The organism is Plastoroseomonas hellenica (assembly GCF_018129085.1).
In the GTDB taxonomy this organism is placed as follows: Bacteria; Pseudomonadota; Alphaproteobacteria; order Acetobacterales; family Acetobacteraceae; genus Plastoroseomonas; species Plastoroseomonas hellenica.
This window is the reverse complement of the sequence record NZ_JAAGBB010000019.1, coordinates 54,928-110,767: the sequence shown is the minus strand read 5'-3', so window position 1 is coordinate 110,767 and position 55,840 is coordinate 54,928. Positions and strand designations below refer to the sequence as shown.

Here is a 55,840-nt window from a genome sequence, read left to right as displayed (position 1 = left end):
CCGCGCAATCGTTGTGCGAATATCCTGGATAACGGCGCCGGAGGCCGAGGTCACCACGCCCACCACGCGCGGCAGCATCGGCAGGGCGCGCTTGCGTCCTTCGTCGAACAGCCCTTCCGCGAGCAGCCGCTTGCGCAGCGCCTCGATCCGCGCCAGCAGCGCGCCCTCACCCGCGAATTCCAGCCGGTCGATGACGAGCTGGTACTTCGAGCGGTCCGCGTAAGTCGTCAGCTTGCCGGTCGCGATCATCTCCACGCCGTTTTCCGGCACGGCGGCGAGCATCCGGAGATTTCCCTTCCAGATCACCGCCTCGATCTTCGCATTCTCATCCTTCAACGAGAGATAGACGTGGCCCGACGCCGCGCGCTTCATCTCGGTGATCTCGCCGCGCACGCGCACGCGGCCGAAGGCACCCTCCAGCGTGCGCCGGATCGCGCCCGCGATCTCGGACACGACATATTCGGGAATGTTCGCGCCATCGCGCGGAGCTGGGCTGTCCATTCGCCGATGCTATGCTAGAGGCGCGGTATACGGAAACCAGGCGGAGTCGGCATGCGGGTGCTTCTGGTCGGCGGTGGCGGCCGCGAACATGCCCTGGCGACAGGAATTGCGGCCTCACCCAAACTGTCCAAGCTGTTCTGCGCCCCCGGCAATGCCGGGATCGCGGCGCTCGCCGAATGCGTCGCGATCGGCGCCGAGGACATCACGGCCCTGGTCGCCTTCGCCCGCGCGCAGGCGATCGACCTGGTCGTCGCGGGGCCCGAAGCGCCGCTGACGCTCGGCCTCGCCGATGCCTGCGCCGAAGCCGCCATCCCCTGCTTCGGCCCGACCGCCGCTGCCGCGCGGCTCGAAGGCAGCAAGACCTTCACCAAGGAAGTCGCCGACGCCGCGGAGGTGCCCACCGCCGCCTGGGCCCGCTTCGAGGACGCCGACGCCGCCCGCGCCTATATCCAGGAACGCGGCGCGCCGATCGTCGTGAAGGCCGATGGCCTCGCCGCCGGCAAGGGCGTCGTCGTCGCCGAGACCACCGAGGAAGCCGAGGTCGCGATCGCCGACTTCATGGAAAGCCGCGTGCACGGCGCCGCCGGCGCCAGCGTGGTGATCGAGGAATGCCTGATGGGTGAGGAGATCTCCTTCTTCGCCCTCTGCGACGGCACCCACGCCCTGCCCTTCGGCGCCGCCCAGGACCACAAGCGCGCCTTCGACGGCGATGCCGGGCCCAACACCGGCGGCATGGGCGCCTATTCCCCGCCCCCCGCCTTCACCGACGCGCTGCGCGACGAGGTGATGGCCCACTTCATCCGCCCCACCCTCGCCGAGATGGCCCGCCGCGGCACGCCCTTCCGCGGCGTGCTCTTCGCCGGCCTGATGCTGACCGCCCGCGGCCCGAAGCTCATCGAGTTCAACGTCCGCTTCGGCGACCCGGAATGCGAGGCGCTGATCCCCCGCCTCGACAGCGACCTGCTCGAGGCGCTCCACGCCGCCGCCACCGGCCGCCTCGCCGAGACCCGCCTCGCCTGGCGCCCCCTGCACAGCATGGTCGTCGTCATGGCGACCAAGGGCTATCCCGGCAACTACACCAAGGGCAGCACCATTCGCGGCCTCGATGCCGCCGCCGCCATCCCCAACACCCACATCTTCCACGCCGGCACCGCCACCAAGGACAGCGCCATCATCGCAACCGGCGGCCGCGTCCTCGCCATCACCGCCACCGGCACCACCCTCCGCGACGCCCGCGACACGGCCTACGCCGCCATCGACGCCATCGACTGGCCCGAAGGCTTCTGCCGCCGCGACATCGGCTGGCGCGCACTGGGGTGAGGTTGCGCCCCGGGAGGGGCTTTGCCCCTCCCGGACCCCACCCCACGAGGAGCCCACAGGCCCCTCGACCCCGTTTACTTTTGACGCCCTGATTGGGAAGGGGGTGTCCGGCGATCCGCCGGACACCCCCTTCCCAATCAGGGCACCAAGTGAAGCAGGTCCAGGAGCATCTATGCTCCTGGCGGGCGGGGTTCGGGGAGGGCAGAGCCCTCCCCGAGGCCACACCTCACCCCCGGTGCACGCGCAGCGGACCGAAGCTCTGGCTGACGGGCATGACTTGCAGGGTGTTGACGTTGACGCGGCTGGGGCGGGTCGCGACCCAGTGCACGGCGTCGGCGATGTCATCGGGGCTCAGGGCTTCGGTGTCGGCGTAGAGGGAGGCGGCTTTGGCGTGGTCGCCCTTGAAGCGCACGTTGGAGAATTCGGTGCCGCCGACGAGGCCGGGTTCGATGTCGGTGACGCGGATCTGGGTGCCGAACAGGTCGGCGCGCAGGTTCAGGCTGAACTGGCGGACGAAGGCCTTGGTGGCGCCGTAGACATTGCCGCCGGGATAGGGGAATTCGCCGGCCGTCGAGCCGATGTTCACGACGTGGCCACGGTTGCGCGCGACCATGCCGGGCAGCAGGGCGCGGGTCATGGTGACGAGGCCCTTGCAGTTGGTGTCGATCATCGCGTCCCAGTCGTCGAGATCGGCGCCCTGGGCGGGCTCGAGGCCGAGGGCGAGGCCGGCGTTGTTCACGAGGATATCGACCGCGGCCCAGGCTTCCGGCAGTGCCGCGATGGCGGCGAGGGTCGCGGCGCGGTCGCGGACGTCGAGCACCACCGGCAGCACGCGGTCGGCGCCGAGCTCGGCGCGGAGCGCGTCCAGGCGCTCGGCACGGCGGCCGGCGGCGATGATGCGGGCACCATCGGCCGCGAAGCGCCGCGCGATCGCGGCGCCGAAGCCGGCCGTCGCACCGGTGACGAAGACGATCATGCCGGGATCCTTTCCAGGACCACCTTGCCGATCATACGGCCGCCTTCGACGAGCTGGTGCGCTTCGGCGAGCGATGCGGCGTTCAGCGGGCCGAGATTGCGGGTCATGGTGTGGCGGAGCGCGCCGGCATCGATCATGTGCGCGACCTCCTCCAGCAGGTGGTGCTGGGCGACCATGTCGGGGGTGTGGTTCAGCGCGCGGGCGAACATCGCTTCGAAAGCGAGGAAGGCGGCCTTGGGACGGATGCGCTGCGCGTCGACGCCGCGCATCTCGTCGATCACGCAGATGCCGCCCTGCGGTGCCAGCGCGTCGGCCAGTGCGTTCCAGTGCTTCTCCGTCTGCGTCACCGAGAAGATGTAGGGCAGTCGCAGACCGAGCGCCTTGATCTGCGGCCCGAGGTCCTGGCTGTGGTCGAGGACGTGGTGTGCGCCCATCTGTTCGCACCAGGCGCGGGTTTCCGGACGCGATGCTGTCGTGATGACCTTGAGGCCGGTCAGACGCCGCGCGAGCTGCACCGCGATGGAGCCGACGCCGCCGGCGCCACCGGTGATCAGCACCGCATCGCCCGAGGGCGTGCCGCCGCGCGGGATGCGCAGCCGGTCGAACAGCGCTTCCCAGGCGGTGATGGAGGTCAGCGGCATGGCCGCTGCCTGGGCGAAGGAGAGGGATTTCGGCTTGTGACCGACGATCCGTTCGTCCACGAGCTGGAGTTGTGCGTTGCTGCCGGGCCGGTTCACGACGCCTGCGTAGAAGACCTCGTCGCCGACATGGAAGAAGGCGGCTTCCGGCCCGCGCGCGCGCACGATGCCGGCGGCATCGTAGCCGAGCACTCGCTTCTCGCCGGCCGGATCGGCCTTGGCGCGCAGCCGCGTGTCCACCGGGTTCACGCCGACCGCGCGGACCTCGACCAGGAGCTCATGGCCTTTCGGCTCCGGCGGATCCTCCAGCACGACATCGTCGAAGGCGTCCGGGTGATCGGCCGGATGGCAATGCGTGTAGGCGACGGCTTTCATCGATGTCTCCCTAGTGTCCTGCCCGCGAAGTTCGCTGCGCTTCGCAGCGAGCGGAGCGGACAAGCAGGCCACTGAAAACAAAGCCTAGTGTCTCGATTCCGAAGGCCGAAGGACTTCGGAATCGAGACACTAGAGCAGATCCTGCGTAGGCGAAATCGCCGGACCGGGTGAAGATGCTCGCCAAAATAAATTGCTCTATGTCCCGGTCAGCCGATCCTGAGCAGTGCGGGGCCGTGCTGACGGAGCCAGTCGACCGCGGCTTCGTGGTTCGGGCTCAGCCGCGCGACATGGGCCCAGAAGCGCGACGAATGGTTCAGTTCCCGCCGGTGCGCGACCTCATGCGCCACGACGTAGTCCAGCACCCAGTCGGGTGCCATCACCAGCCGCCAGGAGAAAGCGATGGTGCCATCCGGTGCGCAGCTTCCCCAGCGGCTTTTCGTATCCTTGAGGCGGATCGCCGGCACGGTCACCTCAAGCATCGCGGCGTGCTTCGCGATCAGCGGTGCGATGCGGCGCTTGGCTTCGGCGCGGAGCGCATCGGCGACACGGCGCGGCAGGAATTCCGGATGGCCGCCGACGACGATGGCACCGTCACCGACGCGGGAGCCACGCATCGCGGGATCGTGGCGGATGACATGCGGCTGGCCGCCGACCGGCACCTCGGCGCCCGGCGCGAAGACGCGGGGCGGCGCCAGCGCGCTGATGCGCTGCATGACCCAGGCGGCGTGTTCGTTCAGCAATGCCATGCCGGCGCGCCGCCCGGCACGCGGCGGCAGGGTGATGATGACGGCGCCCTGGCTCGGGTCGATGCGCAGGCTGACGCGCCGCGCCCGCGCCGAGCGCTTCCAGTGCACGACGCAAGGCAGCGGCCGCGTATAGGCCGGGATCCGGAGCGCGATCGTCTCGGGGGAAGGCAGATCCATGCGGCCAGAATGGCGCGCCGGACGCCCCGCGTCATCCAGGCAGATGTTTCAGTTCGATCTCCACGAAGGAGAGCGGCGCGGACCCGGCATTGACCACATTGTGCTCAACCCCGGCCGAGCGGGCGTAGGAAACGCCGGCCTTGAGGTCGGCGGTCGCCGTCTGGCCGCCGGGCAGTTCCAGCAGCAGGGTCCCGTCGGTCACCGGCACGACCACATAGGCCATGCCGTGGCGGTGGAAGCCGGTCTCCGCGCCGGGACCGAAGTCCCAACGCGTGACGCGGACATGCTCGTCATCCTGCTGCAGCACCGGCGTCGCCGGCTCCCTGCAACGCAAGGGCTCGCTCATTACTCGGCGGCCTTGGCGGGCGCGAGGCCGGGCAGCGGGATGGCCCCGGCGGCTTCCCAGGCGGCCCAGACCTTGGCCGCCTGCTCGGCGGTCAGCGGCAGATGCGGCGGGCGGATCACCCGCCAGCCGTCATCGCCGGTTGAGCGGGCGATGATCTCGCGGAGGCCGGAGATCAAGGGCACGGAGGTCGCGGCCTTGCGGGTCGCGACCAGCACCGCCTGCGCCGCATCGGCCTCGGCGCCGGTGCGCTTCGCGTAGACGATGCCGCCCCAATGGCTGTTGGCATTCGACGCCGCGGTGATGCAGCCGGCGCCGCCATCGGCCAGGATGCGCTGCAGGAACTCGTCGCTGCCCGAATAGACCTCGAACCCATCCTTGGCGAAAGCATCGACCATCGCCTTCATGTTCGCGTAGTCGCCGGAGCTGTCCTTCACGCCCTTGATGGCGCCCGGGAAGGCCTTCAACAGCCGGCCCAGCAGGTCGAGGCTGAAGGGCACCGCGCTCTGCTGCGGGAAATGGTAGAGGTAGATGGCGATGCCGCCGCCGACGCGGTTCACCACTTCGGAGAAATAGGCGAAGAGCCCGTCATCGCTCGGGCCCTTGTAGTAGAAGGGCGGCAGCACCAGCACGCCGCGGCAGCCCTGTGCCTTGGCATGCAGGGTGAGTTCCACGGTGTCGGAGAGGTTGGAGCAGCCGGTGCCCGGCATCAGCTTCGCCGCCGGGATGCCGCGAGCGATCAGCCCTTCCAGGATCTGCTTGCGCTCGGTCAGGCCGAAGGAATTTGCCTCCCCGGTGGTGCCGAGCATGCCGAGGCCGTTGCAGCCATTGGCCAGCAGCCAGCGCGCATGCGCCGCCATGCGGTCGAGGTCGGGCGAGAAGTCCGGCTTCATGGCGGTCAGGATGGCGGCGTTCACGCCGCCGAACAGGGCGTTCTGCATGGCTGGGCTCCTCTCTTCGATCTGGCGTCTTCGTGACCCTGGATCGGGCGCGCGTCAATCCGTGGGCTTGAGCGTGATGGTTCGAGGCCGATAGGCCGAAGAACCTGAATCACGCGATCAAACCCTTGAGCGTGATGGTTCGAGGCCGATAGGCCGAAGAATCTGAATCACGCGATCAAACCCTTGAGCGTGATGGTCGAGGCCGATAGGCCGAAGAACCTGAAATCACGCGATCAAACTCAAACTATTCAGCCACGGGGCCGCGCGGCTTTCGGCACCAGGCCTGGCCAGCGCACCACATGCTCCTCCAGCGGACCGGCATCGCGTTCGCGCACGGCCCGGCCGCGCACCGAGATCCCGGCCTCATGCACCGTCTCCGGCGTGCCGGAGACCAGCGGGTGCCACCACATCAGATCCTGGCCATCCGCCACCAGCCGATAGGCGCAGGTGGGCGGCAGCCAGTCGATGGCGGTGAGCTTCTTCGGCGTGAGCTTCACGCAATCCGGCACGCGCCGGCGGCGGTTCGCGTAGTCGGAGCATTGGCAACTGCGAGTGTCGAGCAGCCGGCAGGCGACCTCGGTCCAGGCGAGGCGCTCGGTCTCCTCGTCGCGCAGCTTGTGCAGGCAACAGCGGCCGCAGCCGTCGCAGAGGCTTTCCCATTCGGCGCGCGTCATGGCGTCGAGGGTCTTGGTCTTCCAGAAAGGGGGATCGTCGGGCACGGGCAGGCAAATTAGCGCGTCGCCCGGCCGGGGGCCATGCGCGAAGCCCCCGGGGAACAATCAATCCGCCGGCGCGAGGACCGGGGTGGTGCGTCGCTTCAGCGGCCGCGTGGCGGCGGCGACAGGCTTTCCTGGCCGACCCGGCCCGGCCCCGAGACGCCGGAGCCCCCGCTGCCGCCGCTTGCCGCCATCGGCCCGGCGCTCGGCGGCGGCAGCGCGGGCGCGGCGGCGGAACCGTCCGCCGGCTGGCTGAAGCGGATCAGGATGCCGCGCAGCGGGTCGCTGCCCGGGTTGTGCGCCTCCATGCCGACCACGATCTGCCGCGCCCCGAGTTCCCGGCCGTAGTAGCTGCGGTTCCAGGAGCTCTGTGCGCTGAGCAGCGATCCTTCGAGCGACAGGCCGGCAAAGAGGCCGCGCGTCCGGGCATAGGTGACGATGTCCGCCCCGACGGCCGCCGTGGTGGCGCCCGAGATGCCGGCGCCGAGATGGGCGAGCGAGACCGAGGCATCGGCGCCGAGCTTGAACTGGCTGTCGAGCACCGCGTTCAGCCCGCGATCGGTCAGGATGATCATCAGCACCGCCGCGTCCTGCACGCCGATCTGCAGGCCGAAGCTGCCACTGCCCATGGTGTAGAAGGCCGGCGACGACCAGGACCCGGCGCCGTCGCGCGCCATCAGCACGCAATCGCCGCCCTGGCCGCCGAAGATGAAGCCGGCGCGAAAGAGCTGCGGGCAGACCATCACTGCCCGCGCCCGCCGCAGCAGGCTGATCTGATCGCTGTTGCGCTCGATGCCGAGAATGTCCTGCACCGCGAGCGTGGCGCGATCGACAATGCTCTGCTGCTCGGCCTGCGCCATGGCATGCGGCGCAGCCAGGAGCATCATGCCCAGCAGCGCACCCAGGAAAGCGAGACGACGCATGAGCTTTTTCCCCCAACCCATTGTCCTCGCGTCCTTTTAGCCCTCGAATATGGACAAGTCCAAGGTTTTGAGGCGGCAATAAGCAACAGACGTCGTTCGGCAGGAATCAGCCGGGCGGGGAAGATGCCCGCAAAAACAACGGGCTGGAGCGGCGCGGCCGGGACGCCGCAAAACCGCGCCGGCGGGCACACGAAGTTGGGAAGGGCCGGAAGGCGCTTTTTTCCCGGCCGTCAGTCGGCCGCCGGCTCCGGCGTCCAGGGCTCCTCGTTGACGCTGGCGACGCGCCAATCCGGCCCGTGCTTCTCGATCCGGGTCAGGGAGAGGTTCTTGATCGAGAAGACCAGCGCCTGGTCCGGTGTCAGGCCCATCGCATGCGCCAGCATGGCCCGGATCGATCCGCCATGCGCCACGATCACCACGTCCTGCCCGGCGAGCAGGTCCGCGCGCCGCTCCAGCGCCGGCGCGACGCGGGCCTGCATCTCGGAGAAGCTCTCGCCGCCGGGCGGCTTCTCGAGCCCGGCATGCGGCCAGAAGGGGTGCGCCGGAGCGGAGAGCAGCGGCGGCAGCGCATCGTGCGGGAGGCCTTGCCATTCGCCCAGATGCTGTTCGGCGAAGGCGGGCTCGGCCTCCAGGGCCGCTTCCGGATAACCGGCGGCGAAGATCGCCGCGGCGGTCGCGCGGGTGCGGGAGAGGTTGGTGACGAACCAGCGCGCCGGGTTCGGCAGGCGCTGCGCGAGCCAGCGGTAGAGCGCCGCTTCCTCTCTGAGCGCCAGGTCGCAGAGCGCGACATCCATGGCCCCGTAGAGAAAGGCGCGGGAGGAGGGTTCGACCAGCGCGTGGCGGACGAGGAAGAATCGAGTGATCTGCACAGGTGGCGGTGTAGCGCGATTGAAGCCCGCCATCACTCCCCGATGTTGAGCAGCGCGCCCCGCACCCGCGCCCCTTCGAACTGGCGCATGAAGACCCAGGCCGCGACCGCCAGCCAGGCCGCATCGAGCAGGAAGGCATAGGCCAGGTGGTCCCAGGCCATGTGGCCGCCGATCAGCGCGCCGCGCATCCCTTCGAAGACATGCGCCGCCGGGATCGCGAGCGAGAAGGGCTGCAGCCAAGCGGGCAGCACCGAGACCGGGTAGAAGACCGCGGCGAAGGGCGTGATGCCGAACAGCACGCTCCAGGCGAGCGCCTCCGCTCCCGCGCCGTGACGGAGGATCAGCGCGGTGACCAGCATGGCGACCGCCCAGCCCATCATGATCAGCGCGGCGAAGAAGCCGACCACCGCGGGGCCCAGCGTGAAGATGCCGAAGCCATAGAGCAGCCAGGCGAGCAGCATCGCCGGCACCACGCCGACCGCGGTGCGGATCACGCTCATGGTCATCAGCGCCGCCACCAGTTCCCGCGGGCGCAGTGGCGAGACGAAGACATGGCCGAGGTTGCGCGACCAGATCTCCTCGAGGAAAGAGAGCGCGAAGCCCATCTGGCCGCGCAGCGCGATCTCCCACAACAGCACGGCGCCGAGCAACGCGCCGGCGGCGACGGCGCCGGTCCCCGGCTGCATGCCGGCGACATAGGTCGTGATGAAGCCCCAGACCACCATCTGCAGGATCGGCCAGTACATCAGCTCGACGAGGCGCGGCCAGGACCGGCGGTACAGCGCAACGTGGCGGTAGACCAGTCCCCAGATGCGGCGCAGCGACGCGCGAAGTGTGTCGTGGCGCGATCGATTGAGCTCTCCGCGTGTGTCGGACACGCGCCGTATGTCGCGGCGCGGCCGATTCAGATCTCCGCGGCCTTCGCTCCGATCATCGGGCGCGCCCATCACGTCACCTCCGCCGTCTCGGCGCGGGTGCCGCGCGCGATGTCGAGGAAGACCTGCTCCAGATCCTCCCGCCCGTAGCGGGCGATCAGCGCCTCCGGGCTGCCCTGATCCACGATCTTGCCTTCCTTCAGCATCAGCACATGGGCGCAGAGGCGCTCGACCTCCGCCATGTTGTGCGACGCCAGCAGGATCGCGCAGCCGCTCTCCGCCCGGTAGCGTTCGAGCCAACTCCTGACCCAGTCGCCGGTATCGGGATCGAGGCTCGCGGTCGGCTCGTCGAGCAGCAGCAGCGCGGGCCGGTTGATCAGCGCCTTGGCCAGCGCGACGCGGGTCTTCTGCCCGGCGGAGAGCTGCCCGGCGGGGCGGTCCAGCAGATCCCCGAGCTGCAGGTCGCGGGCGAGCTCGGCGATCCGCGCCTCGGTGTCGCTGATATCGTAGAGATGCGCGTAGATGCGCAGATTCTCCGCGACCGAGAGCCGATGCGGCAACGCGACATAGGGCGAGGAGAAATTCATCCGCGCGAGTGCGGCGAAGCGGTCGGTCGCCATGTCATGGCCGAGCGCCAGGACGCGCCCGCCGCTCGGCACCAGCAGGCCGAGCAGCATCGCGATGGTGGTGGTCTTGCCGGCGCCGTTGCCGCCGAGCAGCCCCCAGGTCGCGCCCTGCGGCAGGGTGAAGGACAGGCCATCCACCGCCGGCTTCGGCGGTGCGGCGCCCTTCCGCGCCGGGTAGGTCTTGGCCAGGTTTTCGATCAGCAGCGCGGGCGGGGTCATCGCCGGACCATATCGGCCCTCCGGCGCGGGTCGCCAAGCCGCAATGGCGTGACGGTGCGCTCCCTACAGATCCTGCACCAACTGCCGGCGCCGTTCGATCAGCCGGCCGGAGAAGAGGCGGAATCCCATCTCCCAGCCCCAGGCGATGGCCGCGGGGCGGTCGACGCCGGTCAGTATCATGCGGTTGCGGTCCCGCGGCAGCGCATCGGCGAGGGCGCGGGCCTCGGGCGAGCCCAAGGCCGGCAGCGCGGCGCTCCAGCCCAGGCAGAGCAGGCCGAAGCCGGCCGCCGCCACCCGGATCAGCGGCGGCTCCGCCGCGGCATCGATCTCGAGCGCCAGCCGAAGGCCGCGGCCGAGCAGGTCGGCCTGCAGCGGCGCGAAGCCTTCAGGATCGGCCAGCACATCCGCGATCGGCATCGCGATCGTCAGCCGTGCGCGCAGTGCCGCCGGCAGCAACGTGTCGAGGCGCAGGAATTCCTGGCTCAGCACCGCCTCGGGCGTCAGCGACAGGCAGCGGTCGCGCGGGCGGCGCAGCACGTCCGGCCGCGCCAGCCCGGCCAGCAGGCGGCGATCGGCGGCACAGCGCAGGCGCCGGTACAGATCGGGTGCCGCGCCCGGATCATGGTCGGGCAGCACCGCGGCGCACAGCGCCGCCATGTCGATGCGCCGCTCCTCCCAGCAGGGCTCCGGCGCGCCGCCGCCGGGCTCCAGCCGGCAGGCCCAGCCGCGGCGCAGCACCGGCTCGATATCGGCGATGGCGAGCACCTGTTCCGCCGCCTGCACGGCGGCCGCGTCGAGCACCGGACGACCGCCCATCGATGGGGCCGGCGGAGCCTCGCCCGCCAGGCCGAGCACGCTCTCGACCATCGCCATCACCGCGGCCGCCTGCTGCGGCAGGCGGAGCTGCTGCAGGAGCCCATCGACGGTGACGCCCTGCTGCCCGTCCAGCATCTCCCCGAAGGCCGCGCGGATGCGCGCCAGATGGTTGGCCGGCGGCGCTTCCACTGCCACCGCATCGCCATTCGGCAGATCGAAGACCTGGGCACGCGTCGCACGACGCAGCGGATACCAGACATCCTCGATGAGCCGGCGGTGATGGCCCCGGCGCTGCGCCGCCGTCAGCCCGGACAGACGGAGCAGCAGTACCTCCCGCTCCGCGCCGCAGGCCACGGCGTCGCGCACCAGCGCCGCGAGCTCGATCGCGCCGGGATTGGCGAAGGGCGACCGCGGCGGCCGATCGGGCATCACCCGGTGGGCCAGCATCGGTCCCCCGGCGGCATCGGCGCGGCGGAATCGCGCGGGAGGGGCATGGTACCTCGCATCCTGCAAGGGTTGGATCGCGAGGCTCCCATGGCGATGCTGAAGGAAGGATTAGGATGATTTTTTCGCCCTCAGGTGCCGGGCGGGGCGCATCCGCACCCCTTGGCTTCCGCGCTGTCAGGGCGCGCTGGCGGCAACGGTCGGTCGCGCGCGGGGCCGCATGCGCGGCCCCGGGGCATCGGCTTCGCCTCGCCCCGCAGGAACCAGGGGCGGCCTGCGGCCGCGGACTTGGGGCCTGGCGAAGAGGGGCGGCGCCGCGCCCCGCCTTGCGCCTTTGGTGACGGTTGGGCTACGCGATCCGGATGCAGCCAGCATCGCCGGCCGATCGGCCGCTCAGTGATCCCCCGGCTTCCGAGCTCGTCGAGGCGATTCGCACCCTGAAACGCGGCAGCGTGCTGGTGGTGGGTGACGCCATGCTCGACCGTTACGTCTACGGCGACGTGCGGCGCGTCAGCCCGGAAGCGCCGGTGCCGGTGCTGGCGGTGGAGCGCGAAGTGGCGATGCCGGGGGGCGCCGGCAATGTCGTGCGCAACCTCACCGCCGTCGGCACCGCGGTCGCCTTCGTCTCGGTGGTCGGCGACGACCAGTCGGGTAGCGATCTGACCGGCCTGATCGGCGGCCAGCCCGGGGTCGAGCCCTGGCTGCTGGTCCAGGGTGGCCGCGCCACCACAACCAAAACGCGATTCATCGCCGCCGGCCAGCAACTCCTGCGTGCCGACCACGAAATTGTCAGCCCGGTACATCCGCGGCTGGCCGACCGGCTGGTGCGGATCGCGTCGGACGCGATCGCGGCGACCGCGGTCATGGTGCTGTCGGACTACGGCAAGGGCGTGCTCAGTGCAGACACCGCGCAACGGCTGATCCAGGCGGCGCGTACCGCCGGGCGCCGGGTGCTGGTCGATCCCAAGGGGCGCGACTACAGCCGCTATGCCGGCGCCGACCTGATCACCCCGAACCGCGCCGAGCTCAGCGAAGCCACCGGCATGCCGGTCGACACCGAGGAGGCGATCGTCGCCGCCGCCCGCAAGGTCCAGGCCGAGTACGGCTTCAACGCCGTGCTGGTGACCCGCAGCGAGGATGGCATGACCCTCCTCGAAGGCGATGTCGTCCGCCACTTCCCGGCCGAGGCCGCGGAGGTGCACGACGTCTCCGGCGCTGGCGACACCGTCATGGCGTTGCTGTCCGCGGCACTCGCCGCTGGCCAGCCGCTGGCGGTCGCTGCGCGGCTGGCAAACATCGCGGCCGGGATCGTGGTCGGCAAGGTCGGCACCGCGGTCGCTCGCGACGAGGACCTGATCGAAGCGCTCTCGGTCGAGCGCGGCGCGCTCCGCAAGGTGTGCTCGCGCCCCGCCGCGCAGGAGCAGGTGGAGCGCTGGCGCCGACGCGGCTGGCGCATCGGCTTCACCAATGGCTGCTTCGACCTGCTGCACCCCGGCCATGTCCATCTGCTGGAACAGGCGCGGAGCTGGTGCGACCGGCTGGTGGTCGGGCTGAATTCGGACGCCAGCGTGAAGCGCCTGAAGGGCGCGGCCCGGCCGATCCAATCGGAGGCGGCGCGGGCGGCGGTGCTGGCGTCGCTGGCGAGCGTCGACTGCGTCACCGTCTTCGACGAGGACACGCCGGTCGACCTGATCCGCCTGCTGCGGCCGGAGGTGCTGGTGAAGGGCGCCGACTATACTGTCGAGCAGGTGGTGGGCGGCGACCTGATCGCCGAATGGGGCGGCCAGGTGCGGCTGGCCGAACTGCTCCCCGGGCAGAGCACCACGGCCACGGTGGCCCGTATCAAGGGTTGAGGTTGGCGACGGCTGCTGAAGCGCCACCCTTGCCCCCGCGCCGCCGCCGGCGCATGACTTCCGCGACACCTGGGGGAGCCCCGATCGGGGGCTGAGAGGCGGGGCGATCCCGCGACCCATGGAACCTGATCCGGTTAGGACCGGCGAAGGGAGCGGTGCGCGACCCCGGCTGAGCCCCGTGGATCATTGCCGTCTTCCGTCGCCCGCCATCCCGGGCGCCTGGAGGGAATGCGATGCGCCGTCGTCCACTGCTCGCCGCCGCGCTGGCCGCGGCATTGCCCGCGCCCGGCATCGCGCAGGGCATGCGCGCCCGCACGCTGCGCTTCATGCCGCAGGCGGCGCTGGCCGCGCTCGATCCGATGTTCAACCCGACGACGATCGTGACGACCCATGGCTGCTGCGTCTTCGACACGCTCTACGCGCCCGACGCCGCGCTGCGCCCGCGCCCGCAGATGGCGGCAGGGCACGAGGTCTCCGATGACGGCCGCACCTGGCGGATCCGCCTGCGCGACGGGCTCCGCTTCCATGACGGGGAGCCGGTACGGGCGCGGGACTGCATTGCCTCCATCCGCCGCTGGGCGGTGCGCGACCCCTTCGGGCAATTGCTGGCGGCGGTGGTCGCGGACTGGGTCGCGGCCGATGACCGCACCATCACGCTGCGGCTGACGCGGCCCTTCCCGGCGCTGCTCGACGCGCTGGCGAAGCCCGCCTCCTCCCCCTGCTTCATGCTGCCGGAGCGCACGGCGATGACCCCCGCCGATCGCCCGATCACCGACATGACCGGCAGCGGGCCGTGGAAATGGATCGCCGCCGACTACATCCAGGGCGCCCAGGCAGCCTATGCGAAGAACGACGCCTATCTGCCGCGCGACGAGCCGGCGGAGAGCGCCTCCGGCGGCAAGCGGGTGCATTTCGACCGGCTGGAGCTGGCCTGGATCCCCGATGGCGGCACCGCCGCCGCGGCACTGCAGACGGGCGAAATCGATTGGATCGAGTATCCGCTGCCCGACCTGGTGCCGGTGCTGCAGCGCGACCGCAACATCCGCACCCAGATCTACGACCTGAACGGCTTCCTGGGCTTCCTGCGCTTCAACCACCTGCATCCGCCCTTCGACGACGTGCGCGTGCGGCGGCTGATCCGCGACATCCTGCCGCAGAACGACTACATGGCCGCCGTCGCGATGCCGAACGACTGGCGCCAGTGCCATGCCATGTTCCCCTGCGGCCTGCCGGCGACCACCGAATTCCCGGCCGAGACCCGCGACCTCGATCGCACCCGCGCGGCGCTCCGTGACCTCGGCGCCTTCGCGCGGCCGATCGTGCACATCAACCCGACCGACTTTCCGGCCGTCACCCAGCAGGGCCGCGTCACCGCCGACCTGATGCGGCGGCTCGGTTTCCAGATCGACCTGGTGGAGGGGGACTGGGCGACCACCATCGCCCGCCGCGCCAAGCGCGAGGCGCCGGCACAGGGCGGCTGGAACCTGCACAACACCAACTTCCCCTCGGCCGGCATCCCGAACCCGGCGCTGAACCCGATCATCCGCATGCATGGCGAGCGCGCCTGGTTCGGCTGGCCGAGCGACGCCGGCGTCGAGGACGCGATGCGCGCCTGGGCCGAGGCGCCGGACGAGGACGCCCAGGCCGCCGCCATGGAGGAGCTGCAGCGCCGCGCCTGGGACGCCGTGCCCTTCGCGCCGACCGGCCTGTTCCGCCTGCGCACGGCCTTCCGCGCCGACCTCTCCGGCGTGCTGCAAGGCCCGAACCCGATGCTGTGGAACCTGCGGCGGGGATAGGTGGGGCAGGCGCATGCCGGGAGGGACGCGTCCTCCCGGCATGCCGCTTGCCAAGCCTCGGGCACACCATTCGCCCGGGGACCTCTCCATGCCGCTTTCCAGCCTTTCCCGCCGCGCCTTGCTCGGCGCCGGTGCCTTCGGCCTGGCCATGCCGCAGGCGGTGCCGGGCGCCCTTGCCCAAAGCGCGGGCGGGGAGCGGGTGCTGCGCTACGGCATCTCCATGGCCGATGTGCCGCTGACCACCGGCCAGCCGGACCGCGGCGCGGGCGCCTATCAGTTCACCGGCTACACGCTCTACGACCCGCTGGTCGCCTGGGAGATGGATGTGGCGGAGCGGCCGGGGAAGCTGGTGCCGGGCCTCGCGACCTCCTGGGAGGCGGATCCGGCGGACCGGACCAAATGGGTGTTCAAGCTGCGGCCGGGCGTGACCTTCCACGACGGCAGCGCCTTCGACGCCGATGCGGTGATCTGGAATTTCGAGAAGGTGCTGAACCCGCAGGCACCGCATTTCGACAACCGCCAATCCGCGCAGGTGCGGCCGCGCCTGCCCTCCGTCGCCTCCTGGCGGAAGCTCGATGCCATGACGGTCGAGGTCACGACGAAGGCCGTGGACAGCATCTTCCCCTACCAGATGCTGTGGTTCCTGATCTCCTCCCCCGCGCAATACGAAAAACTCGGGCGGAGTTGGGAGCGCTTCGCCAACGAGCCTTCCGGCACCGGGCCCTTCCGGATGGGGCGGCTGGTGCCGCGCGCCTCGGTGGAGCTCCTGAAGAACCCCGGCTACTGGAACCCGGCGCGGATGGCAAAGGCCGACCGCATCATCCTGGTCTGCGCGCCGGAGGCGGTGACGCGCAGCAACGCGCTGCTCACCGGCCAGGTGGACCTGATCGAGACGCCGGCGCCCGACGTGGTGGCGCGCCTGCGCCAGGGCGGCAGCCGCATCGTCGAGAACGTGACGCCGCATGTCTGGAACTACCACCTGTCGCTGCTGGAGGGCTCGCCCTGGCGCGACCTCCGGCTGCGAAAGGCCATGAACCTCGCGATCAACCGCGACGAGGTCGTGCAGCTCATGAACGGGCTGGCAAAGCCGGCGGCCGGCATGGTCGACCCCTCCTCGCCCTGGTTCGGCAATCCGAGCTTCCAGATCAAATACGATCCGGAGGAGGCGCGGCGGCTGGTGCAGGCGGCGGGCTTCTCCACCCGCAACCCGCTACGCACCAAGTTCCTGATCGCGACCGGCGGTTCGGGCCAGATGCTGTCGCTGCCGATCAACGAATACTGCCAGGCGGCCTTCCGCGAGATCGGCGTCGAGATCGAGTTCCAGGCGGTGGAGCTGGAGGTGCTCTACACCTGCTGGCGCCAGGGTGCGGCGGGCGAGCTGGCGCGCGGCGGCATCACCGCGAACAACGTCGCCTATGTCACCTCCGACCCGCTCTATGCGCTGGTGCGCTTCTTCCATTCCAACCAGATCGCGCCGACCGGCGTGAACTGGTCCCACTACCGCGACGCGGAGATGGACCGTCTGATCGACACCGCGCTCCGCACCTTCGACATGGAAGAGGTCGATCGACTGATGGCCAAGGTGCATGAGAAGGCGGTGGATGAGGCGCTGCTGGTCTATGTGGTGCACGACACCAACCCGCATGCGCTGGGGCGCAATGTGCGCGGCTACACCCAGGCGCAGCATTGGTTCCAGGATCTGACGACACTCGCCTGAGCTACGTCACGCGGGCTCGACGCAAGCGCCAGCCGGGCGCCTGCGTCGCGTCATCGTCCACCCACCGCAGAAGCCTCTTCCATCGACCTGCCTGATCCTTAACGGCGCTGGTGGACCCTCATGATATGAGAGGGCGTCTCAGGCGATGGGCTCGATACAGGTTGGACGACGCGACACCCAGAATCACGATGGCGCTGATTGGGCCTGGCGTTCTCTGCGTGTTCGGACTCGCCTTCCTATGGGCCTGGACGATCGAGAGGAAGCGGCACTACCTGCTTCTCCTGGCGGCGGCGCCCTGCCTCTTCGCCCTCGGCGTGATGATCCAGGTGTTCCACTGGCCGGCGAACACCGCGCCCAACGCCCTGCTATCCGCGCTCTTCTACACCTCGGCCGTGCTGCTGACGGCAGAGGCCATCCTGCGCCGATCCGGCAAGCGATTCGGATTGCGGACCGATGCCGCGATGCTCATCGCCGTGCTGGGTGGGCTTTGGTACTTCGCCTATATCGCGCCGAACACGCTGGTGCGCGTCTACATCCAGAATTTCGGCTATGGCGTCATCCTGCTCCTGGCGGCCCTGCGGCTTGTCCATCTCAGGCGGGGCGCCTGGATCGACCGCGCGCTCTTCTGGATATTGTCCGCTTTCGCGCTGCATTTCTTTCCGCGGACAGTCCTGACCATCGGCCTGAGCGCGCCCCCGACCGCAGGCGCCTTCGGGGCGTCACTGTTCTGGGCGACGCTGCATCTGTCGCTGGCGGTCCTGGGCGCTGGGCTCGCTCTGGCCATCCTGGCCGCCGCCTTGTCCGACCTGATCGAAGATCTCCGCCGCGAGCGCGATATCGACGGGCTGACCGGCATCCTCAACAGGCAGGGCTTCGAGAGCCGTGCCGCAGCCATCATCGCCGAGGCCGGGCGAACCCCCTGCACGCTGATCGCCTGTGACCTCGATCATTTCAAGCAGATCAATGACCGCCATGGCCATGCGGCCGGCGACCACGTCCTGAAGGCCTTCGGAAGGCTCCTTCGTCTCTCGGCCCGCGCAACGGATCTCGTCGGACGCATGGGAGGCGAGGAGTTTGCCGTTCTGCTCGCTGGCGCGACGCGGGACGGGGGCTTTGAATTCGCGGAGCGCCTGCGGATCGAATTGTCGGAGGCCGAATTCGAGTTCCTGCCCGCCTCGGGCGGCGTGACGGCAAGCCTCGGCATCGCGGAACTGAGGCCGGGCGAAAGCATGTCCCACCTCTTTGCCCGAGCCGACCGACGTCTCTACCAAGCCAAGGCGGCCGGCAGGAATCGGACAGTCGCCAAAGACAAGCTCTCAGGCCGAGGAGATCTGCGCACGGATCAGCGCTGATCGCTGCGCGGCGGACCGGCCCTGCTGAAGCGGAACAGGGATGGTGGAGCCATCCCTGTTCATACCCTTCGTCAGGTGCGTTCCACGCCCTTCGTCAGGTGCGTTCCACGCCCTTCGTCAGGTGCGTTCCACGCACATTGCAACCCCCATGCCGCCGCCGATGCAGAGCGTCGCCAGGCCGCGCTTGGCACCACGCTTCTGCATCTCGAACAGCAGGGTCGTCAGCACCCGCGCGCCGGAGGCGCCGATCGGGTGGCCGAGTGCCACCGCGCCGCCATTCACGTTCACGCGGGCCGGATCCCAGCCGAGGTCCTTGTTCACCGCACAGGCCTGCGCCGCGAAGGCCTCATTCGCCTCGATCAGGTCGAGCGTGTCTATGCTCCAGCCCGCCTTGGCCAGCGCCTTGCGCGATGCCGGGATCGGGCCGGTGCCCATGATCGAGGGATCGACGCCGGCGGTCGCCCAGCTCACGATCCGCGCCAGCGGCGCGACGCCGCGCTTCGCGGCCTGAGCCGCGCTCATCACCACCATCGCCGCGGCACCGTCATTGATGCCGGAGGCATTGCCGGCGGTCACCGTGCCGTCCTTGGAGAAGGCCGGGCGCAGCTTCTGCAGCACCTCGAGGCTGGTGTCGGGCCGGGGATATTCGTCATCGGAGACCACGACCTCGCCCTTGCGGGTCTTCACGGTGACCGGGACGATCTCGTCCCGGAAACGGCCGGACTTCATCGCTTCGCCGGCCTTGTGCTGGCTGGCGAGGGCGAAGCGGTCCTGCTCCTCGCGGGTGATCTGGTATTTGGTGGCGACGTTCTCGGCCGTGGTGCCCATGTGGTAGCCGTGGAAGGCATCCCAGAGCCCGTCCTTGATCATGGTGTCGACCAGCGCCAGGTCGCCCATCTTCTGCCCGGCGCGGAGCTGCTGGGCATGCGGCGCCTGGGTCATGCTCTCCTGCCCGCCGGCGACGATGATCTCGGCATCGCCGGTCGCGATCTGCTGGGCGGCGAGTGCCACCGCACGCAGGCCCGAGCCGCAGAGCTGGTTGATGCCGAAGGCGGTGTGCTCGACCGGGATGCCGGCATTGATCGAGGCCTGGCGGGCCGGGTTCTGGCCGGCGCCGGCGGTCAGGATCTGGCCGAGGATCACCTCGTTCACCTCCTGGGGCTGCACCCCGGCGCGCTCCAGCGCCGCCTTGATCGCGACGGTACCGAGCGCATGCGCGGTGAGGCCGGCAAAGGCGCCGTTGAAGGATCCGACCGGCGTGCGCGCGGCGGAAGCGATGACGATCTCGGTCATGACCGGTGTTCTCCCAACCTGGTTAGGGCAGAGTGTGGCCCTTCGCCCCCTGAGGCCACAAGTCCGCGGGCTACAGGCTGGCCACCCATTCCGCCAGCGGCCGCCAGAGCGCCGCCTCGGCGCCGCTGCCGGCGACCATGCCGACATGCCCCGCCGCCGCCTCATGCGCCCGGGCCCCGGGCATGGCCTGGGCGAGCGCCCGCGCCGAGGCCGGCGGCACGATCCGGTCGCGTGCGGGGATGGCGAGGAAAGCGGGCTTGCGCCAGGCCCCGGGGAGGACCGGCGCCCCGTCCACGCGCCAGGCGCCCGCCATGGTCTCGTTACGGCCATACCAGCCGCCGAGGCATTCGCGCGCCACCGGCGCCGCCAGCGGCACCCCGTCATTCAGCCAATCCTCGAGTGCCACGAAGAGGCGCGCGCGGCTGCTGCCGGGCGCCAGCCGGGCGAAGGCGCGGTACTTGGCCGCGATCCCGAAGGGGTCGAGGGCCGCGAACATCGCCTGGATGACATCGACCGGCAGGGTTCCGGTCGCGTCCAGCCAAGGATCGAGCAAGGGCGCCAGCGCCGCCATGCTGCGGACGGTCGCGCCCTCCTGCCCCTCCCCGGCGTGGAAATCCCAGGGGGTGGCGAGCAGCGCCAGCCCGCTGAGCCGCTCCGGCCGGCGCAGTGCCGCGGCCAGCGCGAGCAGCCCGCCCATGCAATACCCCGCCAGAACGAGCGGCCCCGGCAACGCCGCGAGCGCGCGATCGAGCCGGGCGATATAATCCGCGAGCGCGAAGCGGCGCTCCTGCTCCCCCGGCCAGCCCCAGTCCAGCAGCAGCGGGCGCATGCCCGTGCCCGCCAGATGGCGCAGCATCGATCGCTCCGGACTGAGGTCCAGCACGGTCGCGCGGTTGACGAGCGAAGGCACGAAGAGCACGGGCGTACCGGCGCCGCCGTAGTCGAGCACGCGGCTGCCGCCATCCTGCCAGAGCACCGGCATCTCCGGCTGGGCGGGGGCTGCGTCCTGGCGGCGATAGGCCAGCACACCGCCGAGGAAGCCGCCATCCTGGGTCATCAGGCGCCGCAGCACGGCGGCGCGGAAGGCCTCAGGCTTGTGTCCGGCGGCGGCGAGGGCGTGGGCGATCCGCGCCGCTTCCGCCCGGCCTGCCTTCGAGCGCGGCCAGGCGTCGTTCCAGCTCGGCGATGCGGCCGAGGAGGGCGGCGGCATCGGCGCCGTCAGGGCCAGCATCGCCCGCAGCGACGCCAGGCCGAGGTGCAGCGGCAGCGGGCGCGGGCCCCGGCGCGGGATCATGCGCAGCCGCCCGGCTGGCAAAGGCGCGCAGCAGCCCGGCCCAGGCGGCGGCGAGGTCCGGATCGGCGGCCAGCGCCGCCAGTTCGCTCTGCCAGAGCGCGATCCAATCCTCCGCCAGCCGATCGAGCGCCGCAGCATCGGGCGGGTCGGGCTGCTCCATGGCCGGGCGACATCCTTCGGGCCTTCCTCTTGGTGCCAGGATAGCGCCGGCGGGCAGCGCCGGGAACGCTGGGTGGGAAATATCCCGCAATGGCGCTTTCGCGCCGCACCAAAGCCCGGCTAGGCTCGCACTTCAAGGAAACGGGATCGGAAGCGAAGCCATGGCCCAGAACACTGCGGAGCGTGCCGAACCGGGCCCCCAGGCCCAACCCCCTGTGGTGGTCAAGAAATACGCCAACAGACGGCTCTACAATACCGAGAGCTCCTCCTACGTGACCTTGGAGGATCTGGCGAACATGGTCCGGCAGGGCCGCGACTTCGTGGTCTACGATGCCAAATCGGGCGACGACATCACCCGGTCCGTCCTGACCCAGATCATCGTCGAGGAAGAGAGCAAGGGACACAATCTGCTGCCCACCAGCTTCCTGCGGCAGCTCATCGGGTTCTACGGCGACAACCTGCAGGGCCTGGTGCCGCGCTATCTCGAATTCGCGATGGAGGGGTTCTCCCGCCAGCAGGAGCAGATGAAATCCGCCATGGAGCGGACCATGGGTGGCTTCATGCCCTTCACCCCGGGCCTCGGCAGCCTGGAGGAGCTCGGCAAGCAGAACATGGCGATGATGGAGCGCGCCATGTCGCTGTTCACGCCCTTCACTCGCGGCGCCGATGCGCCGCGTGACGAGGCGCAGACGGTCTCCGCGCTGGTTTCGGAAGTGGAGCGCCTGCGCACCCTGGTCGCCGAGCTGGAGGCCAAGTCCGGCGGCGGCAAGGCCTGATCATCGCCGGATCGCATTGGTTTGCGGGGCACTTTTCGCCCCGCTCATGCGCGTGTGAGTGGAAGCTTGGGCCGATAGGGCGCACTTCTGCGGGAAAGACCCACAGTTGTGGAGCCGCATTCCATGCCGAATCCTGCGCATCGCGTCGTGTCGGGCGCGTCGTCCGTCGGCGGATCCGTGCCTGAAGACCGCCAAAGCCATCGCGCCAATGCGGCCGACCACCATGTCGGGTCCCGCATCCGCGAACGCCGGGTCATGATGGGTCTGTCGCAGCAGCAACTGGCCAAGATGATCGGCGTCACCTATCAGCAGGCCCATAAATACGAACGGGGGCTGAACCGGATTTCCGCCGGACGCCTGTTCGAGATCGCCCAGGTGCTGGGCGTCCCGGTCTCCTGGTTCTTCGAGGGCCTGGCCGACGGCACGGAGACCCAGGAGATGTCGCACCGCCAGCGCATGTGCCTGGAACTCGCCCGCAACTTCGCCCTGATCGACAACGAGAAGCACCAGGAAGCGCTGAGCCAGATGGCCCGCGCCCTGGCAGCGCAATCCCAAACGCGCGCGCAGGATTGATTGGTCCTCAAGCGCCGGCGGCCGCATCCGCGGCCTTTGGCTTGCGCGCTGTCAGGGCGGCTTTGGCGACAGCGGTCGGTCGCGCGCGGGGCCGCATTCGTCCTCCGGAGCCTCGGCGAAGGAGGATCGGCTGCGCCTCGCTCCGCAGAAACCGGTGGCGGCCTGCGGCCGCTGGGTCCCGCTATTTTCCTTCGAACACTGGCTTGCGCTTCTCGACGAAGGCGCGGGCGGCGTTGGTGAAGTCCTGGGTATAGGCGAAGCTGCCCTCGGCTTGCCGATCGGCCTCGGTGATCGGCAGTTCGCCGCGCAGTTGCTGGAGCGCCCGCTTGTGGAAGCGCGCCGAGAGCGGTGAGCCCTGGGCGATCCGGCGCGCCAGCGCCTCGGCCTCGGCATGAACGGTGCCGTCCGCGACCAAGCGGGAAAGCAGGCCTTTGGCCAACGCCTCCTCCCCCGTGAAGACGCGACCTTCGATCAGGATCTCGGCGGCAACGGCATGGCCCACGATCTGCATGATCGGGTCGATCTCGTCATAGGCATAGAAGATGCCGAGGTTGCGCGCCGGGATGCCCACGCGGGTGGCGGGCGAGCCCACCCGGAAATCGCACATCGTCGCGATGCCGCAGCCGCCGCCCATGGTCCAGCCGGAACAGGCGGCGATGGTCGGATGCAGGCAGGTGCGGATGGCATGGAAGGCGCCATGGAGCTCCCGCCCATAGACCGCCTCACGCTCCGGCGTGCCGCGCTCGGTCGCGAAGGCAGCGATGTCGGCGCCGGCGCAGAAGGCCTCCTCCCCCGCGCCGCGCACGATCACGGCGCGCAGCGCCGTATTGGCGGAGGCCGCCGCGAAGGCCTCGCCAAGGGCGATCCACATCGGCAGCGAGAGCGCGTTCCGCTTCTCGGCCCGGTCCAGCAGGATGGTGGCGATGTCGCCCTCGATCGAGGTGCGGATGGCGTCGTGCGGCATGGCCAAGGCTTCGCCCGCGGCGCGCGGAAGGTCAACGGCTTCCTGGGCCGGGTCAGTCCCGCAATGCCGCGAAGAAGTCCCGCAGCAGGGCCGCGCAATCGGATTCGCGGTGGCCGCCGGTCACCTCCGGCACGTGATGGCAGGAGGTCGCCGCAAAAATCCGGGCGCCATGCTCGACACCCCCCGATTTCGGGTCATAGGCCCCAAAGGCGATGCGACGGATGCGGAACAGGCTGGCCGCCTGGGCGCACATCGGGCAGGGCTCCAGGGTCACGGTCAGAGTGCAGTCGGCCAGCCGCTTCTCCCCCCGCGCCGCGGCGGCTTCGCGCATGGCCAGCATCTCGGCATGGGCGGTCGGGTCCTGGCGGGCCTCCACCGCATTGCCGGCACGGGCCAGGACCCGGCCTTCGGCATCGGTGACGACGGCACCGACCGGCACCTCGCCACGGGCGCCGGCGGCGCGGGCTTCGGCCAGCGCGATCTCGATCGGGGTCATGGCGGCAATCTGCGGCCAGGCGGGGCGTCAGGGAAGGCTTGCCGGCACGCCCTCCCCGCCTCTACCACCACCACCATGACCCATCGTCCCATCATCGGCGTCACCCTCGATGCCGAGCAGCCCGGCGGCTATTCCAAGCTGCCCTGGTATGCGCTGCGCCAGAACTACTTCGCGGCGATCGTCGAGGCCGGCGGGTTGCCGATCGCGCTGCCGCACCATGCCGAGCTCGCAGAGGCCTATCTCGACGAGATCGACGGGCTGATGGTGACCGGCGGCGCCTTCGATGTGGACCCCGCACTCTACGGCGGCGGGCCGGCGCACCAGACGGTGGTGCTGAAATCCGGCCGCACCGATTTCGAGCTGGCGGCGACGCGCGGCGCCTTGGCGCGGGACATGCCGGTGCTGGGCATCTGCGGTGGCGAGCAGCTTCTGGCGGTCGCCCTCGGCGGCAGCCTGATCCAGCACATCCCGGACAGCGTGCCGCGGGCACTGGCGCATGAGCAGCCCAATCCGCGCACCGAGCCCGGGCATGAGGTCGCGATCGCCGAGGGCACCTTGCTGGCGCGCATCGTCGGACGGGCGCGCATGGCGGTGAACAGCGCGCATCACCAGGCGGTGGCGGCCGCCGGCGATGGCAGTGTGGTCAACGCGACGGCGCCCGACGGCGTCATCGAAGGCATCGAGAGCACGTCGCACCGCTTCGCGCTCGGCGTGCAATGGCACCCGGAATACGCGGTCGATGCCGCCGACCCGCTGATCCTTCGCGCCTTCGTCACGGCCTGCCGATGAGCGACGACGAGAAGCCGGACGCGCCGGCCACGCCGGAGACGCGCGAGGAACGCATCGCGCCGGAGGCGCGTGGGGAGCGGGTCGCGCCGGAGGCGCGCGGGGAACGCATCGCGAAGTGGCTGGCCCGCTGTGGCGTCGCGTCGCGCCGCGATGCGGAGGCGCTGATCGCCGAAGGCCGGGTCAGGCTCGAGAACAAGGTGGTCACCACGCCCGCCACCTTCATCAAGCCCGGCGACCTCGTCACCGTGGATGGCAAGATGGTGGCGGAGCCGGAGCGCACGCGGCTGTTCCGCTACCACAAGCCGGCCGGCCTCGTGACCACGCATCGCGACCCCGAGGGACGGCCGACCGTCTTCGACAACCTACCGGCCGGGCTGCCGCGGCTGGTCAGCGTCGGGCGGCTCGACCTCAATTCCGAAGGGCTGCTGCTGCTGACCAATGACGGCGCGCTGGCCCGCAAGCTCGAATTGCCGGCCAATGGCTGGCTGCGCCGCTACCGCGCCCGCGTGCATGGCGAGGTGGACGAGCGGGCGCTGGCCGCCCTGGCGAAGGGCGTCACCATCGAGGGCATCGCCTATGGCCCGATCGAGGCCGGGCTCGACAGCCGCCAGGGCACCAATGCCTGGCTGACGGTGGCACTCCGCGAGGGCAAGAACCGGGAGGTGCGGCGGGTGATGGCCCATCTCGGGCTCGGCGTGACCCGGCTGATCCGGGTCGCCTACGGTCCCTTCCAGCTCGGCCTGCTGCCGAAGGGCAGCGCCGAGGAGGTGAACGCCAAGGTGCTGCGCGAGCAGCTCGGCCTCGATGCGCCGCCGCGCCGGCATCAGCAGCCACCCGCGGCGCCGAAGCCCGCACCGGCCCCCGGCAGCACGCCGAGGAAGCCGCCGCGTGCCCGCAACGCCGGCCCACCACCGCGTGGGCAGCGGCGGCGCGAAGACTAGCGGTGCGAATCATCGCGGGCCACCTGCGCGGGCGGGTGCTGGCGGCGCCGCCAGGCCTCGCGACGCGCCCGACCGCGGAACGGCTGCGCCAGGCGGTGTTCGACATGCTTTGGCATGCGGATTGGCACGCGGACTCGAATGGCCGGGAATGGCTGGCGGCGCAGCGCGTGCTCGACGGCTTCGCCGGCACCGGCGCGCTGGGGCTGGAGGCGCTGTCGCGCGGCGCCGCCGGCGCCACATTCATCGAGAACGACCGCGCCGCGCTGGCGGCGCTGCGCGCCAATATCGCCGCCTGCCGGATGGAGGAGCGCGCCCGGGTGGTGGCGGGCGATGCGACGCGCCCGCCGCGCGCCATTGCGCCCTGCGGGCTGGTCTTCCTCGACCCGCCCTATGCGGAAGGGCTGATCCCACGCGCGACCGCGGCACTCATGGCCGCCGGCTGGATCGCCCCTGGCGCCGTGCTGGTCGCGGAGCATGCGCGGGAGGAGGCGCTGGGCCTCGACGGCTGGACGCCGCTCGCCACCCGCACGCATGGCGCCGGCGCCGTCAGCATCCTGCGCCGCGACAGCGCGGGAGCCTGATCCTCGGCACGGGCATTGCAGACCTCCGGCCGAACCACCGGAGACTCTCCCCATGCTGCGCCGCCTCGCCCTTTTGCTGTGCATCGCGACACCCGCCCTGGCGCAGCCTGCGCCGGAATCCGCTTGGCCGACCCGCACCGTCACCATCGTCGTGCCCTATGTGCCGGGCGGCCCATCTGACATCCTGGCCCGCGTGCTGGCCGCGCAACTGCCGGCGGCGATCGGCCAGAACGTCGTCGTCGAGAACCGCACCGGCGCCAACGGCGCCATCGCCGCGCAATACGTCGCGCGGCAGCCGCCCGACGGGCACACGCTCTTCGTCGGGCCGAGTGGCCTGCTCAGCATCACGCCCATCGTCAACACGCGCGCCGGCTTCGACCCGGAGCGCGACTTCACCCCGATCACCATCGCGATCACCGCGCCGAACCTGATGGTGGTGAACCCGGCGGTGCCGGCGCGCACGCTGCCCGAGCTGATCGCCTGGCTGCGCGCGCAGGACGGGCGGGCGAGCTATGGCAGTTCGGGCATCGGCTCCTCAGAGCATCTCGGGATGGAGCTGTTCCGCTTGCGCACGGGTGTGGAGGTGACGCACGTGCCCTATCCGGGCGGTGGTGCCGCGGTGACCGATATCGTGACCGGCACGCTGCCCTTCTCCTCCCTCAACATCGCGACCGTCGCGCCGCATGTGCAGGCGGGCCGGCTGGTCGCGATCGCGGTCGGCGGCACCGCGCGGCATCCGCTGCTGCCGGAGGTGCCGACCATGGCCGAGGCCGGGCTGCCCGGCTTCACCACCGGATCCTGGCATTCGATCGTGGCGCCGCGCGGCCTGAGCACAGCGCTGGCCACCCGCATCCACGCCGCGGTCACCGCCGCGCTGCAGCGGCCCGAAAGCGGGGAACGGCTGGCCGCCACCGGCTTCCAGGTGCAGGCCAGCAGCCGGGAGGCGCTGGCTGCGCTGATCCGCGACGACCTGGCGCAATGGCGGGAGGTGGTGCGGGCGGCGCAGGTCGTCGTCAACTGAGGCGTCGCCTGGGCGCTGCATCGCACAATAGTAACTTGCATCATGCAAGTGACTCCACTAAAAGCCCGGCATGCAGCGCACCGATCTGGCCGCCATGACCTGCCCCATCGCCCGCGGCCTCGGGCGCGTCGGCGAGTGGTGGAGCATCCTGATCCTGCGCGACGCCTTTGCCGGCATGACGCGCTTCGACGAGTTCCAGAAAAGCCTCGGCATCGCGCCAAACATGCTGACCCGGCGCCTCGCCGGGCTGGTCGAGGCCGGGCTCCTGGAGAAGCACCTCTATTCGGCGCGGCCGCCGCGCCACGAATACCGGCTGACCGCGAAGGGCACGGATTTTCGCGAGGTGCTGATCACCCTGCTGGCCTGGGGCAACCGCAACTTCGCGCCCGAGGGCGCCAATACCCAAATCATCGACACCACGACCGGCAGGCCGGCCGAGCCGATGCTGATCGACCGGGTCAGCGGCGCGCCGCTGACCCGGCCGCGCTTCGCGGTGGTGCCTGGCCCGGCCGCGACCGAGGCCACCCTCCGCCGCCACGCCGCGACGCCGCGCCGAACCCTGCTGCCGGAAGCCACGCCATGACCGCCCCGCTTCCCGCCGCTCCGCCGGCGGCAGCCCCGGTCGGGCTCAGCACCACGATGAGCCCGCGCACCCGCATGCTGCTGGAAGGGCCGATCGTGCCGACCCTGCTCCGGCTCGGCTGGCCGAACACGCTGGTGATGCTGGCCCAGGCCTCGGTCGGGCTGATCGAGACCTGGTGGGTCGCGCATCTCGGCACCGATGCGCTGGCCGGCATGGCGCTGGTCTTCCCGGGCTACATGATGATGCAGATGCTCTCGGCCGGCGCGGTCGGCGGCGGCATCGCATCGGCCATCGCCCGCGCGCTCGGCGGCGGGCGGCGCGAGGATGCCGATGCGCTGGTGCTGCACGCGCTGATCATCAACGGGCTGCTCGGGCTGGTCTTCTCGGCACTGTTCCTGGTCTGGGGCGGCGCGCTCTATGCGCTGCTCGGTGGCGAGGGCGGGTCGCTGCAGGCGGCGATCGCCTATTCGCATGTGGTCTTCGCCGGCGCGATCGTGACCTGGATCGGCAATGCGCTGGCAAGCGTGCTGCGCGGCACCGGCAACATGCTGCTGCCGGCGGTCGCGGTGATCGTGGGCGTCGCGCTGCTGGTGCCGCTGTCGCCGCTGCTGATCTTCGGCTGGGGCCCCATCCCTGCACTCGGCGTCGCGGGCGGCGGCTGGGCGGTGCTGGTGGGCGGCACGGTGACCATGGCGATCCTGGCCTGGGCGGTGCTCAGCGGGCGCAGCATCGCGCGCTTGCGCCCGGCGCGGCTGCGGGCCGCGCTGTTCGGGGATATCCTGCGGGTCGGCGCCGTCGCCTCGGTCAGCACCTTGCAGACCACGCTGGTCATCGTGCTGACCACCGGCATCGTCGGCCGCGCCGGTGGGCCCGACGCTGTCGCCGGCTATGGCACCGGGGCGCGGCTGGAATACCTGCTGATCCCGCTGGTCTTCGGGCTCGGCGCGCCACTGGTGGCGCTCGTCGGCACCAATATCGGCGCCGGCCAGCGCGAGCGGGCGCTGCGCATCGCCCTGACCGGATCGGCGCTCTCCTTCGCGGTCTGCGAGGTGATCGGCATCCTGGCCGCGATCTGGCCCGCGACCTGGCTGACGCTGTTCGGGACGGAGCCGGCGCTGATCGAGAGCGGCAGCGCCTATCTGCGGCTGGTCGGGCCGGCCTATGGCTTCTTCGGCATGGGCCTCGCGCTCTATTTCGCCTCGCAGGGCGCGGGCAGGCTGCTCTGGCCGCTGCTCGCCGGCATGCTGCGGCTCGCGGTCGCGGCACTCGGCGGGCTGCTGGCGCTGCATCTCACGGGATCGGTCGGCTGGGTGTTTGGCGCGGTCGCCCTGGCCATGCTGATCTATGGCGCGATGCTGTGGTGGATGGTCGCGGCCGGCGTCTGGTACCGCGGCACCGCCACGCATTAGTCGACGAGCAGATTCACACCTCCGGGCGATTCCGCCCTGCGGTGATCTGCTCTTGGGGAGTCTAAGAATGCGCATTCTCGTGGTCGGTGCCGGCGCGATCGGCGGCTATTTCGGCGGGCGTCTGCTGCAGGCGGGGCGCGACGTCACCTTCCTGCTGCGCCCGAAGCGCGCCGCGCTGATCGCCGAGCGTGGCCTCGTCATCAAGAGCCCCGTGGGCGACGCGACACTCAAGGCGCCGACGGTCACCGCCGATGCGCTCGCGGCGCCCTATGACCTGATCCTGCTGAGCTGCAAGGCCTATGACCTGGAGAGCGCGCTCACTGACGTGGCGCCGGCCGTGGGGCCCGAGAGCGCCGTGCTGCCGATGCTGAACGGCATGCGGCACCTCGACATCCTGGATGCGCGCTTCGGGCCGGCGCGGGTGCTGGGCGGGCAATGCGGGATCGGGACCACGCTCGATGCCGATGGCGCCATCCGCCACCTCAACCCGATGGCGACGATGGGTTTCGGGGAACGCGACGGCAGCCTGTCGCCGCGCGTCAACGCCTTCGCGGAAGCCTGCGCCGGCACCGGCTTCGATGCCAAGGCGAGCACCACCGTGCTGCAGGACATGTGGGAGAAATGGGTGCTGCTGACGAGCATCGCCGCCTCCACCTCCGCGATGCGGGCGCCGGTCGGCGTCATCACCGCCGCACCCGGAGGCGAGGACTTCGTGCTCGGGCTGATGGAGGAATGCATCAGCATCGCGACCGCGTCCGGCCATGCGCCGCGGCAGGCCTTCCTGGAGCGGCTGCGCAGCATGCTGACCGCGCCCGGATCGAAGCAGACCGCGTCGATGTTCCGCGACATCCTGAATGGCGGCAGGGTCGAGGCGGACCACATCGTCGGCGACCTGATCGCGCGCGCCAAGGCGCCGGTGCCGCGGCTCCGCTTCGCCTACACGCACCTCAAGGCCTATGAGGCGCAGCTCACGGGACTATAGTTCGCCCTCAAGCGCCGGCGCCGGCATCCGCCGGCTTGGCTTCCGCGCTGTCAGGGCGCGCCCGGCGCAGCTGATGGTCGCGCGCGGGGCCGCATTCGCGGCCCCGGAGCATCGGCTTCGCCTCGCTCCGCAGAAACCCGTGGCGGCCTGCGGCCGCAGGATCAGGAGCCGGTCCCGCGGCCGAAGGCCGCCACTGGAAAGGCCGGACTGCGAGGCGTCAGCCGATGCAGGCCGAGGCCGCGAATGCGGCCCGCGCGCGACCGACCACCGCGCCGGGTGTATACCTGACAGCGCGAAAGCCAAGCGGCCGGAGGCCGCGCCCGGCGTCTGAGGGCAATGGAAATCCAACCGGCTACCGCCGGCCGAAAAGCTTCTCGAACGCTGGTTTATCGAACTTCAACCACGTCGGGCGGCCATGGCTGCAGGTATTGGCGCGCGGCGTCGCTTCCATCTGGCGGAGCAGCGCGTCCATCTCGGCCGGTGCCAGGCGCCGCCCGGCGCGGATCGAGCCGTGGCAAGCGAGCCGCGCGATGGCGGCATCGAGCCGGAGCTCCAGCGCCGTCGCCTCCTCCCATTCCGCGAGCTCCTCCGCCATGTCGCGGAGCAGCGGCGCGGGATCGGGATTGCCGAGCAGCGCCGGCAGCGCCCGCACCAGCACCGCACCGGCGCCGAAGCCCTCCAGCTCCAGCCCCAGCCGCGCGAGGTCCGGCGCCGCTTCCGCGAGCCGCGCCGCATCGCGCTGCGGCAGCTCGACCACCGCTGGGATCAGCAGCGCCTGGGTGCGGACGCCGCCATCGAGACGCTGAGCGCGCAACGCCTCATGCGTCAGCCGCTCATGCGCGGCATGCTGGTCGACCAGGATCAGTGAACCGTCGGGGGCCTCGGCGAGGATGTAGGTGTCCATCATCTGCGCCACCGCGCGGCCAAGCGGATGCTCGGCGGCGATCGGCGCCTCCTCCCGCGCCGGCGGCAGGGGCGGCGCCATGTGCATGGCGAGACGCCCCTGCGACCAGGGCGCCGGCGTGCGCGAGGGCTGCGCGAAGAAGGGCCGCTGGGTCTCCGCGAAGCCCGCCGCCATCGCCGGCATCGCGGCGACCGCGGGCACCGCCTCGCCCGCGCCGGTCGCCAGCGCCCGGCGCACCGCCGAGATCAGCGCACCGCGCACCGCATCCGGCTGGCGGAAGCGCAGCTCGGTCTTCATGGGATGTACGTTCACATCGACCTGCTCCGGCGGCAGGGTCAGGAAGATCGCGGCCACCGGCTGCCGCCCGGCCGCGATCACATCGCGATAGGCGACGCGTAGCGCGACCCGCAGCATCGGGTCGCGCACCGGGCGGCGGTTCACCACCAGATGCTGCTCGGCCGCGGTCGCACGGCTATGGCTGGGCAGCGCCGCCATGCCTTCGATGTCGAGCATCTCATGCACCGCCTCGACCGGCACCGCCGCGGTGGCGAAATCCGGTCCCAGCAGGTCGCGCAGCCGCTGGGTGCGGTCGGCGACCGGCAAGGTCAGCACGGCGCGGCCATCCACCTCGAGGCTGAAAGCGACCTCCGGCCAGGCCATGGCCAGGCGTTTCACCGCCTCGACCGCGGCATCGGCCTCGGCGCGTGGCGACTTCAGGAACTTGCGGCGCGCGGGCGTCGCGAAGAACAGGTCCCGCACCTCGACCCGGGTGCCTGGCGCGCCGGAGGCTGGCGCGATCTCGGCCTTGCGCCCGCCTTCGACCGCGATGCGGTGCGCGGCGCCGCCCTCGGTGCGGGAGGTGATCGCGAGCCGCGCGACGGCGCCGATCGAAGGCAGCGCCTCCCCCCGGAAGCCGAGCGTCGCGATGCGGAACAGCAGCCCTTCCTCGGGCAGCTTGGAGGTGGCGTGGCGTTCGACGCAGAGCGCCAGGTCGGCCGCGCCCATGCCGGCGCCGTCATCCTCGACCAGGATGCGGTCGACGCCGCCGCCTTCCAGCGCGATGCGCAGACGCCGCGCGCCGGCATCCAGCGCATTCTCCACCAGCTCCTTCACGGCGGCGGCGGGACGCTCCACCACCTCGCCGGCAGCGATGCGGTTGGCAGTGGTCTCGGGCAGGAGGCGAATCGCCATCGATGGAGTTTAGCCCCCTATCCACCCCGTCGCGATGGCCGCGGCCCATTCTTCGCGCCCGGCCGCCCGTGCATCGGCCGCCGCCGCATCCCAGTCATAGGCGACGGCGCGCAGGTCGAAGCTCCAGCCGGCCGGGCCGAGCGTTGCGATCGCATAGCGCGCATGCGGCGCCCCGGCCTCCACCTTATGGGGGAAGGGTGCGTCGTCCACGTAGCCCGGGCAGCCGACGCTGCCGGGATTGAGCGCCAGCCGCCCATCCGGCAGGCGTGTGAGCCGCGCCAGGTGCGAGTGCGCGCAGAGGATCAGCGTGGCGCCGGGCGTCGGCCCGATCCGCACCGCCGCCTCTTCCGGTCGCGCCCGGCGCAGCGCGTCCGGCCCTTCCAGCACCTCCAGCGCATAGGTCAGGTCGGATCCCAGCGTGCCGTGGCAGGCGAGCACGCCCCCCGCAGGCGCCATGAGCGGCGGCAGCGCCGCCAGCCAGGCGCGATGCGTGGCTGTCAGCCGGGCATGGGCGAAGGCATCGGACCGGCCCATCGCGCCCGGCGCGTCCTCCAGCAATTGCCGATCGTGATTGCCGCGGAGCGTCGGGATGCCGCGCGCGATCAGGAGGTCGGCCACCTCCGCCGGCCGCAGCGGGCCGGAGAGGCAGTCCCCGAGGTTGACCACGGCATCCACGCCTTGCCGCGCGATATCGGCGAGCACGGCTTCCAGCGCGAGCAGATTGCCGTGCACATCGGCGATGACCGCGAGCCTCACGCCCCGGATCGCTTTCGCTGCGCGTTGCTGCGCTTCATCGATCCGGTCCCTTGTCTGCCGGGCATCTTCACCGGCTCCAGTGATATCCCCTACGCGGGATCTGCCCGGAGCGCCTCGATCTCCGCCAGCATCGCCGCGGTCGCGGGATGCTCGGGCGGCGCGCCGCCCTCCAGCGCCTTCAAGATCGGGCCGGCAAGCTGCTTGCCGAGCTCGACGCCCCATTGGTCGAAGGCGTTGATGCCCCAGAGCGCGCCGAGGCAGAACACCTTGTGCTCATAGAGGGCCACCAGCGCGCCGAGCGAGAAGGGATCGAGCCGCGGCAGCAGGATGGTCACCGAGGGCCGGTTGCCGGTGAAGACGCGGTGCGGCAGCACCGCCGCGATCCGCTCCTCCGCGATGCCGGCGGCGCGCATCTCGGTGGCGACGGCATCGGCGCCGCGGCCGACCAGCAGCGCCTCGGCCTGCGCCAGCCCATTCGCCAGCAGCTTGCGATGGCTGTCGGCATGGCCGTGATCGGGATTGGCGACCAGGATGAAATCCACCGGCACCGGCACCGGCCCCTGGTGGATGAGCTGCATGAAGCTGTGCTGCGCATTGGTGCCGGCTTCGCCGAAGACCACCGGGCCGGTGGCGCGCGCGACCGGCTGGCCCGACAAGGTCACGCCCTTGCCGAGGCTTTCCATCTCCACCTGCTGGAGATGCGCGGGCAGCCGCGCCAAACGCTCGTCATAGGGCAGCACGGCGCGGGTCGGCAGCTTGAGCGCATTCACATGCCAGGTCTCGGTCAGCGCCAGCAGCAACGGCAGGTTCTCCCGCGGCGGCGCGTGCAGGAAATGCGCGTCCATGGCATGCGCGCCTTCGAGCAGCCGCGCGAAACGGTCCCAGCCCTGGGCGAGCGCGATGGCGAGACCGATCGCCGACCACATCGAGAAGCGCCCGCCCACCCAGTCACGGAAGCCGAAGACGCGGGCCGGCGCGATGCCGAAATCGGCGGTCGCCTGCAGGTTGGTGGAGAGCGCCGCCAGATGCCGCGGCAGCGCCGCCTCCCCCAGCGCATCAGCGAGCCAGGCGCGGACCAGCCGCGCATTGGCCATCGTCTCCTGCGTCGTGAAGGTCTTGCTCGCGATCAGCACGAGGGTGCGCGCGGGGTCGAGATTGGGGCGGATCGCTTCCCAGGCATGGGCATCGACATTGCCGAGGAAATGCGCGCGCAGCTTGTCGTGAGGCCCCGACAGCGCGCGCGCCGCCATGGCCGGGCCGAGATCCGATCCGCCGATGCCGATGTTCAGCACGTCGGTGAAGCGCTCGCCCGTGCTGCCGGTGATCTTGCCGGCATGCAGCGCCTCGACGAAGCTCTGCATCAGGCCGAGCGTATCGTGCACCGTCGCCGAGGCATCCTCCGCCCCCGCACGAAGGCCGGCATCGGCGGGCGCGCGCAGCGCCATATGCATGACGGCGCGGGCTTCGGTCGTGTTGATCGCCTCCCCCCGCGCCATGGCGTCGCGCCGGGCGAAGACCCCGGTCGCGTCGGCCAGCGCCAGCAGCGCGGCGAGCGAGGCTTCGTCCAGGCTGGTGCGCGACAGGTCCAGCACCAGCCCGTCGGCGCGATGCGTCCAGCGCGACGCCCGCGCCGGATCGGCCGTGAAACGCGCGCGGATGTTACGGGCCGCGGGATCGGCGGCCAGATCCGTCACCGCCTGCCAGGCGGCCTCGATGGTATTGCTCATGCGTGAAGTCTCCCGCGCGATGGTGGCGGTGCCGTGGCGGCGCTGGCAATCTCTTCTCCGTGACGGTCCGCCGTGCCCTGCTGCTCTCGCTTCTTGCGCTGCCGGCCGCGGCGCAGCGCCTGGCGCCGCTGTCCGATGACAGCGCGGAGGGCCGCGCCCTGGTCGCACGGTTGCGCGAGGGCGGCCTCGTCCTGTTCTTCCGCCATGCCGATACGGCGGGCGAACCCTGCGACCGCAGCTTCCGCATCGGCGACCGCGCCGGCCAGCGCAACATCTCGCCGCGCGGCCGTGCTCAGGCGGCGGCGATCGGCGCCCGGATGGCAGCCCTCGGCATCCGGATCGCCGAGCCGGTGCTGGCGGGCCCGGTGTTCCGCGCCCGCGACACCGCGGAGCTGGCCTTCGGCGCCACGCGCGTCACCGTCACCGACAGCCTGCTGGCCGATGACTACAGCGCCGGCCGGCTCGACTGGGTGCTGGCCGAGCACCGACGGCTGTTCGGGGAACGGGTGGCGCCGGGCGCCAACCGTGTGCTGGTCGGCCACCGGACGCCGGCGATCATGGTGGTGGGGGATACGATTGCCGGCCGCGCCTTCCCGGAAGGTGCCGCCCTGGTGCTGGCGCCGCGCGATCCGGGCTTCGGCCTGCTCGGCATCCTGGAATTCGCGCCGGTGCCGGAAGGCGGCTTTCACGGGTGCGGGTGAATCCCGCGATGGCGTGAGGCCAACCTCCGGTTCTCGGGGCAGGGCAAGTTCCCGCGGCCGCAGGGCTGCCCCTGGTTTCTGCGGGGCGAGCGCAGCGATGCCCCGGGGCCGCGAAGCGGCCCCGCGCGCGACCGTCAGCCGCCGCCAATGCCGCCCTGACAGCGCGGAAGCCAAGCCGCACGGATGTGCGGCGCCGGCGCTTGAGGCCGAACTATAACCCCGCCGGCTGTCCCGCGATCGCGACCGAGAGCCCGTCCGGCTTCAGCAGGCGCGAAGCGACTGCGGCGAGCCGGTCGCGGCTGATCGCGGCGAGCCGCGCCGGCCGGGCGGCGAGCCAGTCGAGCGGCCGATTGTTCCGCCGGAGCGAGAGCAGGGTGCCGGCGATGCGGCGGCTGTCGGTGAATTGCAGCGGCAGCGAACCCCGGAGATAGGCGATCGCGTCCGCGCGCTCGGCCTCGGTCGGTCCGTCCTCAGCCATGCGGCGCCATTCGGCGGTGGTCACCGTCAGCGCTTCCGCCACCTTGGCATTCTGGGTCGCCAGCCCGCCGGTGATCAGCGCCTGGCCGTAGAGCACGTCGAGCCCGGCGCTGATGCCATAGGTCAGCCCGCGTTGTACGCGGACGGCCTGCATCAGGCGGGAGGAGAAGCCGCCGCCGCCCAGCACCCTGAGCATCACCTGCGCCGCCTCCCAATCCGGATCCTGCACGGCGAGGCCGGGCTGGCCGAAGAGGATGGTGGATTGCGGGAAGGGCATCGGCACCACGCGGCTGCCGAAATCGATGAAAGGCGGCAGCGCCGGCGGCGCTTCCGGCGCGCCCGGCGGCAGCGCCGCGAACAACGTCGTCAGCAGCGCGCGCAGCTCCGCCGGATTGATCGCGCCGGCGACCGCCACCAGCAGCCCGTCGCGGCGGATCTGGCGGGCATGGGCGGCCCGGATCGCGGCCTCCGGGATGGCGGCGAGGCTTTCGGCGGTGCCGCCGGTCGGGCGACCCGCGGGATGATCCGGAAAAGCCGTCGCCCAGAAGGCGCGGCGCGCCTGGCCGCCCGGGGTTTCCATCACCTGCCGGGCGCCGGCGACGGCCCGGGCGCGGACCCGCTGCAGCGCATCGGCGTCGAAGCGCGGCGCCGTCATGGCAAGCCGCGCCAGCCGCAGCGCCGCCGGCACCGCATCGCGCAGCGCGCGGAAGCCGCCCTCGAAGCCGTCGCGCTGGCTGTCGAAGCTCAGCGAGATGGCATCGTCGCGCAGCGCATCGGCGAATTCGCGGGCGCGCAGATCCCCGGCGCCCTCGGTGAGGAGGGAGGCCATGAGCGCCGTGGTGCCTTCCTCCCCCGCCTTTTCCAGCCCCGCGCCGCCCTGCCAGGACCAGGCGAGGGAGACCACCGGCACCGAATGATCCTCGGTGAGCCAGGCGCTGATGCCATCGCTCTCGATGACCTGGATCGGCAGGGTGAAGCCCTCGGCCATCTCAGGTGGTCTCCGGCAGCAGCCATCCGATGGCATCGAGCGGCGCGCCGAGCACCGCGCGCGCCGCCGCCGTCACCTGTTCGGGCGTCACGGCGCGGATGCGGGAAGGCCAGTATTCCACCACCTCCACCGGCAGGCCGGAGGCGAGCGCGGTGCCGAGCATGCGCGGCGCCGCGCCGATGCCGTCGAGCGACAGCAGGGCGCCGGCGGTGATCTGGCGGATCGAGCGGGCGACGAGGGCCGGGTTGGCGCCCTCCTGCAGCAGCTTTTCGATGACCGCGGCGGCGGCGGCTTCCAGCCGCTCCGGCGCGGTGCCGCGGCCGGGCATGGCGGAGACCAGGAATTCGCCGGCGCCGACCGCGTCGGCATCATAGCCGGCATTGGCCGTGACCGCGATTCCGGTCTCCACCAAGGCCTCATGCAGCAGGCTGCCCTGGCCGCCGCCAAGCATATGGGCCAGCACTTCCAGCGGCCAGGCCTGCTCCGCCTCGCCATAGGTCAGGGTCGGCGCGAACCAGGCGCGCAGAAAGCTGCCTTCCCGGATCGCGGCGCTGCGGGTGACCAGCCGGCGCTCCACGGGGGCAGGAGGCGGCGGGGCGCGGTCGCGCGGGGTGGTGGGGCGGGCAGGGACGCCGCCGTAATGCTGTTCGACGAGGCGCTCCAGCGCCGCCGGCTCGGCGTCGCCGGCGATCACCAGCACCGCATTCGCGGGCGCGTACCAGCGCTCGAAGAAGGCCACGAGATCGGCGTGGCGGATGGCGCGGATCTCCTCCGGCCAGCCGATGATCGGGCGGCCATGCCAGTGCTGGCGGCCCCACATCCCGGCCTGGAAGGCTTCGCGGAACAGGGCGCGCGGATTGCTGTCGGTGCGCTGGCGCCGTTCCTCCAGCACCACGGACAGCTCGGCCGCCATTTCCGGCGGCGGGAACAGGGGATGGGCGCAGCGGTCCGCCTCCATCCCCATGATGAGCGCCAGGTGCGAGGCCTCGACCTGCTGGAAATAGGCGGTGACGTCGCGGGAGGTGAAGGCGTTGTCGTTGCCACCCTCCCGTGCCACGCGCTGGGAGAGCGCGCCGGAGGGCACGTTGCGGCTGCCCTTGAACATCATGTGCTCGAGGTAATGGGCAATGCCGGAGAGCCCCTCCGGGTCCTCGCCGCCGCCGGCGCCGTAGAACAGGTACTGGCAGATCACCGGCACCCGGCGGCTCTGCACGAAGGCGACCCGCAGCCCGTTCGGCAGGCTCCAGAGCTGGGCGCCGTAGAGCGGCCGCTCGCCCTGCGGCGGGGTGAAGGCGGCGGCATGCCGCTTGGGCGCCGCCGCGCAGAGGCAGGCGCCAGTGACGAGGGCGGTCCGGCGGGACATGCGGATCATGGATCCAGCATGACGCGGCCGCCGCGCAGCGGGAAGGTGTTCGTGCTCAGAACAGGCCGAGGAAGGGGCGGCGCGGGCGCTGGATGATCGGCGTCTCGCCCGCGGTCGCGTCGCGGCCGAGGGCCGCATTCTCCCTGAGGCGGGCATTCTCGCGGTTCGGATCGACCGCGGTGCCAGGCGGCGGCGGGTCGCGCCAGAACATCAGCCGGTCTGTGAAGCTGCGATCCGGCGCGTCGAGCCGGCCGCTCTCCTCATCCACCCGGCGGCGGATGTCGTCGGACACGGGACGGCCGGCCTGGGAGAGCAGCGCCGCCTCGGCACCGCTGGCGCGGGCGGTGGAGGCCGGGGCCAGGGCAGCGCCGGGGACCAGCGTGGCCTCGGCCGCATCGCGCGCGCTGCGCTCCTGCGGGCGGGTGGCGCCCGGGCGCGGCGTCGGCAGGGAGCTCATGTCCGGCGGCATCGAGAGCGGGGCCCGGGTCAGCACCGCGAACTCATCCGGGGCGTCCCGGGTCAGGCCCAGGGTCCGCATGGTGTCGGACCCGCAGGCGCCCACGGCCAAAGGCAGGACCAGGGCGATCAGGGCGAGACGGGCAGGGCGCATGCTCATGCCTCCTTCTTAGGGGCGGCGCTGGGCCGGAACAAGGCGTCGATCACCAAGGCGACAACGCCACAGACGATGGCGGCATCGGCCAGATTGAAGACATACCAATGCCAGCCCCAAGCGTGGGCGTCCACGAAATCGACGACGGCGCCGAAGCGCAGCCGGTCGATCACATTGCCCACCGCACCGCCGATCACGGCCCCGAGAGCGATCGCGGTCAGCCGGTTCTCCGCCCGGGCCAGCCAGCGCAGCAGGAACAGGGCGACCAGCGCCGCCACCACCGACAGGGCGATCTGGTGCCAGGCGCTGTCGCCGGTCAGCATCCCGAAGGTGACACCGCGGTTCCAGACCATGGTGAGGTCAAGCCCGAGGGGCCCGGCCGCCAGCAGCTTCACCTGGCCGAGCTCCTGCAGCCGGAGCCCGTCGAGGATCCACCATTTGCTCGCCTGGTCGGCGGCGAGGATGCCGGCCGCGAGCGGCAGGCCGAGGCGCAAGCTCATGCCCGCTCCACCACATCATCGCAGCGGAGGCAGAGCGTCGGGTGCCGGGGCGAGGTCCCGACCTCCGGCAGCACCCGCCAGCAGCGGGCGCATTTCTCACCGGGCGCCACTGCGAAGTCGACCGCGAGCGGCGCGCCGGCGGCTTCCGGCGCCAGGGTCGCGGCCGAGACGATGGCAGTCTCGGCCCATTCCGCGGCGCTCAGCAGCAGGGCGTCCTCGGCCGGGAGATGCAGGACCGGGGCGGCCTGCAGGCTGGCCCCGATGGTGCCGGCACGGCGGGCTTCCTCCAGCACGCCGGTCACCGCGCCGCGGATCTCCCGGATGCGGGCCCATTTCGCGGCCAGCTCCGGGTCGCGCCAGCCTTCGGGGATGAAGGGGAAGTCGAGCAGGTGGATGCTGCCCTCCTCATCCGGGAAGCGGGCGAGCCAGGCCTCCTCCGCGGTGAAGGCCAGCACCGGGGCGAACCAGGCGCAGAGGCAGCGGTGCAGCACGTCGAGCACCGTGCGCGCGGCGCGGCGTCGCAAGCTCCCCGCATGGTCGCAGTAGAGCGCGTCCTTGCGGATGTCGAAGTAGAAGGCGCTGAGGTCGATGTTGCAGAAATTATGCAGCTCCGGCAGCACCCCGGCCCAGTCATGGGTCTCGACCGCGGTGCGGATGCGGGCATCGAGCTCCGACAGGCGATGCAGCACCCAGCGCTCCAGCTCCGGCAGCTCGGCATGCGCGACCGTCTCGGCATCGGTGAAGCCGTCGAGGCTGCCGAGCAGCCAGCGCAGCGTGTTGCGGATGCGGCGATAGAGCTCCGCCTGCTGCTTCAGGATCTCCGGCCCGATGCGCAGATCGAGCGCGGTGTCGGAGTTCATCACCCAGAGGCGCAGGATATCGGCGCCGTACTGCTTCATCACCTCCTGCGGCGCAGTGACGTTGCCGAGCGACTTCGACATCTTGCGACCCTGCTCGTCGAGCACGAAGCCATGGGTCAGCACCGCCTTGAAGGGGGCGACGCCGTTGGTGCCGACCGATTCGAGCAGCGAGGAATGGAACCAGCCGCGATGCTGGTCGGAGCCTTCCAGGTAGAGGTCGGCCGGGAAGGGCAAGCCGCGCGGCGGCAGCACGAAGGCATGGGTCGAGCCGCTCTCGAACCACACATCGACGATGTCCATCACCTGCTCGTAATCGGCCGCGTTGCGGTCGGGGCCGAGGAAGCGGGCGGCGGCGCCGGGCTTGTACCAGGCATCCGCGCCTTCGGCCGCGAAGGCTGCGCAGACGCGGTCGATGATCGCCTGGTCGCGCAGCGGCTCCCCGCTCTGCTTCGAGACGAAGATCGGGATCGGCACGCCCCAGGCGCGCTGGCGGCTGATGCACCAGTCGGGGCGCGCCGCGACCATGGAGCCGATGCGGTTGCGCCCGGCTTCGGGGACGAAATGGGTCTTGGCGATGGCGTCCAACGCCTTGGCGCGGATCGCATTCTCATCATCCATCGCGATGAACCATTGCGGCGTCGCGCGGAAGATCACCGGCTTCTTGGAGCGCCAGCTATGCGGGTAGCTGTGCGTCAGCTTGCCGGTGGCGGCCAAGGTGCCGGCCGCCTTCATCGCCTCATAGATCGCGGCATGCGCCTTGAAGACGTGCAGGCCGGTGAAGCCCGGCGCGTGGATGGTGAAGGTGCCGTCGTCGTTCACCGTCTCGGGTATCGGCAGGCCATGCAGGCGGCCGAGGTTGAAGTCATCCTCGCCATGGCCCGGCGCGATATGGACGAAGCCGGTGCCGGCATCGGTCGTGACGAAATCACCGGCCAGCAGCGGCACGTCGAATTCATAGCCCTGGCCGCGCAGCGGATGCGCGGCGATGGCGCCGGCGAGCTCCGCGCCCTTCAGCACCCGCTTGATGCTGTGGGCGCCGATCCCGGCTTCCTTCGCGAAGCCGGGCAGCAGCGGCAGCGCCACCAGCAGCCGGTCGCCGATCGCGAGCAGCGAGCCCTCGGCAACGCCTTCCACATGGACCAGCGCGTAGTCGATCTCCTCGCCATAGGCGACGGCGCGGTTGCCGGGAATGGTCCAGGGCGTCGTGGTCCAGATCACCACATCGGCGCCGACCAGATCGGCCGCCTTCGCCTTCAGGATGCGGAAGCGGCCATGCAGGGTTGGCGAGACATGGTCGTGGTATTCGATCTCCGCCTCGGCCAGCGCGGTCTTCTCGACCGGGCTCCACATCACCGGGCGCAGGCCGCGATAGAGCGAGCCGTTCATCAGGAACTTGCCGATCTCGCGCGCGATCGCGGCTTCGCTCGGGAGATCCATGGTGGCGTAGCGATCGGCCCAGTCGCCGGCGACGCCGAGGCGGATGAATTCCTGCCGCTGCACATCGAGCCAATGCGCGGCATAGGCGCGGCATTCGGCGCGGAAATCCAGCACCGGCACCGCGTCCTTATCGCGGCCTTTGGCCCGGTACTCCTCCTCGACCTTCCATTCGATCGGCAGGCCGTGACAGTCCCAGCCGGGGATGTAGTTGGCGTCGTGGCCGGCCATCTGCGCGGCGCGGTTGATGACGTCCTTCAGGATCTTGTTGAGCGCATGCCCGATATGCAGGTTGCCGTTCGCATAGGGTGGGCCGTCATGCAGCACGAAGGGCGTGCGGCCCTTGGAGCGCTGCCGCAGCTTCTCCCACAGGCCCATGCGCTGCCAGCGCTCCAGCATCGCCGGCTCGCGCTTCGGCAGGTCGCCGCGCATCGGGAAGGGGGTGTTCGGCAGAAAGACGGTGCCGCGGTAGTCGCGAGGCTCGGCGGGGGCGTCGTTCATGGTCTTCGCTATCTCGGGCCGACGGGTCGGCAATGGCGCGCGTGGCAGGACCCGGCCCCTCAGGGGGCCGGAATGGTAATTCGCGCGGGATGCACCGGGGCCATGGCAGGCTTATGGGGAGGCGGGACGCGCGAGGTCAAGCGGGAGGGGTTATAGCTATGCCCTCAAGCGCCGGGCGCGGCCTCCGACTGTTGGTCGCGCGCGGGGCCGCATGCGCGGCCCCGAGCATCGGCTTCGCCTCGCTCCGCAGAAGCCTGTGCCGGCCTCCGGCCGCGAGGAAGACGTCAGGCGAGGCCGAGAAGCCGCCGCGCTTCCGCCGCATCGGCGGCGATCGCCGCGGTCAGCGCCTCCAGCCCGTCGAACTTCAGGTCGGGGCGCTGGAAATGCAGCAGCTCGACCGCGATTTCCTGCCCGTAGAGGTCTTCGTCGAAGTCGAAGAGATGGGTCTCCAGCCGGGTCTGCGGGTCGCCGCCGAGAGTCGGGCGGCGGCCGATATTGGCGACCCCGGGCACCAGCCTTCCATCGGCCAGCCGCGCGCGCACCGCATAGACGCCCCGCGCCGGCTCCAGGTGCCGGCCGATCCACATGTTGGCGGTCGGCCAGCCCAGCACCCGGCCGAGCTTGTCGCCATGCACCACCTCCCCCTGGATCGCCCAGGGCCGGCCGAGCAGGGTGGCGGCGCGTTCCGGATAGCCGTCCTGCAGCAGCCGGCGGATGCGGGTCGCGCTGATCGGCCCCTCCGCGTCGGAGAGCGCCGGCACGATGGTGAGGCCGATGCCGCGCTTTTCCGCCTCCCGCGCCAGGAAGCCGGCATCGCCGCCCTTGCGGTGGCCGAAGGCGAAGTCGTGGCCGCAGGCGAGATGCCCGGCGCCCAGCGCCCGGTGCAGCACCTGCTCCACGAACTCCTCCGCCGTCATGGCGGCGAGGCCGGTGTCGAAGGGCAGCGCATGCACCACACGCACCCCCGCCGCGGCGAGGGCGGCGCATTTCTCCCCCAGCAGGGTCAGGCGGAAGGGCGGGTCGTCGGGGCGGAAATGCTCGCGCGGATGCGGCTCGAAGGTGAGCACGGCGGGCGTCAGCTCCGGCCGCGCCGCATGCGCCGCGCGCAGCACCGCCAGGTGACCGAGATGCACGCCATCGAAGTTGCCGAGCGCCACGGTGCCGCCGCGCGCGGCGTCCGGGATGCTGTGCCAATCGGTCAGCAGCAAGGGGGCGCTCATTTCTCGCCCGGCAGCAGCCAGCGCGGCACCGGCGGCGGCTCGAACCCCGCCAGGCTGTCGAGCGCAGCCGCGGGATCGGCCGCGACGCGCGCCAGCGCCCGCGTCGCTGGCTGCAGGAAGCCTTCGGCGACCATGTGGTCGAACATCGCCATCTGGCGCGACCAATAGCCTTCGACGTCGATGAAGCAGGCGGGCTTGCGGTGGATGCCGAGCTGCAGCCAGGTCAGCACCTCCACCACCTCCTCGAGCGTGCCGAAGCCGCCGGGCAGCACCGCGAAGCCGTCCGACAGCTCCGCCATCATGGCCTTGCGTTCATGCATGGTCGCGACGACGCGCAGCTCGATGCCGTTCCGCTTCCCGGCCTCCCGTGCCAGCAGCCCGTGCGGGATGATGCCGATGACCTCGGCCCCGGCCTCGAGCGCGGCATCGGCCACCACCCCCATCAGCCCGACCGCGCCGCCGCCATAGACGAGGCCGAGGCCCCGGGCCGCGATCCCCCGCCCCAGGGCCTCGGCCGCTGCGCGATAGGCAGGCCGGTTGCCGGTCGAGGCACCGCAGAAGACGCAGACCCGTTTCATCGCCAAACGCCCGTACTCCAATGGCTGGAATCCAGCCCGTCCGCCGCGCGCAGGCTGCGCCCCAGAGCGCTTCCGCCCGCCCGCGATCGGCCGTGATGCGCGGCGAGCGATACAGGGGAATATCAACGCCCTCAAGCGCCGGCGCCGGCATCCGCCGGCCTGGCCTCCGCGCCGTCTGGTATGCGCCGGGTGCAACTGTCGGTCGCGCGCGGGCCGCATTCGCGGCCTCGGGGCATCGCTTCGCTCGCCCCGCAGGGGCCAGTGGCGGCCTGCGGCCACGTGGAACGCCGTAGTTTCGCTGAGCCCCGGCGGTTGATGCGGGGCGAAAGCGCTCTAGGATCGCCCGGCTGTTGAAAAGGATCGCAAGCGCAATGCCCGCAACCGATATCGGCTCCTCCGAACGCCTGCTCGCGGAGCTGCGCGGCTGGGTGGAGCATGAGACGCCGACCACCGACCCGGTTGCGGTCAGCGCCCTGATCGGTCGGGCGGAGGCGGAGCTGCGCGGCGTCGGCGGCGCGGTGGAGCGGGTCGCCGGCCGCAACGGCTATGGCGACAACCTGATCTGCCGTACGCCCGGCGAGGGCAGGCCGGTGCTGGTCGCAGGCCATCTCGACACCGTCTGGGACCACGGCACGCTCACCAGCTCGATGCCCTGGCGGGTCGAGGGCGACAAGGCCCATGGCCCCGGCATCTACGACATGAAGGCAGGCAGCTTCGCGGCCTTCCATTCGGTGCGGGAGATCCTGCGCCAGAAGGTGAAGACCAGGCGTCCGATCACCCTGCTGCTGACCCCGGATGAGGAGGTCGGCAGCCCGACCAGCCGCGCCATCATCGAGGCGGAGGCGCAGAAATCCTGCACCGTGCTGATCCCGGAACCCGCCGGGGCCGGCGGCGCCTGCGTGACGGCGCGCAAGGGCGTCGGCCGCTTCGTGATGACGATCGCCGGCCGTAGCGCCCATGCCGGCGGCAATTGGCAGGACGGGCGCAGCGCCGTGGTGGCGCTGGCCCGGAAGATCCTGGAGATCCACGCGCTGACCGACCTCCCCGGCGGCACCACCACCAATGTCGCGCCGGTCTTCGGCGGCACGCGGCCGAATGTCGTGCCGCCCGAGGCCGGCTGCGAGATCGACTTCCGAGTCGCGACCGTCGAGGACGGCATCCGCATCGAGCAGGCCATCAAGGCCATGGCCGGCGATGACGGCGATGGCATCACCATCACCGTCACCGGCGGCATGAACCGGCCGCCGATGGTGGAGACCCCGGCGGCGCTGGCCCTCTATGAACGCGCCAGGGGCTTCGCGGCGGAGCACGGCTACGAGCTGCCGAAGCAGTATCGCGGCGGCGGCTCGGACGGGAACTTCTCCGCGGCCCTCGGCGTGCCGACGCTGGATGGGCTCGGCTGCACCGGCGCCGGCGCGCATGCGCCCTTCGAGCACATCATCTGGCGCGACTTGGCGCCGCGCTGCGCCACGCTCTGCGCCCTGCTGGAGACGATCGAGGGTTGAAGTTCTCCGTCGCGCTGCTGGCGCTCTGGCTCGCGGCGGCCGGTGCCGCCGCGCAGCCGCTGTTTCCGCCCGGCAGCGCGATCGGGCTGGAACCGCCATCGGGCTTCGTGCCGAGCCTCGCCTTCTCCGGCTTCGAGCAGCGCGAGACCCGCACCGCCATCATTTTCGCCGAACAGCCGCCGGCGCCGCCGGAGGCGCTGCGCGCCAGCCTCGCCGCGCCGCGCCTGGCGCGGCAGGGGATCAGCGCGGAAGCCACCACGACGCCACGCGTCGCCGGGCGCGAGGCGGTGCTGGTGCGCGGCCGTCAGGGCGAAGGCGGCGCGGCGCGGGCGATCTGGCTGATGATGCTGCCGGGCCAGGGCTTCACCGCTTTCGTCACCGCGACCCTGCCGCGCTACCCTGCGAGCGCCGAGGAAGCCGGCACGGTCGAGCGCGCCCTGCTTTCCGTCGCGCTGCGCGCGCCGGACCCCGCCGCCGCGCGCGCCGCCCTGCCCTTCGCCTTCGACGAGACGGCCAACCTGCGCTTCGCCGGCGCCATGGCCGGCTCGGTCGCGGTGCTGATGCCGGCGGGCAGATCCTCCGCAGATCTGACGGCGCCGCGGCTCAGCATCGCCTCCGCCCTGCAGGCGGCGCCGCGCGAGGCCGATCGCCGCCGCGCCGCCGAGGAGGCGCTGCGTGCCACCATTCCGAATGCGCAGATCGACGGCAGTGCCGCACTCCGCCTCGGCACCGCCGAGGCTGTGATGCTGCGGGCGCAGGCCGGACCGCGCCGGCTGCAGCAATGGCTGATCTTCTCCGAAAGCGGGGCGACGCTCCGCGTGCTGGCGGAAGCCAGCGAGCGCGACTTCACGCGGCTGCTGCCGGAATTCGAGCAGGTGGTGGCCTCGATCCGGCGGCCGTGACGCGGGCGGATGGCGGCGCCGGTCAGGGCGGCGCGGTCAGCTTCAGCGGCGGCCCGCCGGCTGCCGGATACTCGTAATAGCCGAGGGCGCTGCTCGGCTGCGGCTCACCCCTGCCGATCGGCGCGAAATCGGTCTTGCCATTGGAGCCTACGGTGCGAATGCGCCAGCGCGCGCGAAGCTGCTCGGCAAGCCCCTTGGGGTCGCCCTGGTTGCAGCCGAAGCTGATGAAGCCGGCGCCCGCTTCGAATTTCCCCGCCGGCACGGCGGCCGCATCGGCATCGCCCCAGGTGACCGTCCCGCTGCCGCTGACGGAGACGCTGTATTCCAGGAACATGTATTCCGGGTTGGAATGCCCGAAATAGTCGATGCTCGCGATCGAGGCCAGGTTCTTCAGCTTGTCCGTCAGCCCCTGCTTGTCCCGGATTTCCTGGACGCTGAATTTCCCGCCGCCGGCGGCTTTGCTCAGGACATTGAGGAAATGCCGTGGATTCCTCTGCTTCGATCGGATCAGCGCTGGGCATGATTCGGCGGAGAACAATCCCCAGAGGCAGGTATCGGAATAGGTGTAGGTGACCGAGTTGTGCTCCTTGTCCTGCTTCTCGACGCGGGTTTCGTAGGACGGCGCGAAGATGATGATCAGGACGTTCGAGCCGTATTTCCTGGCACGGGCCACCGCGGGATTCATGAAGTTGTAGGGAAAGCGGTCATGTCCGCCGGGATCATTGACGCTGATCCCGCCGACGATGATGACATGAGTCCCGGCCACAAGCGCCCTCCAGCCTGGCACGTGACGACTTGAGATCGGATCGGCCGAACAGTCTGAGTCACGCGGTCACACGAAGGGCCGGCGCATGATGCGTGCGCGAATGCGACGCATCGTGCCCGGCCCATTCCGCAGCTAATCGGATCGGCGCCGCACCGGCCAGTCACGAGGCGGCGACCCCGCCGGCGGCGCCCGCTCAGGCGGCTGAGGCCGCCTGCGGCGACTTGAGCGGCCTCGGCTGTCCATCCTCATCGACGGCGACGAAGGTGAATTCCGCCTCCGTCACCTTGACGCGTTCGCCGCAGCCGCGCCGCAGCACCCAAACCTCTACGTCGAGGGTGATCGAGCTGCGGCCGACCCGCTTCACATCGGCGTAGAAGCAGACGGAATCACCCACCTTCACCGGCTGGATGAACACCATGCTGGAGACGGCGACGGTCACCGCGCGGCCTTCGACGAGCTTCGCCACCGCCATGGCCGCCGCTTCATCCATCGAGGCCATGATCCAGCCGCCGAAGATGTCGCCCGCCGGGTTGGTGTGGGCCGGCATCGCCAGATGTCGTGCCGCAAGCTCTCCACGCGGCTCCGCCACAGGCGGCAGTTCCTGTTTCGGCGCTGATACTTTCGGTGGTGATACGTGGGTCGAACCCATGGAGCCTCCATTCATTTTGGACGCTCCCACAGGCCAATGTTGCGCTGCAGCATGCCGAATGCAAGGGCGCCGTCGCCCAGGCCGTCGATTATCGGCCCACCTCACGCCCCTGTCGCCAGCACCCGCTGGAACACCGGCACCGCTGCCGCGAGATCCGCGAGGCGCACGCATTCGTGGGGGGTATGGGCGGTGTCGATGGTGCCGGGGCCGAGCACCACGCAGGGCGCCAGCGCCTGCAACTCGCTGGCGTCGGTGCCGTAAGGGGCGGTGCGGGCGGGTCGGCCGGCCTCGCGCTCCGCGAGCCGCACCAGCGGATGGTCGGTGGGAAGTTCCGGGGGCGTGCCCTCGGCGCGCTCCTGCAATGCGATGCCGGCGCGCTCGGCAGCCTCGCGCACGGCGCGCACCACCGGCATCCAGTCGACATTGCGGCTGCGGCGGAATTTGATGCGCGCGGTCGCCTTGGCGACGGTGACGTTCACCGCGGTGCCATGATTGTCGATGACCAGGTTAAAGTCGGAGAAGGGCGGATCATAGGCGGCATCCTGCAAGGCCGGATCGCTGCGCAGCCGCGCATGGATCTCGCGCATCTCCATGAGGAAGGGCAGCAGCGCCCAGTTGGCATTCACCCCCTGCCCCGTGGAGGAATGCGCCTGCACGCCGGTCGCGACCGCGGTGAATTCGATCTGACTGCGATGCCCGCGCACCGGGATCATGCCGGTCGGCTCGACCACGAAGATCCCCTTGAGACCGAGCCGCCTCGCCGCATCGGAGGCCGCGATGGCGAGCGCGCCTTCCTTCGTCGTCTCCTCATCAGTGGTGATCAGCAGCGTGACCGGCACATCCGCCGGCATCGCCCTGGCGGCCAGGATCGCGGCGGCGACCTGGCCCTTCATGTCGACGCTGCCGAGGCCATGCAGCACGCCATCCGCGAAGCGCGGTGCCCAGGCATCCGTGGTCCAGCCGGTCGCCGGCACCGTGTCCATATGGCCGGAGAGGGCGTGGCCGCCGGGCGGGCCGCGATGCGCGACCAGCGCCCGCTTCGCGACGCCCGCCTTGTCTGTGTAGTCCAGCCGCTCGACCTCGAAACCCGCGAGCTCCGCCTCGATGCGGTCGGCGATGGCGCGGTTCGGCAGCGCGGAGCGGCTGTCGATCGCGATCAGGTCGGAGGCGAGGCGAAGAAGCGCTGGCTCGGTCATGCGCAATCCCTTGCAGGGGAGCGCCGGCCGGGCAAGTCTCCCGCGCCATGACCGACGCCATCGCCTATCTCGACCCGCGCTCCGGCGCCACCTATCCGCTCGACGTCCCCCGCTGGTGCGGGGATGACGGCGCGCCCCTGATGCTGACGCCGATGCCTGGCATCGGCCGGGACGCGATCCGGCAGGAGGCGCGCTCCCTCTGGCGCTATGCCGCCGCCCTGCCCTTCCTGCCGGAGGCGCCGATCACCATGGGCGAGGGTTGCACGCCCTTGGTGCCGCGCGTGTTCGCGGGCGCCACGGCGCTGCTGAAATGTGAATGGCTGATGCCGACCGGGTCCTTCAAGGATCGCGGCGCCGCCGTGATGCTCTCGCTGCTGCGCGCCCAGGGCATCGGGCATGTGCTGGAGGACAGCTCCGGCAATGGTGGTGCTGCCATCGCAACCTATGCGGCGGCGGGAGGCATGCGCGCCAAGATCCTGGTGCCCGCCACCACCAGCCCCGCCAAGACCGTGCAGTCCCGCGCCGCCGGCGCCGAGATCGAGCTGACGCCGGGCAGCCGCCAGGATTGCGCGGACGAGGCGCTGCGCCAGGGGCAGGCACGGCGGGACGGCATCTTCTACGCCAGTCACAACTGGCATCCCTTCTTCCTGCAGGGTACCAAGACGCTCGCCTATGAGCTGTGGGAGGACCTCGGCTTCCGGGCACCCGACAACATCATCGTGCCCTGCGGTGCCGGATCGAACGTGCTCGGCTGCGGCATTGGCTTCTCCGAGCTGCTGCGAGCGGGCGGGATCGACCGGCTGCCGCGCATCTTCGCGGCACAGCCGGCGAATTGCGCCCCGATCGCGCGCGCTTTCCTGGGCGAAGCGCCGGCCGCGCCGCTTCCGACCATGGCGGAGGGCACCGCAATCGCCGAGCCGATCCGGCTGCGCGAGTGCCTCGGCGTGCTGGAGCAGACCGAAGGTGGTGCCGTGATGCTGACCGAGGCCGAGATCGCCGCGGCCGCGCTGGACCTCGCCCGCGGCGGCATCTACGCCGAGCCGACCAGCGCCCAGGCGGCGGCGGCCTTCGCGAAGCTGCTGGAGGCCGGCACGATCCGCGCTGGAGAGACGAGCGTGGTGGTGCTGACCGGCACCGGCCTGAAGGCGACGCCGCGCTTCGCCGAATTGATGGGAGTGGCGCTGTGACAACCCTCGATGATCTGCCGACGCCCTGCCTGGTGCTCGACCTCGGCATCCTGAAGCGCAACCTGGCGCGGATGCAGGCGGCGGTCGCGCGCCATCCGGGCCTGATCCTGCGCCCGCACATGAAGACCGCGAAGAGCGTGGATGTCGCGGCGCTGGCGGCACCCGGCTTCGGGCCGATCACCGTCTCCACCGTGGCCGAGGCAAGGTACTTCGCGGAAGCCGGCTGGCGCGACCAGATCTACGCGGTCGGTGTCACGCCGCAGAAGCTGGACGCGCTGGCGGCACTCGGCGCCGACATCAAGCTGATCACCGATGACCTCGACGCGGCGCGCGCCATCGCGGCCCATCCCGGCAAGCTCCGCGCCCTGATCGAGATCGATGTCGGCGAAGGCCGCGGTGGCGTCCCGCCCGAAAGCGAGGAGTTGCCGGCGATCGCCGCGGCACTCGGACCCAAGCTGGCGGGCGTCTTCACCCATGCCGGCCATTCCTATCGCGGCCGCGACATACCGACCATGGCGGCGATCGCGGAGACCGAGCGCGCCGGCGTGGTGCGCGCGGCGGAGCGGCTGCGCGCTGCCGGGCATGCGGTGCCGATCGTCTCCATGGGCAGCTCGCCGACCGCGCTGCATGCCGAGCATCTCGAGGGGATCACCGAGCTCCGCGCCGGCGTCTACATGTTCGGCGACCTGTTCCAGGCGCAGCTCGGCACCCATGCACCGGAAGATATCGCCCTGACCGTGCTGACCTCGGTCACCGGGCGGAAGCCGGCGCGCAACGCGGTGCTGGTCGATGCCGGTGCGCTCGCGCTCTCCAAGGACCGCAGCACGGAAGCGGCACCGCGCGACTACGGCTTCGGCCTGGCGCTCGACATCGATGGCGGGGATGCCTTCGGGCAGGCGACGGTGACCCGCACCCATCAGGAGCATGGCGAGGTGACCGGTCCGGCGCCGCTGCCCTTCGACCGGCTGCCGATCGGGGCAAGGCTGCGCATCGCGCCGAACCACACCTGCCTGACCGCGGCAGCGCATGAGCGCTACCATGTGGTGGATGGCGGGCACGAGGTGCTGGCGGTCTGGCCGCGCGTGAATTTCTGGTAGCGCTTGCGCGAAACCCGCGCCGGGGCTTTCCTCTCTGCATACAAGAGCACAGAGGGAAACGGTCCATGATCCATCGCAGGACGATGCTCGCGGCCCTGCCGGCCGTGGCCCTGGCCGGCACGACGCATGCCCAGGAACCCTGGCCGCAGCGCCCGATCCGCATCATCGTCGGCTTCGCCGCCGGCGGCGCCACCGACATCACCACCCGCACCCTGGCGCCCAAGCTGCAATCGCTGCTCGGGCAGTCGATCATCGTCGACAACCGCCCGGGCGCCGGCGGCAACCTGGCGACCGAGCTCGTCGTGCGCGCCCAGCCTGACGGCTATACGCTGCTGATGGGCACCATCGGCGCGCTGGCGATCAACCCGACGCTCTATGGCAATCTCACCTTCGACCCGCAGGCGGACCTGACGCCGATCGCCATGGCGGGCGATATCCTGAACATCCTGGTCGTCCCCACCGATCGGCCCTGGCGGAACGTGGCGGACCTGATCGCCGCGGCGCGGGCGCAGCCGGACACCCTGACCTACGGCTCCTCCGGCATCGGCGGCGCCGGCCATCTGGCGGGCGCGCTGCTGGACCAGGAGGCGCGCATCCGGACCATCCACGTGCCTTACCGCGGCGGTGGCCCGCTGATGACCGACCTGATCTCCGGCAAGATCGACTTCGCCTTCTCGACCGCGCCGACCGCCCTGCCGCAGATCGAGGGCGGCAAGCTGCGCGCGCTGGCGGTGCCGACCGCGCGCCGGTCGGCCATCACCGGCGCGCTGCCGGCGGTGTCGGAAACCTTACCGGGCTTCGAGGTCGCCAATTGGTACGCGCTGCTTGGCCCCAAGGCGCTGCCGCCCGCCATCACCGCGCGCCTGAACGCGGCGATGCAGGAAACACTGCGCGACCCCGAGATGGTGGCCCATCTCGCCCGGCACGGCACGGAACCCCGCCCCGGCCCGCCGGAGGAGCTCGCCCGCTTCATCCGCCAGGAGACGGAGAAATGGGCACCGATCGTGCGGGCGACCGGCGCCAATCCGAATTAGCGCTCAGGGTGCTTCCCGGAAGGCGAAGCCGAGGCCGGGCCGCTCCGGCGCATGCAGCAGCCCGGCTTCCGGTACGGCTTCCTCGGCCAGCAGGTCGCGGAGCGCGGCATGGGCGCCATGGATCTCCAGCATGCCGCCATGCGCGTGGCCGGCCATGACAGGCAGGTTCGCCATCTCCCAGCCGCCGGCGCCGGCCACCGGGACGCCATGCGCCTCGGCGAGGGCCAGGATGCGCAGCATGGCGGAGATGCCGCCGCAGAAGGCGGCATTGGGCTGCACCCAATCGAGCGCGCCGCGTGCCAAGGCATCCCGGAACCAGGTGATGGAGCCCACCATCTGGCCGGCGGCGATCGGGATCGTGACCTGCCGGCGCAGCATCGCCAGGGCTTCGATGTCATTGCCGGTCACCGGCTCCTCGAACCAGGTGATGTCGCAATTGGCGATCATGCCGCAGAGCCGCCGCGCATCGGCGACGCTCATTGAACAATTCGCGTCGAGCATCAGCGCGGCCGCGGGCCCGATCGCCGCACGCACCGCCCGCACCCGCGCCGCATCCTCGGCGAGGCTGCGGCCACCGGCGCCGACCAGCATCTTCACCCCCGCCATGCCGCGCGCCAGCGCCCCGGTGCAGGCGGTGACCAGCTCCGCCTCCGAGAACCGCGGCAGGCCGACGGTGGCATAGGCGGGCACCGCGCTTCGCGCGCCGCCGATCAGCCGCCAGACCGGCTGTCCGAGCGCCTTTCCCCGCAGGTCCCAAAGCGTCATGTCGAGCGCGGAGAGCGCCGCGATGAAGGCACCGGTCATGCCGCGCGGGTTGAAGCGCGCGACCAGGGAGGCACCGATCGCCTCGATGTCGCGCGCGTCGCTGCCGCGCAGCGCCTCGCAAAACTCCCCGCCGAGCAGCGCCGCCCCCTGCGGCGCCAGGAAGCGCCCGGTGACGCCGGTGCCGGTCAGGCCATCCTCACATTCCACCTGGCACTGCACGAAGGTCAGGGATTCCAGGCCCTGGTAGCTGTCCGCCTCCCGTCGCGGCGCGACGCGGCGGACGGCGGCGGTGATGCGGCGGATGCGCGTCATGCCGGCACGCCGCGGCGGACCAGGCGTAGCAGCGCCGGGCCGAACAGGCCGATCGCCGTCACCAGCAGCAGGCCGAGCGCGATCGGCCGCCCGGCGAAGCCGGCAACCGATTGATCGAAGATGATCATGGACTGCTTCAAGGTCTCCTCCACCATGCGCCCAAGCACCAGCCCCATGATGAGCGGCGCCGGCGAAAAGCCGTGGCGGCGGAACAGGAAGCCCACCACGCCGGCCGCCAGCATCACCACCACATCGCCGATCGCCTGGTTCGGGCCATAGGCGCCAATGACCGACAGCACGAAGACGCCGGGCCAGAGCAGGGTCGGCGGGATCAGGCTGATGCGCGCGAAGATCTTCGCCATGCCCATGCCCATCACGAGGTAGAGCAGGTTGGCGGCAAGCATCGAGGCGAAGACGGCGTAGAGCAGGGTCGGCTGCTCGGTGAAGAGGTGCGGGCCCGGGCGCACGCCCTGCACCATCAGCCCGGCTAGGATGATCGCGGTGGTGGCGCTGCCCGGCACGCCGAGTGCCAGCGTCGGCACCATCGAGCCGCCGACCGCGGCGTTGTTCGCCGCCTCCGGCCCCGCCACGCCTTCGAGCGAGCCGTGCCCGAATTCATGCTTGTGCTTCGACCAGCGCCGGGTTTCGGCATAGCCGACCAGCGCCGCCGTGGTGGCGCCGAGCGCCGGCAGGGCGCCGATGAAGGTGCCGATGCCGCTGCCGATCCAGATCGAGCGGTTGCATTTCCGGAAATCGGCCCAGCTCGGCAGCTTCGCCGAGGTATAGGCGATGATGGTCGCCGGCACGCCGCGCAGCGTCGCCTGCTCCAGCATCTCGCTGACCGCGAAGAGGCCGATCAGCACTGGCACGAAGTCGATGCCGTCCGAGAGCTCGGTGATCCCGAAGCTGAAGCGGTCGATCCCGGAGGTGAGGTCGATGCCGACGGTCGCCAGCAGAACGCCGATCGCAGCCGCGATCAGGTTCTTCACCCGCGACTCGCCGCCGATCGCCGCGCACATGGACAGGCCGAAGATCGCCAGCGCGAAATACTCCGGCGGGCCGAAGCTGTAGGCCGCCCGCGCCAGCAAGGGGGCGGCGAAGATCAGCACGACCACGCTGACGATGCCGCCGATCGCCGAGGAGACCGCGGACATGCCGAGCGCCACCCCCGCCTGCCCCTTCTGCGCCAGCTTGTAGCCTTCGATCGCGGTCGCCGAGGCCGAGGGATCGCCCGGGGCATTGACCATGATGGCGGTGATCGATCCGCCGAAATTCGCGGCGCAATAGACCGATCCCATGAAGGCCAGCGCCGCGATCGGGCTGAGCCCGATGGTGAAGGGCAGCAGCAGCGCAATGGTCGTGCTGCCGGAGATGCCGGGCAGGGCGCCGACGACGATGCCGAGCAGGGTGCCGGCCACCACCATCAGCAGGATGAAGGGGTCGCCGAGCGTCGCCATGCCGCCGAGGAACGCGTCCATGATCGTCTGTCCCTCAGCCGAGAAGTTGCTCGCCGAGCCAGCCGGCCGGCAGCGTGATGGCGAAGACGCGCACGAAGACCAGCCAGATCGCGGCCACCAGGCCGGCGCCGCTGGCGAGCAGCAGGGCGATGCGGCGCTCCCCCCAGAGGCGCCCGACCGCGACCACGAAGAGAAACATGGCGGGCAGCATGCCGATCACGGCCATGACCGGCAGGAAGCCAGCGCAGGCCGCGAAGGTCCACCAACCGGTCGCCGGCACCGGCTCCGCCGCCTCGCTCCGCTTCTCCTGCAGTGCGAGCAGCGCCGCGAGGGCCAGGATCACGATGCAGATGAGCCGCGGAAACTCCGCCGCGCCCAATCCTTCCCGGAGCGCAGGCGGGACCTCGTCGAAGGTGAAGGTGCCGGCGAAGCCGAGTGCCGCGACCGCCGCCACGACGAGGGCGACGCCGGCTTCCCGGCGGGGCGATGCCACGCCGCTCATCGCATCAGGCCGAGGGTGGTGAGCGCCTCGCGCCCTTCCGTGTTGAAAGCGGCGAGCTGGCGCTGCCAGACCTGCCGCCCCGCGACGCTGTCCGGCGCCTGGCCGGAGGTCCGCAGGTAGTTCTGGAAGACGGCGCTGTTCATGGCCTTGAGCAGCCCTTCCTCCAGCCGCGCGACGCGGTCCTCCGGCGTGCCCTTGAGCACCGCGAAGCCGCGGGAGGTGGCGGCGACGGATTCGATGCCAAGCTCGATCGCGGTCGGCACATCCGGCAGGGCGGCGAGGCGCTGGCGCGACAGCGCCATCAGCGGCTTCACCTCGCCGGCCCGGATCTGGGCTTCGGCCTCCGCCGGATTGGCCAGGGCGGCGTCGATATTGCCGCCGACCAGGTTGATGATGATGTCGCCGCCGCCGCGGAACGGCACCAGCGTCGGCGCGGTGAAGCTCGCGGCGCGCGCGAAGGCGAAGATCGAGACGTGATCCACGCTGCCGACATGGGTGCCGCCATATTTCAGCGAACGTCCGCGGCTCGCGGCGATGAAGGCCTGCGGATCGGCGAGCGGGCTGCCCGCCTTCA

The 55,840-nt window shown here is 71.0% G+C and carries 53 protein-coding genes and 1 riboswitch (2 of these 54 running past the window's edge); of the genes, 20 read left to right on the top strand and 33 right to left on the bottom strand.

The features are described from left to right. Window positions 1–501: the 5' end (the start) of an exodeoxyribonuclease VII large subunit gene (gene xseA / locus GXW71_RS16850; protein WP_211853701.1), read on the bottom strand. It extends 963 nt beyond the left edge of the window; 501 of the gene's 1,464 nt are visible here — the first part of the coding sequence; it begins with the start codon at window positions 499–501; its stop codon lies beyond the left edge, outside the window. A 51-nt stretch (window positions 502–552) separates the two neighbouring features. Between xseA and purD the strand changes: the two genes are divergently transcribed. Then, the gene (purD, locus tag GXW71_RS16845) at window positions 553–1,821 is read left to right on the top strand and encodes a phosphoribosylamine--glycine ligase (RefSeq protein ID WP_211853700.1); all 1,269 of its coding nucleotides are present in this window, start codon (window positions 553–555) and stop codon (window positions 1,819–1,821) included. 226 nt (window positions 1,822–2,047) lie between these two features. Here purD and ydfG read toward each other — a convergent pair whose 3' ends face one another. The 11 genes from ydfG to GXW71_RS16790 form a co-directional block, all read right to left on the bottom strand. Continuing rightward, entirely contained in the window at window positions 2,048–2,797 is a 750-nt protein-coding gene (gene ydfG, locus GXW71_RS16840; RefSeq protein ID WP_211853699.1) for a bifunctional NADP-dependent 3-hydroxy acid dehydrogenase/3-hydroxypropionate dehydrogenase YdfG, read from the bottom strand. Further along, window positions 2,794–3,810 carry a zinc-binding alcohol dehydrogenase family protein gene (locus GXW71_RS16835; RefSeq protein ID WP_211853698.1) on the bottom strand — a complete coding sequence of 339 codons (1,017 nt, stop codon included), beginning with the start codon at window positions 3,808–3,810 and terminating at the stop codon, window positions 2,794–2,796. The genes ydfG and GXW71_RS16835 overlap by 4 nt, the downstream gene beginning before the upstream one ends. Window positions 3,811–4,016: 206 nt before the next feature. Next, window positions 4,017–4,733: a M48 family metallopeptidase gene (locus tag GXW71_RS16830; protein ID WP_211853697.1), complete on the bottom strand. Its 717-nt coding sequence runs from the start codon at window positions 4,731–4,733 to the stop codon at window positions 4,017–4,019. 31 nt (window positions 4,734–4,764) lie between these two features. After that, window positions 4,765–5,079 (bottom strand): cupin domain-containing protein, encoded by a 315-nt coding sequence (locus tag GXW71_RS16825; protein WP_211853696.1) that lies wholly within the window; start codon window positions 5,077–5,079, stop codon window positions 4,765–4,767. Further along, entirely contained in the window at window positions 5,079–6,017 is a 939-nt protein-coding gene (locus GXW71_RS16820; RefSeq protein WP_211853695.1) for a dihydrodipicolinate synthase family protein, read from the bottom strand. The genes GXW71_RS16825 and GXW71_RS16820 overlap by 1 nt, the downstream gene beginning before the upstream one ends. Before the next feature lie 248 nt (window positions 6,018–6,265). Then, on the bottom strand, window positions 6,266–6,736 hold the full coding sequence (locus GXW71_RS16815) for a YcgN family cysteine cluster protein (RefSeq protein WP_211853694.1): 471 nt from the start codon (window positions 6,734–6,736) through the stop codon (window positions 6,266–6,268). 98 nt (window positions 6,737–6,834) lie between these two features. Continuing rightward, window positions 6,835–7,656, bottom strand: a complete 822-nt coding sequence (locus tag GXW71_RS16810) for a lipid-binding SYLF domain-containing protein (protein WP_211853693.1) — start codon at window positions 7,654–7,656, stop codon at window positions 6,835–6,837. A gap of 230 nt (window positions 7,657–7,886) precedes the next feature. Beyond that, entirely contained in the window at window positions 7,887–8,558 is a 672-nt protein-coding gene (locus tag GXW71_RS16805; RefSeq protein WP_246526641.1) for a histidine phosphatase family protein, read from the bottom strand. After that, window positions 8,558–9,403, bottom strand: a complete 846-nt coding sequence (locus tag GXW71_RS16800) for an ABC transporter permease (RefSeq protein WP_367617320.1) — start codon at window positions 9,401–9,403, stop codon at window positions 8,558–8,560. Before GXW71_RS16800 ends, GXW71_RS16805 begins: the two co-directional genes overlap by 1 nt. 68 nt (window positions 9,404–9,471) lie before the next feature. Further along, the gene (locus tag GXW71_RS16795) at window positions 9,472–10,245 is read right to left on the bottom strand and encodes an ABC transporter ATP-binding protein (RefSeq protein ID WP_211853691.1); all 774 of its coding nucleotides are present in this window, start codon (window positions 10,243–10,245) and stop codon (window positions 9,472–9,474) included. Between the two features lie 63 nt (window positions 10,246–10,308). Further along, window positions 10,309–11,508, bottom strand: coding sequence for a hypothetical protein (locus GXW71_RS16790; protein WP_211853690.1), 1,200 nt, complete (start codon window positions 11,506–11,508; stop codon window positions 10,309–10,311). Between the two features lie 359 nt (window positions 11,509–11,867). On the opposite strand from GXW71_RS16790, the gene rfaE1 reads away from it, so the two are divergent. The 4 genes from rfaE1 (at window position 11,868) to GXW71_RS16770 (ending at window position 18,223) form a co-directional block, all read left to right on the top strand. Next, a complete protein-coding gene (gene rfaE1 / locus GXW71_RS16785; RefSeq protein WP_211853689.1) occupies window positions 11,868–13,358 on the top strand; it encodes a D-glycero-beta-D-manno-heptose-7-phosphate kinase in 1,491 nt (496 codons plus the stop codon). A gap of 66 nt (window positions 13,359–13,424) precedes the next feature. Next, window positions 13,425–13,516: riboswitch (TPP riboswitch) on the top strand. A 75-nt stretch (window positions 13,517–13,591) separates the two neighbouring features. After that, window positions 13,592–15,154: an ABC transporter substrate-binding protein gene (locus GXW71_RS16780; protein ID WP_211853688.1), complete on the top strand. Its 1,563-nt coding sequence runs from the start codon at window positions 13,592–13,594 to the stop codon at window positions 15,152–15,154. 88 nt (window positions 15,155–15,242) lie between these two features. Continuing rightward, window positions 15,243–16,871, top strand: a complete 1,629-nt coding sequence (locus GXW71_RS16775) for an ABC transporter substrate-binding protein (protein ID WP_211853687.1) — start codon at window positions 15,243–15,245, stop codon at window positions 16,869–16,871. Between the two features lie 218 nt (window positions 16,872–17,089). Continuing rightward, window positions 17,090–18,223 carry a GGDEF domain-containing protein gene (locus GXW71_RS16770; protein WP_211853686.1) on the top strand — a complete coding sequence of 378 codons (1,134 nt, stop codon included), beginning with the start codon at window positions 17,090–17,092 and terminating at the stop codon, window positions 18,221–18,223. Window positions 18,224–18,340: 117 nt separating this feature from the next. Here GXW71_RS16770 and GXW71_RS16765 read toward each other — a convergent pair whose 3' ends face one another. After that, entirely contained in the window at window positions 18,341–19,516 is a 1,176-nt protein-coding gene (locus GXW71_RS16765; protein WP_211853685.1) for an acetyl-CoA C-acetyltransferase, read from the bottom strand. A 70-nt stretch (window positions 19,517–19,586) separates the two neighbouring features. Then, window positions 19,587–20,810 (bottom strand): alpha/beta fold hydrolase, encoded by a 1,224-nt coding sequence (locus GXW71_RS16760; protein WP_211853684.1) that lies wholly within the window; start codon window positions 20,808–20,810, stop codon window positions 19,587–19,589. A gap of 320 nt (window positions 20,811–21,130) precedes the next feature. Between GXW71_RS16760 and phaR the strand changes: the two genes are divergently transcribed. Together phaR and GXW71_RS16750 are read left to right on the top strand one after the other, a co-directional pair. Continuing rightward, entirely contained in the window at window positions 21,131–21,745 is a 615-nt protein-coding gene (phaR, locus tag GXW71_RS16755) for a polyhydroxyalkanoate synthesis repressor PhaR (RefSeq protein WP_211853683.1), read from the top strand. A gap of 108 nt (window positions 21,746–21,853) precedes the next feature. After that, window positions 21,854–22,318: a helix-turn-helix domain-containing protein gene (locus GXW71_RS16750; RefSeq protein WP_367617319.1), complete on the top strand. Its 465-nt coding sequence runs from the start codon at window positions 21,854–21,856 to the stop codon at window positions 22,316–22,318. A 181-nt stretch (window positions 22,319–22,499) separates the two neighbouring features. On the opposite strand, the gene GXW71_RS16745 is transcribed toward GXW71_RS16750, so the two are convergent. After that, entirely contained in the window at window positions 22,500–23,282 is a 783-nt protein-coding gene (locus tag GXW71_RS16745) for an enoyl-CoA hydratase/isomerase family protein (RefSeq protein ID WP_211853682.1), read from the bottom strand. A gap of 52 nt (window positions 23,283–23,334) precedes the next feature. After that, complete coding sequence (locus tag GXW71_RS16740; RefSeq protein ID WP_211853681.1) at window positions 23,335–23,778, bottom strand: nucleoside deaminase; 444 nt, start codon at window positions 23,776–23,778, stop codon at window positions 23,335–23,337. Between the two features lie 75 nt (window positions 23,779–23,853). On the opposite strand from GXW71_RS16740, the gene GXW71_RS16735 reads away from it, so the two are divergent. The 7 genes from GXW71_RS16735 to panE all read left to right on the top strand — a co-directional run bounded on the left by GXW71_RS16735 (window position 23,854) and on the right by panE (window position 30,084). After that, a complete protein-coding gene (locus tag GXW71_RS16735) occupies window positions 23,854–24,567 on the top strand; it encodes a gamma-glutamyl-gamma-aminobutyrate hydrolase family protein (RefSeq protein WP_211853680.1) in 714 nt (237 codons plus the stop codon). Further along, window positions 24,564–25,508: a pseudouridine synthase gene (locus GXW71_RS16730; protein WP_211853679.1), complete on the top strand. Its 945-nt coding sequence runs from the start codon at window positions 24,564–24,566 to the stop codon at window positions 25,506–25,508. The genes GXW71_RS16735 and GXW71_RS16730 overlap by 4 nt, the downstream gene beginning before the upstream one ends. 2 nt (window positions 25,509–25,510) lie before the next feature. Continuing rightward, window positions 25,511–26,089, top strand: a complete 579-nt coding sequence (locus GXW71_RS16725) for an RsmD family RNA methyltransferase (RefSeq protein ID WP_211853678.1) — start codon at window positions 25,511–25,513, stop codon at window positions 26,087–26,089. Window positions 26,090–26,141: 52 nt separating this feature from the next. Further along, on the top strand, window positions 26,142–27,110 hold the full coding sequence (locus GXW71_RS16720) for a Bug family tripartite tricarboxylate transporter substrate binding protein (protein ID WP_211853677.1): 969 nt from the start codon (window positions 26,142–26,144) through the stop codon (window positions 27,108–27,110). Window positions 27,111–27,180: 70 nt separating this feature from the next. After that, window positions 27,181–27,693 carry a winged helix-turn-helix transcriptional regulator gene (locus GXW71_RS16715; protein ID WP_211853676.1) on the top strand — a complete coding sequence of 171 codons (513 nt, stop codon included), beginning with the start codon at window positions 27,181–27,183 and terminating at the stop codon, window positions 27,691–27,693. Next, a complete protein-coding gene (locus GXW71_RS16710) occupies window positions 27,690–29,102 on the top strand; it encodes an MATE family efflux transporter (RefSeq protein WP_211853675.1) in 1,413 nt (470 codons plus the stop codon). Before GXW71_RS16715 ends, GXW71_RS16710 begins: the two co-directional genes overlap by 4 nt. A 67-nt stretch (window positions 29,103–29,169) precedes the next feature. Beyond that, the gene (gene panE / locus GXW71_RS16705) at window positions 29,170–30,084 is read left to right on the top strand and encodes a 2-dehydropantoate 2-reductase (protein ID WP_211853674.1); all 915 of its coding nucleotides are present in this window, start codon (window positions 29,170–29,172) and stop codon (window positions 30,082–30,084) included. A 352-nt stretch (window positions 30,085–30,436) separates the two neighbouring features. Here panE and mutL read toward each other — a convergent pair whose 3' ends face one another. The 3 genes from mutL to pgi all read right to left on the bottom strand — a co-directional run bounded on the left by mutL (window position 30,437) and on the right by pgi (window position 34,662). Further along, window positions 30,437–32,179, bottom strand: a complete 1,743-nt coding sequence (gene mutL, locus GXW71_RS16700) for a DNA mismatch repair endonuclease MutL (RefSeq protein WP_211853673.1) — start codon at window positions 32,177–32,179, stop codon at window positions 30,437–30,439. 9 nt (window positions 32,180–32,188) lie between these two features. Further along, window positions 32,189–32,935 (bottom strand): metallophosphoesterase family protein, encoded by a 747-nt coding sequence (locus tag GXW71_RS16695; protein ID WP_211853725.1) that lies wholly within the window; start codon window positions 32,933–32,935, stop codon window positions 32,189–32,191. Window positions 32,936–33,024: 89 nt separating this feature from the next. Then, window positions 33,025–34,662 carry a glucose-6-phosphate isomerase gene (gene pgi, locus GXW71_RS16690; protein WP_211853672.1) on the bottom strand — a complete coding sequence of 546 codons (1,638 nt, stop codon included), beginning with the start codon at window positions 34,660–34,662 and terminating at the stop codon, window positions 33,025–33,027. 59 nt (window positions 34,663–34,721) lie between these two features. Between pgi and GXW71_RS16685 the strand changes: the two genes are divergently transcribed. Then, window positions 34,722–35,363 carry a histidine phosphatase family protein gene (locus tag GXW71_RS16685; protein ID WP_211853671.1) on the top strand — a complete coding sequence of 214 codons (642 nt, stop codon included), beginning with the start codon at window positions 34,722–34,724 and terminating at the stop codon, window positions 35,361–35,363. Window positions 35,364–35,574: 211 nt separating this feature from the next. Here GXW71_RS16685 and GXW71_RS16680 read toward each other — a convergent pair whose 3' ends face one another. The 7 genes from GXW71_RS16680 to GXW71_RS16650 all read right to left on the bottom strand — a co-directional run bounded on the left by GXW71_RS16680 (window position 35,575) and on the right by GXW71_RS16650 (window position 43,894). Next, window positions 35,575–36,828 carry a M16 family metallopeptidase gene (locus tag GXW71_RS16680; protein ID WP_211853670.1) on the bottom strand — a complete coding sequence of 418 codons (1,254 nt, stop codon included), beginning with the start codon at window positions 36,826–36,828 and terminating at the stop codon, window positions 35,575–35,577. A gap of 1 nt (window position 36,829) precedes the next feature. Then, entirely contained in the window at window positions 36,830–38,191 is a 1,362-nt protein-coding gene (locus GXW71_RS16675; protein ID WP_246526640.1) for a M16 family metallopeptidase, read from the bottom strand. A 55-nt stretch (window positions 38,192–38,246) separates the two neighbouring features. Then, entirely contained in the window at window positions 38,247–38,801 is a 555-nt protein-coding gene (locus GXW71_RS16670) for a DUF3035 domain-containing protein (RefSeq protein WP_246526639.1), read from the bottom strand. 2 nt (window positions 38,802–38,803) lie between these two features. Continuing rightward, the gene (gene lspA / locus GXW71_RS16665; protein ID WP_211853667.1) at window positions 38,804–39,301 is read right to left on the bottom strand and encodes a signal peptidase II; all 498 of its coding nucleotides are present in this window, start codon (window positions 39,299–39,301) and stop codon (window positions 38,804–38,806) included. Next, window positions 39,298–42,096: an isoleucine--tRNA ligase gene (gene ileS / locus GXW71_RS16660; RefSeq protein WP_211853666.1), complete on the bottom strand. Its 2,799-nt coding sequence runs from the start codon at window positions 42,094–42,096 to the stop codon at window positions 39,298–39,300. The genes lspA and ileS overlap by 4 nt, the downstream gene beginning before the upstream one ends. 284 nt (window positions 42,097–42,380) lie before the next feature. Next, window positions 42,381–43,304: a bifunctional riboflavin kinase/FAD synthetase gene (locus tag GXW71_RS16655; protein WP_408901998.1), complete on the bottom strand. Its 924-nt coding sequence runs from the start codon at window positions 43,302–43,304 to the stop codon at window positions 42,381–42,383. 8 nt (window positions 43,305–43,312) lie between these two features. After that, a complete protein-coding gene (locus tag GXW71_RS16650) occupies window positions 43,313–43,894 on the bottom strand; it encodes an LOG family protein (RefSeq protein WP_211853664.1) in 582 nt (193 codons plus the stop codon). Between the two features lie 371 nt (window positions 43,895–44,265). Between GXW71_RS16650 and GXW71_RS16645 the strand changes: the two genes are divergently transcribed. Together GXW71_RS16645 and GXW71_RS16640 are read left to right on the top strand one after the other, a co-directional pair. Continuing rightward, on the top strand, window positions 44,266–45,399 hold the full coding sequence (locus GXW71_RS16645; protein ID WP_211853663.1) for a M20 family metallopeptidase: 1,134 nt from the start codon (window positions 44,266–44,268) through the stop codon (window positions 45,397–45,399). Further along, a complete protein-coding gene (locus GXW71_RS16640) occupies window positions 45,396–46,301 on the top strand; it encodes a hypothetical protein (protein ID WP_211853662.1) in 906 nt (301 codons plus the stop codon). The genes GXW71_RS16645 and GXW71_RS16640 overlap by 4 nt, the downstream gene beginning before the upstream one ends. A 22-nt stretch (window positions 46,302–46,323) precedes the next feature. Here the strand turns inward: GXW71_RS16640 and GXW71_RS16635 are convergent, their stop codons facing one another. From GXW71_RS16635 to GXW71_RS16625, 3 genes are all read right to left on the bottom strand, one after another. Beyond that, complete coding sequence (locus tag GXW71_RS16635; RefSeq protein ID WP_211853661.1) at window positions 46,324–47,067, bottom strand: hypothetical protein; 744 nt, start codon at window positions 47,065–47,067, stop codon at window positions 46,324–46,326. A 193-nt stretch (window positions 47,068–47,260) separates the two neighbouring features. Next, on the bottom strand, window positions 47,261–47,614 hold the full coding sequence (locus GXW71_RS16630; protein WP_246526638.1) for an acyl-CoA thioesterase: 354 nt from the start codon (window positions 47,612–47,614) through the stop codon (window positions 47,261–47,263). A gap of 203 nt (window positions 47,615–47,817) precedes the next feature. Beyond that, complete coding sequence (locus tag GXW71_RS16625; RefSeq protein ID WP_211853659.1) at window positions 47,818–48,912, bottom strand: M20/M25/M40 family metallo-hydrolase; 1,095 nt, start codon at window positions 48,910–48,912, stop codon at window positions 47,818–47,820. Between the two features lie 47 nt (window positions 48,913–48,959). On the opposite strand from GXW71_RS16625, the gene GXW71_RS16620 reads away from it, so the two are divergent. The 3 genes from GXW71_RS16620 (at window position 48,960) to GXW71_RS16610 (ending at window position 52,230) form a co-directional block, all read left to right on the top strand. After that, on the top strand, window positions 48,960–50,099 hold the full coding sequence (locus GXW71_RS16620; protein ID WP_211853658.1) for a threonine synthase: 1,140 nt from the start codon (window positions 48,960–48,962) through the stop codon (window positions 50,097–50,099). Continuing rightward, window positions 50,096–51,196: an alanine racemase gene (locus GXW71_RS16615; RefSeq protein ID WP_367617318.1), complete on the top strand. Its 1,101-nt coding sequence runs from the start codon at window positions 50,096–50,098 to the stop codon at window positions 51,194–51,196. Before GXW71_RS16620 ends, GXW71_RS16615 begins: the two co-directional genes overlap by 4 nt. 65 nt (window positions 51,197–51,261) lie before the next feature. After that, the gene (locus GXW71_RS16610; RefSeq protein WP_211853657.1) at window positions 51,262–52,230 is read left to right on the top strand and encodes a Bug family tripartite tricarboxylate transporter substrate binding protein; all 969 of its coding nucleotides are present in this window, start codon (window positions 51,262–51,264) and stop codon (window positions 52,228–52,230) included. A 3-nt stretch (window positions 52,231–52,233) separates the two neighbouring features. On the opposite strand, the gene GXW71_RS16605 is transcribed toward GXW71_RS16610, so the two are convergent. The 4 genes in view from GXW71_RS16605 to GXW71_RS16590 are tightly spaced (at most 13 nt apart) and all read right to left on the bottom strand, a layout consistent with a single transcriptional unit that may run on beyond the window. Next, window positions 52,234–53,307 (bottom strand): mandelate racemase/muconate lactonizing enzyme family protein, encoded by a 1,074-nt coding sequence (locus GXW71_RS16605; protein ID WP_211853656.1) that lies wholly within the window; start codon window positions 53,305–53,307, stop codon window positions 52,234–52,236. Continuing rightward, window positions 53,304–54,785 (bottom strand): tripartite tricarboxylate transporter permease, encoded by a 1,482-nt coding sequence (locus GXW71_RS16600; protein WP_211853655.1) that lies wholly within the window; start codon window positions 54,783–54,785, stop codon window positions 53,304–53,306. The genes GXW71_RS16605 and GXW71_RS16600 overlap by 4 nt, the downstream gene beginning before the upstream one ends. A gap of 13 nt (window positions 54,786–54,798) precedes the next feature. After that, complete coding sequence (locus GXW71_RS16595) at window positions 54,799–55,257, bottom strand: tripartite tricarboxylate transporter TctB family protein (protein WP_211853654.1); 459 nt, start codon at window positions 55,255–55,257, stop codon at window positions 54,799–54,801. Between the two features lie 5 nt (window positions 55,258–55,262). After that, window positions 55,263–55,840, bottom strand: partial view of a tripartite tricarboxylate transporter substrate binding protein gene (locus GXW71_RS16590; protein ID WP_211853653.1) — the 3' portion only. It continues 412 nt past the right edge of the window; 578 of the gene's 990 nt are visible here — the last part of the coding sequence; its start codon lies beyond the right edge, outside the window — the gene reads right to left on this strand; its stop codon occupies window positions 55,263–55,265.

Excerpts from the sequence above, each read along its gene's own strand:
- purD (WP_211853700.1), top strand. The coding sequence starts at position 553 with ATGCGGGTGCTTCTGGTCGGCGGTGGCGGCCGCGAACATGCCCTGGCG.
- ydfG (WP_211853699.1), bottom strand. The coding sequence starts at position 2,797 with ATGATCGTCTTCGTCACCGGTGCGACGGCCGGCTTCGGCGCCGCGATC.
- GXW71_RS16835 (WP_211853698.1), bottom strand. The coding sequence starts at position 3,810 with ATGAAAGCCGTCGCCTACACGCATTGCCATCCGGCCGATCACCCGGAC.
- GXW71_RS16830 (WP_211853697.1), bottom strand. The coding sequence starts at position 4,733 with ATGGATCTGCCTTCCCCCGAGACGATCGCGCTCCGGATCCCGGCCTAT.
- GXW71_RS16825 (WP_211853696.1), bottom strand. The coding sequence starts at position 5,079 with ATGAGCGAGCCCTTGCGTTGCAGGGAGCCGGCGACGCCGGTGCTGCAG.
- GXW71_RS16820 (WP_211853695.1), bottom strand. The coding sequence starts at position 6,017 with ATGCAGAACGCCCTGTTCGGCGGCGTGAACGCCGCCATCCTGACCGCC.
- GXW71_RS16810 (WP_211853693.1), bottom strand. The coding sequence starts at position 7,656 with ATGCGTCGTCTCGCTTTCCTGGGTGCGCTGCTGGGCATGATGCTCCTG.
- GXW71_RS16805 (WP_246526641.1), bottom strand. The coding sequence starts at position 8,558 with ATGGCGGGCTTCAATCGCGCTACACCGCCACCTGTGCAGATCACTCGA.
- GXW71_RS16795 (WP_211853691.1), bottom strand. The coding sequence starts at position 10,245 with ATGACCCCGCCCGCGCTGCTGATCGAAAACCTGGCCAAGACCTACCCG.
- GXW71_RS16790 (WP_211853690.1), bottom strand. The coding sequence starts at position 11,508 with ATGCTGGCCCACCGGGTGATGCCCGATCGGCCGCCGCGGTCGCCCTTC.
- rfaE1 (WP_211853689.1), top strand. The coding sequence starts at position 11,868 with ATGCAGCCAGCATCGCCGGCCGATCGGCCGCTCAGTGATCCCCCGGCT.
- GXW71_RS16780 (WP_211853688.1), top strand. The coding sequence starts at position 13,592 with ATGCGCCGTCGTCCACTGCTCGCCGCCGCGCTGGCCGCGGCATTGCCC.
- GXW71_RS16775 (WP_211853687.1), top strand. The coding sequence starts at position 15,243 with ATGCCGCTTTCCAGCCTTTCCCGCCGCGCCTTGCTCGGCGCCGGTGCC.
- GXW71_RS16765 (WP_211853685.1), bottom strand. The coding sequence starts at position 19,516 with ATGACCGAGATCGTCATCGCTTCCGCCGCGCGCACGCCGGTCGGATCC.
- GXW71_RS16760 (WP_211853684.1), bottom strand. The coding sequence starts at position 20,810 with ATGATCCCGCGCCGGGGCCCGCGCCCGCTGCCGCTGCACCTCGGCCTG.
- phaR (WP_211853683.1), top strand. The coding sequence starts at position 21,131 with ATGGCCCAGAACACTGCGGAGCGTGCCGAACCGGGCCCCCAGGCCCAA.
- GXW71_RS16745 (WP_211853682.1), bottom strand. The coding sequence starts at position 23,282 with ATGCCGCACGACGCCATCCGCACCTCGATCGAGGGCGACATCGCCACC.
- GXW71_RS16740 (WP_211853681.1), bottom strand. The coding sequence starts at position 23,778 with ATGACCCCGATCGAGATCGCGCTGGCCGAAGCCCGCGCCGCCGGCGCC.
- GXW71_RS16735 (WP_211853680.1), top strand. The coding sequence starts at position 23,854 with ATGACCCATCGTCCCATCATCGGCGTCACCCTCGATGCCGAGCAGCCC.
- GXW71_RS16730 (WP_211853679.1), top strand. The coding sequence starts at position 24,564 with ATGAGCGACGACGAGAAGCCGGACGCGCCGGCCACGCCGGAGACGCGC.
- GXW71_RS16720 (WP_211853677.1), top strand. The coding sequence starts at position 26,142 with ATGCTGCGCCGCCTCGCCCTTTTGCTGTGCATCGCGACACCCGCCCTG.
- GXW71_RS16715 (WP_211853676.1), top strand. The coding sequence starts at position 27,181 with ATGCAGCGCACCGATCTGGCCGCCATGACCTGCCCCATCGCCCGCGGC.
- GXW71_RS16710 (WP_211853675.1), top strand. The coding sequence starts at position 27,690 with ATGACCGCCCCGCTTCCCGCCGCTCCGCCGGCGGCAGCCCCGGTCGGG.
- panE (WP_211853674.1), top strand. The coding sequence starts at position 29,170 with ATGCGCATTCTCGTGGTCGGTGCCGGCGCGATCGGCGGCTATTTCGGC.
- mutL (WP_211853673.1), bottom strand. The coding sequence starts at position 32,179 with ATGGCGATTCGCCTCCTGCCCGAGACCACTGCCAACCGCATCGCTGCC.
- pgi (WP_211853672.1), bottom strand. The coding sequence starts at position 34,662 with ATGAGCAATACCATCGAGGCCGCCTGGCAGGCGGTGACGGATCTGGCC.
- GXW71_RS16680 (WP_211853670.1), bottom strand. The coding sequence starts at position 36,828 with ATGGCCGAGGGCTTCACCCTGCCGATCCAGGTCATCGAGAGCGATGGC.
- GXW71_RS16675 (WP_246526640.1), bottom strand. The coding sequence starts at position 38,191 with ATGTCCCGCCGGACCGCCCTCGTCACTGGCGCCTGCCTCTGCGCGGCG.
- GXW71_RS16670 (WP_246526639.1), bottom strand. The coding sequence starts at position 38,801 with ATGCGCCCTGCCCGTCTCGCCCTGATCGCCCTGGTCCTGCCTTTGGCC.
- lspA (WP_211853667.1), bottom strand. The coding sequence starts at position 39,301 with ATGAGCTTGCGCCTCGGCCTGCCGCTCGCGGCCGGCATCCTCGCCGCC.
- ileS (WP_211853666.1), bottom strand. The coding sequence starts at position 42,096 with ATGAACGACGCCCCCGCCGAGCCTCGCGACTACCGCGGCACCGTCTTT.
- GXW71_RS16650 (WP_211853664.1), bottom strand. The coding sequence starts at position 43,894 with ATGAAACGGGTCTGCGTCTTCTGCGGTGCCTCGACCGGCAACCGGCCT.
- GXW71_RS16645 (WP_211853663.1), top strand. The coding sequence starts at position 44,266 with ATGCCCGCAACCGATATCGGCTCCTCCGAACGCCTGCTCGCGGAGCTG.
- GXW71_RS16630 (WP_246526638.1), bottom strand. The coding sequence starts at position 47,614 with ATGCCGGCCCACACCAACCCGGCGGGCGACATCTTCGGCGGCTGGATC.
- GXW71_RS16625 (WP_211853659.1), bottom strand. The coding sequence starts at position 48,912 with ATGACCGAGCCAGCGCTTCTTCGCCTCGCCTCCGACCTGATCGCGATC.
- GXW71_RS16620 (WP_211853658.1), top strand. The coding sequence starts at position 48,960 with ATGACCGACGCCATCGCCTATCTCGACCCGCGCTCCGGCGCCACCTAT.
- GXW71_RS16610 (WP_211853657.1), top strand. The coding sequence starts at position 51,262 with ATGATCCATCGCAGGACGATGCTCGCGGCCCTGCCGGCCGTGGCCCTG.
- GXW71_RS16605 (WP_211853656.1), bottom strand. The coding sequence starts at position 53,307 with ATGACGCGCATCCGCCGCATCACCGCCGCCGTCCGCCGCGTCGCGCCG.
- GXW71_RS16600 (WP_211853655.1), bottom strand. The coding sequence starts at position 54,785 with ATGGACGCGTTCCTCGGCGGCATGGCGACGCTCGGCGACCCCTTCATC.